The sequence below is a fragment of the Carboxylicivirga fragile genome (genome assembly GCF_050589805.1).
Taxonomy (GTDB): Bacteria; Bacteroidota; Bacteroidia; order Bacteroidales; family Marinilabiliaceae; genus Carboxylicivirga; species Carboxylicivirga fragile.
Window position 1 is genome coordinate 1 of sequence record NZ_JBNGOY010000053.1, and the last position, 42,746, is coordinate 42,746.

Annotated in this window: 35 protein-coding genes; 13 read left to right on the plus strand and 22 right to left on the minus strand. The window is 37.4% G+C overall.

All coding sequences use genetic code 11. The features are described 5' to 3' along the window. Positions 1 to 141: 141 nt before the first annotated feature. On the plus strand, positions 142 to 927 hold the full coding sequence (locus ACRD7B_RS19010) for a Fic family protein (protein ID WP_430826221.1): 786 nt from the start codon (positions 142 to 144) through the stop codon (positions 925 to 927). Positions 928 to 1,021: 94 nt separating this feature from the next. After that, the gene (locus tag ACRD7B_RS19015; protein ID WP_430826222.1) at positions 1,022 to 1,147 is read left to right on the plus strand and encodes a hypothetical protein; all 126 of its coding nucleotides are present in this window, start codon (positions 1,022 to 1,024) and stop codon (positions 1,145 to 1,147) included. A gap of 344 nt (positions 1,148 to 1,491) precedes the next feature. Here the strand turns inward: ACRD7B_RS19015 and gnd are convergent, their stop codons facing one another. The 3 genes from gnd to ACRD7B_RS19030 form a co-directional block, all read right to left on the minus strand. Next, positions 1,492 to 2,946, minus strand: coding sequence for a decarboxylating NADP(+)-dependent phosphogluconate dehydrogenase (gnd, locus tag ACRD7B_RS19020; RefSeq protein ID WP_430826223.1), 1,455 nt, complete (start codon positions 2,944 to 2,946; stop codon positions 1,492 to 1,494). A gap of 514 nt (positions 2,947 to 3,460) precedes the next feature. Next, on the minus strand, positions 3,461 to 4,576 hold the full coding sequence (locus ACRD7B_RS19025; RefSeq protein ID WP_430826224.1) for a glycosyltransferase family 4 protein: 1,116 nt from the start codon (positions 4,574 to 4,576) through the stop codon (positions 3,461 to 3,463). A gap of 523 nt (positions 4,577 to 5,099) precedes the next feature. Beyond that, positions 5,100 to 5,291 (minus strand): hypothetical protein, encoded by a 192-nt coding sequence (locus tag ACRD7B_RS19030; protein ID WP_430826225.1) that lies wholly within the window; start codon positions 5,289 to 5,291, stop codon positions 5,100 to 5,102. Positions 5,292 to 5,523: 232 nt separating this feature from the next. Between ACRD7B_RS19030 and ACRD7B_RS19035 the strand changes: the two genes are divergently transcribed. From ACRD7B_RS19035 to ACRD7B_RS19045, 3 genes are all read left to right on the plus strand, one after another. After that, the gene (locus tag ACRD7B_RS19035) at positions 5,524 to 6,345 is read left to right on the plus strand and encodes a polysaccharide biosynthesis/export family protein (protein ID WP_430826226.1); all 822 of its coding nucleotides are present in this window, start codon (positions 5,524 to 5,526) and stop codon (positions 6,343 to 6,345) included. An 8-nt stretch (positions 6,346 to 6,353) separates the two neighbouring features. Then, positions 6,354 to 8,744, plus strand: a complete 2,391-nt coding sequence (locus ACRD7B_RS19040; RefSeq protein ID WP_430826227.1) for a polysaccharide biosynthesis tyrosine autokinase — start codon at positions 6,354 to 6,356, stop codon at positions 8,742 to 8,744. A 136-nt stretch (positions 8,745 to 8,880) separates the two neighbouring features. Then, positions 8,881 to 9,585: a DUF4377 domain-containing protein gene (locus ACRD7B_RS19045; protein ID WP_430826228.1), complete on the plus strand. Its 705-nt coding sequence runs from the start codon at positions 8,881 to 8,883 to the stop codon at positions 9,583 to 9,585. A 244-nt stretch (positions 9,586 to 9,829) separates the two neighbouring features. Here the strand turns inward: ACRD7B_RS19045 and menB are convergent, their stop codons facing one another. Genes menB through ACRD7B_RS19060 form a run of 3 tightly spaced genes read right to left on the minus strand, consistent with a single transcriptional unit; the run spans position 9,830 to position 13,447 of the window. Then, complete coding sequence (menB, locus tag ACRD7B_RS19050) at positions 9,830 to 10,651, minus strand: 1,4-dihydroxy-2-naphthoyl-CoA synthase (RefSeq protein WP_430826229.1); 822 nt, start codon at positions 10,649 to 10,651, stop codon at positions 9,830 to 9,832. Further along, positions 10,648 to 12,339, minus strand: a complete 1,692-nt coding sequence (gene menD / locus ACRD7B_RS19055) for a 2-succinyl-5-enolpyruvyl-6-hydroxy-3-cyclohexene-1-carboxylic-acid synthase (protein ID WP_430826230.1) — start codon at positions 12,337 to 12,339, stop codon at positions 10,648 to 10,650. Before menD ends, menB begins: the two co-directional genes overlap by 4 nt. Then, positions 12,332 to 13,447, minus strand: a complete 1,116-nt coding sequence (locus tag ACRD7B_RS19060; protein ID WP_430826231.1) for an isochorismate synthase — start codon at positions 13,445 to 13,447, stop codon at positions 12,332 to 12,334. Before ACRD7B_RS19060 ends, menD begins: the two co-directional genes overlap by 8 nt. Positions 13,448 to 13,631: 184 nt before the next feature. Here ACRD7B_RS19060 and ACRD7B_RS19065 point away from each other — a divergent pair, with 184 nt between their 5' ends. From ACRD7B_RS19065 to ACRD7B_RS19075, 3 genes are all read left to right on the plus strand, one after another. Continuing rightward, a complete protein-coding gene (locus tag ACRD7B_RS19065; protein WP_430826232.1) occupies positions 13,632 to 16,436 on the plus strand; it encodes a SprB repeat-containing protein in 2,805 nt (934 codons plus the stop codon). Between the two features lie 135 nt (positions 16,437 to 16,571). Then, on the plus strand, positions 16,572 to 18,995 hold the full coding sequence (locus tag ACRD7B_RS19070) for an alpha/beta hydrolase family protein (protein WP_430826233.1): 2,424 nt from the start codon (positions 16,572 to 16,574) through the stop codon (positions 18,993 to 18,995). A gap of 87 nt (positions 18,996 to 19,082) precedes the next feature. After that, a complete protein-coding gene (locus tag ACRD7B_RS19075; protein WP_430826234.1) occupies positions 19,083 to 19,850 on the plus strand; it encodes a creatininase family protein in 768 nt (255 codons plus the stop codon). A gap of 3 nt (positions 19,851 to 19,853) precedes the next feature. On the opposite strand, the gene ACRD7B_RS19080 is transcribed toward ACRD7B_RS19075, so the two are convergent. The 4 genes from ACRD7B_RS19080 to ACRD7B_RS19095 form a co-directional block, all read right to left on the minus strand. After that, positions 19,854 to 20,756 (minus strand): endonuclease/exonuclease/phosphatase family protein, encoded by a 903-nt coding sequence (locus ACRD7B_RS19080; protein WP_430826235.1) that lies wholly within the window; start codon positions 20,754 to 20,756, stop codon positions 19,854 to 19,856. Positions 20,757 to 20,834: 78 nt separating this feature from the next. Further along, the gene (locus ACRD7B_RS19085) at positions 20,835 to 21,884 is read right to left on the minus strand and encodes a nucleoid-associated protein (protein ID WP_430826236.1); all 1,050 of its coding nucleotides are present in this window, start codon (positions 21,882 to 21,884) and stop codon (positions 20,835 to 20,837) included. A gap of 111 nt (positions 21,885 to 21,995) precedes the next feature. Next, positions 21,996 to 22,322: a hypothetical protein gene (locus ACRD7B_RS19090; RefSeq protein WP_430826237.1), complete on the minus strand. Its 327-nt coding sequence runs from the start codon at positions 22,320 to 22,322 to the stop codon at positions 21,996 to 21,998. 121 nt (positions 22,323 to 22,443) lie between these two features. Further along, positions 22,444 to 24,123 (minus strand): alpha-amylase family glycosyl hydrolase, encoded by a 1,680-nt coding sequence (locus ACRD7B_RS19095; protein ID WP_430826238.1) that lies wholly within the window; start codon positions 24,121 to 24,123, stop codon positions 22,444 to 22,446. A gap of 233 nt (positions 24,124 to 24,356) precedes the next feature. Here ACRD7B_RS19095 and ACRD7B_RS19100 point away from each other — a divergent pair, with 233 nt between their 5' ends. Both ACRD7B_RS19100 and ACRD7B_RS19105 read left to right on the plus strand, forming a co-directional pair. Further along, a complete protein-coding gene (locus ACRD7B_RS19100; RefSeq protein ID WP_430826240.1) occupies positions 24,357 to 27,332 on the plus strand; it encodes a TolB family protein in 2,976 nt (991 codons plus the stop codon). Positions 27,333 to 27,465: 133 nt separating this feature from the next. Continuing rightward, positions 27,466 to 28,752 carry a metallophosphoesterase gene (locus tag ACRD7B_RS19105; RefSeq protein WP_430826241.1) on the plus strand — a complete coding sequence of 429 codons (1,287 nt, stop codon included), beginning with the start codon at positions 27,466 to 27,468 and terminating at the stop codon, positions 28,750 to 28,752. 11 nt (positions 28,753 to 28,763) lie between these two features. Here the strand turns inward: ACRD7B_RS19105 and ACRD7B_RS19110 are convergent, their stop codons facing one another. The 4 genes from ACRD7B_RS19110 to trhA are packed head-to-tail and all read right to left on the minus strand — an operon-like array spanning position 28,764 to position 31,072. Then, a complete protein-coding gene (locus ACRD7B_RS19110) occupies positions 28,764 to 29,183 on the minus strand; it encodes a VOC family protein (RefSeq protein WP_430826242.1) in 420 nt (139 codons plus the stop codon). A gap of 59 nt (positions 29,184 to 29,242) precedes the next feature. Beyond that, entirely contained in the window at positions 29,243 to 30,103 is an 861-nt protein-coding gene (locus ACRD7B_RS19115; protein ID WP_430826243.1) for a patatin-like phospholipase family protein, read from the minus strand. Next, positions 30,103 to 30,429 carry a DMT family transporter gene (locus tag ACRD7B_RS19120; protein ID WP_430826244.1) on the minus strand — a complete coding sequence of 109 codons (327 nt, stop codon included), beginning with the start codon at positions 30,427 to 30,429 and terminating at the stop codon, positions 30,103 to 30,105. Before ACRD7B_RS19120 ends, ACRD7B_RS19115 begins: the two co-directional genes overlap by 1 nt. Positions 30,430 to 30,433: 4 nt before the next feature. After that, positions 30,434 to 31,072, minus strand: coding sequence for a PAQR family membrane homeostasis protein TrhA (gene trhA, locus ACRD7B_RS19125; RefSeq protein WP_430826245.1), 639 nt, complete (start codon positions 31,070 to 31,072; stop codon positions 30,434 to 30,436). A gap of 123 nt (positions 31,073 to 31,195) precedes the next feature. Between trhA and ACRD7B_RS19130 the strand changes: the two genes are divergently transcribed. Next, the gene (locus ACRD7B_RS19130; RefSeq protein WP_430826246.1) at positions 31,196 to 33,340 is read left to right on the plus strand and encodes a cation:dicarboxylate symporter family transporter; all 2,145 of its coding nucleotides are present in this window, start codon (positions 31,196 to 31,198) and stop codon (positions 33,338 to 33,340) included. Positions 33,341 to 33,549: 209 nt separating this feature from the next. Here ACRD7B_RS19130 and ACRD7B_RS19135 read toward each other — a convergent pair whose 3' ends face one another. From ACRD7B_RS19135 to ACRD7B_RS19155, 5 genes are all read right to left on the minus strand, one after another. After that, positions 33,550 to 34,074: an outer membrane beta-barrel protein gene (locus ACRD7B_RS19135; protein WP_430826247.1), complete on the minus strand. Its 525-nt coding sequence runs from the start codon at positions 34,072 to 34,074 to the stop codon at positions 33,550 to 33,552. 110 nt (positions 34,075 to 34,184) lie between these two features. Next, positions 34,185 to 34,784 carry a DUF4136 domain-containing protein gene (locus ACRD7B_RS19140; RefSeq protein ID WP_430826248.1) on the minus strand — a complete coding sequence of 200 codons (600 nt, stop codon included), beginning with the start codon at positions 34,782 to 34,784 and terminating at the stop codon, positions 34,185 to 34,187. An 88-nt stretch (positions 34,785 to 34,872) separates the two neighbouring features. Beyond that, positions 34,873 to 35,640: an SOS response-associated peptidase gene (locus tag ACRD7B_RS19145; RefSeq protein WP_430826249.1), complete on the minus strand. Its 768-nt coding sequence runs from the start codon at positions 35,638 to 35,640 to the stop codon at positions 34,873 to 34,875. A 41-nt stretch (positions 35,641 to 35,681) separates the two neighbouring features. Continuing rightward, complete coding sequence (locus ACRD7B_RS19150; protein ID WP_430826250.1) at positions 35,682 to 36,815, minus strand: hypothetical protein; 1,134 nt, start codon at positions 36,813 to 36,815, stop codon at positions 35,682 to 35,684. Positions 36,816 to 36,825: 10 nt separating this feature from the next. After that, positions 36,826 to 37,683, minus strand: coding sequence for a phosphatase PAP2 family protein (locus tag ACRD7B_RS19155; RefSeq protein ID WP_430826251.1), 858 nt, complete (start codon positions 37,681 to 37,683; stop codon positions 36,826 to 36,828). Between the two features lie 136 nt (positions 37,684 to 37,819). Here ACRD7B_RS19155 and ACRD7B_RS19160 point away from each other — a divergent pair, with 136 nt between their 5' ends. Continuing rightward, positions 37,820 to 38,653: a CvfB family protein gene (locus tag ACRD7B_RS19160; RefSeq protein WP_430826252.1), complete on the plus strand. Its 834-nt coding sequence runs from the start codon at positions 37,820 to 37,822 to the stop codon at positions 38,651 to 38,653. Between the two features lie 54 nt (positions 38,654 to 38,707). On the opposite strand, the gene ACRD7B_RS19165 is transcribed toward ACRD7B_RS19160, so the two are convergent. Continuing rightward, positions 38,708 to 39,286 (minus strand): PhnA domain-containing protein, encoded by a 579-nt coding sequence (locus ACRD7B_RS19165; RefSeq protein WP_430826253.1) that lies wholly within the window; start codon positions 39,284 to 39,286, stop codon positions 38,708 to 38,710. Between the two features lie 115 nt (positions 39,287 to 39,401). Between ACRD7B_RS19165 and ACRD7B_RS19170 the strand changes: the two genes are divergently transcribed. Next, positions 39,402 to 39,542: a hypothetical protein gene (locus ACRD7B_RS19170; protein WP_430826254.1), complete on the plus strand. Its 141-nt coding sequence runs from the start codon at positions 39,402 to 39,404 to the stop codon at positions 39,540 to 39,542. Positions 39,543 to 39,671: 129 nt separating this feature from the next. On the opposite strand, the gene ACRD7B_RS19175 is transcribed toward ACRD7B_RS19170, so the two are convergent. Together ACRD7B_RS19175 and ACRD7B_RS19180 are read right to left on the minus strand one after the other, a co-directional pair. Continuing rightward, positions 39,672 to 40,958 carry a cysteate synthase gene (locus tag ACRD7B_RS19175; RefSeq protein ID WP_430826255.1) on the minus strand — a complete coding sequence of 429 codons (1,287 nt, stop codon included), beginning with the start codon at positions 40,956 to 40,958 and terminating at the stop codon, positions 39,672 to 39,674. A 127-nt stretch (positions 40,959 to 41,085) separates the two neighbouring features. Continuing rightward, complete coding sequence (locus tag ACRD7B_RS19180) at positions 41,086 to 42,399, minus strand: fibronectin type III domain-containing protein (RefSeq protein WP_430826256.1); 1,314 nt, start codon at positions 42,397 to 42,399, stop codon at positions 41,086 to 41,088. Positions 42,400 to 42,746 lie beyond the last annotated feature (347 nt).

The window sequence follows — 42,746 nt, forward strand, 5'->3', positions numbered from 1 at the left end:
CATTCAGCCTTACTAAAAGAGCTTTTGAAAATTGGTTTTGAGAAAAAAGAAAAAAGTCTACTTTTAACATGTCCTAAAAAAGGGAAGTCGACAATATAAGAATCCAATATCTTCTAAAATATTTTACATTATCTTTGTATTATGTGGAATAAACTAGACCAATTACGAAAGCAATACATAGACTTAAACCTCCATGAGGTAATTGACTATGAGAAATTTGCTATGATTTCGATTGTTTACCATTCCACAAAGATTGAAGGCTGCTCCTTGAGTGAGAGTGATACCAAAGTACTATTAGAAAAAGACATAACGGCTAAAGGCAAACCGCTAAGCGATCATTTAATGGTGAAAGACCATTATCAGGCTTTTCGCTTCGTTAAAGAATCTGCGCAGAAACAACAGAAGATATCCATCGAATTTATTCAAGCCATTGCTGCTCAAGTCATGAAAAACACGGGTGGTGAAGCAAATTCCATGGCAGGCTCCTTTAATACCGCCCATGGCGACTTACGCTTGGCACAGGTTTATGTCGACCAAAAATATTTTCCCGACTATAAAAAGGTTGAATCCTTATTAAGCCAACTCGTTGAAGCAAGCAATAAGAGTTTGAAGGGATTATCCGGCAATGATTGTCTAAAACTAGCTGCTGATGTTCATTACAACTTAGTCAATATTCATCCCTTTGGCGATGGTAATGGCCGTACTTCTCGCCTTCTAATGAATTATATTCAGCTTTTTAATAAAGAACCACTCATAAAAATATTCACTGAAGATAGAGCTGAGTACATTGATGCCTTAAATGAAACCGAGAAACAACAAGATCCAAATATATTTAGAACTTTTATTGCCTCACAGCAGATTAAGTTCTACGTGGCAGAAATTGAAAAATACAAAAAAAAGAATAAAGACTTTACTCTTCTGTTTTAAACAGGGTAAGCATTTCCCTTTTCCCTTTGATTTCATTCGACTCATCCGCCCTGTTATATAGAAAGGAAAATTAGCAATAAATGGTTGTACCGATATGAAATCGATAGTACTTTTTCTAAGTACCGCCATACGTATCAACAAAAAGAAAAAAGATGGCTACCTCACTTTCAATAGCCTCTTGTCGTATTTTAAGAAATTTAATACAGGTGAACTTGAATAAAACCCTTAAGTTCAAATTATTCCATTATAAAATTTGTCATATCAACTAATCTCTAATCAATAATCCGTAATCTTATTATCATCGTCCATTAATCATTAACAATTAATCACTAATCACTCAACTAAACATCGTACATCTAAACATTTCGACATACTTCGACAAGCTCAGTATTCGCTTCGAAAATCGAATCTTCAAATTAGCACATCGCCATCCCAATTCTCGGGACTGTTGTAAACTCCAGCATCAATTAATCCTTAATCTTTTATCGTTAATCCTTAATTCATTATCGTTAATCAATAATCAAGCTAATCCCTAACACCAAGCACCTAACAACCAGCACCTAACTACACATTATAAGTCGTACTCGCCGTATCCCCTCCGCGTCCAGTCCAGTTGGTATGGAAAAACTCACCACGCGGTTTATCTACTCGCTCATAGGTATGTGCTCCAAAATAATCACGTTGCGCTTGTAATAAGTTAGCAGGCAATTGCTCACTTCTGTATCCATCAAAATAACTTAAGGCTGTGGAAATAGCAGGCACAGGTATACCATTTGTTACAGCCGCTGCAATAACTCTTCTCCATCCGGCTTGTGCATTATTAACTGTCTCTATAAAATAAGGATCCAGCAATAAGTTTGTTAACTTAGGCTCCTTATCATAGGCCTCCTTAATTTTACCTAAAAAGGCCGAACGAATAATACAGCCACCTCGCCACATTAGAGCAATACCCCCATAATTCAGATCCCATGCAAATTCATCTGCTGCTGTTTTCATGAGTGCATAGCCCTGGGCATATGAGACAATTTTTGCGGCGTACAAGGCATCCTTAATATCACTAATAAATTGTTTCTTATCGCCTTTAAACTCAAGCTTAGGTCCACTTAATAGCTTTGATGCTTCAACTCGTTCATCCTTTACAGACGATAAACAGCGTGAGAATACAGCTTCGCCAATTAATGTCAAAGGTACTCCAAGGTCTAAGGCCGTAATGCCCGTCCATTTACCAGTACCTTTTTGACCTGCTTTATCTAAAATTTTCTCAACCAGAGGTGAGCCATCCTCATCCTTAAAAGCCATGATGTCGCGAGTAATCTCCGTCAGATAAGAATCCAGTTCCTGCGTATTCCATTCCTTAAATACCTCGTGCATCTCATCAGCCGATAAGCCCAACAAGTCTTTCATGATATGATAAGCTTCAGTGATCAATTGCATATCACCGTATTCAATACCGTTATGTACCATCTTTACGAAATGACCGGCTCCACTTTCACCAACCCAGTCACAACATGGCGTGCCATCTTCCACTTTAGCAGCAATGGCCTGAAAGATTGGTTGAACAAGAGGCCACGCCTGCTTTGATCCTCCTGGCATAATCGAAGGCCCCAATAAAGCACCTTCTTCACCACCTGACACACCAGAACCAACATAAAGTAGACCTTTACTTTCTACCAATTTAACACGTCGTTCAGTATCAGGGTAGTGGGTGTTGCCTCCATCAATTATCACATCACCCTTGTCCAGTAAAGGAACGAGTGCATCAATGGTAGCATCCACTGCTCCACCCGCCTTAATCATCATCATTACTTTTCGTGGTCGTTCCAATGAATCAACCAATTCTTTTAGAGAATGCGTACCCATAATATTTTTTCCCTTTGCGCGGGCGGCCAAAAAATCATCCACCTTTGATGTCGAACGATTAAATACAGAAACTTGAAAACCCTTACTTTCCATGTTTAGCACTAAATTCTCTCCCATTACTGCCAGACCAATCAATCCTATATCTGATAACTTTTGCATGATATATGTAGTTTTTACTTTTTTCTTAAATAATGTGACACTTTGCAATCCAAAGGTAGTTGATACTTTTAAATTGACATAACAATAACCCCAATACAAATGATTATAGGGATCAAGGAATAAGAAGGCCACATAGTTCAAATGGTATAATAAAATGAAACAAGTAGTGTAGCTAAAAGTTTACGTTCACATCTAATTTAATTATTCGAGCTGGAAGCTGAGCCAGGCTAAGCTCGTGGAGGTAAATATTCTTCAATTCAACATATCTCTTTATAGATTTTCGCAATCCTAACACCTAACACCTAACAACAAACACCTAACACCTAACACCTAACAACAAACACCTAATACCTACCAGCTCATCAGTAATCCTTATTCAGTGAACAGTGAGCAATGATCCTCGGTTAAATTCCAACATTCATTAAGCTCCAAATTGAACCATCTCCAAATTAGCAAATTGACTCATTTTCAAACCATCATTCCGATACTAGGAACTGTCGTATGCTCCAGCATCCTAATACCGCGTATGCCTTTGAATGCGTTTTAAACGTTTAATCAAATGGCGTTTTTTATAATACAAAACCAGGGAAGGAATATAGGCCACAAACATACCCAGGGATAAAACCAAGATAGTCAACTTAAGCATACCCAAGTTACACAAGCTAAAACCTAAAATCACAAAGGCGATATTGACACCACCGATAATGAGACTTATTTGCAAATGTGTAAAACCGAGAGCCAACATACGATGGTGGATGTGGTTTTTGTCAGCTGTAAAAGGCGAGTTACCTTGTGATACCCTTAAGAAGAAAACACGGATGGTATCAATCACTGGCACAATTAGTATTGATAAAGCAACAGCAGGAGCACTGTTCATCTGATAAACCTGCTGAGTAACATTAGACTTACTATTAAATTCACTAAAGGTAATTGCAACCACTGCCACCAAGAAACCTAGAATAAGTGAACCTGTATCACCCATAAAAATTTTCTGACGTCTGGAGAAAATATTATAATATGAAAAGGCCAGTAAGCCACCAACTAAAGCGGCCACTAAAACAGGAATATGAAATTGATTATTGATAAAAAACCAGGTTCCAAAGGAGAGCAGACTAATAATACCAGTAATAGCAGCTAAACCATCAATCCCATCAATGAGGTTAAAACCATTAACTATAAAGATGATGCTGAAAATAGTAAACATCACACTCCAAAATGCATTGGGATTAATACCAAAGAAACCATGAAAGTCCGTTAACATCAAACCACCTAATCCAACAATAATAATGGCAGCTAACAACTGACCAGCCAGCTTCACCATTGGTGCCGTAGCTAAAATATCATCTTTAATACCAATGGCAAAAATAATGATGAGTGCAGGTGTTAAAAAAGGGATATGTGGAAACTCAAACCAATCAACAAAAAGTGTATAAGTAAAGATGAAACCTATAAAAATGGCGATTCCTCCCAAGGTAGGAATCTTAATGCGATGTACAGTTCTTTTATTTGGTTCATCAAACAGGTTTTTCATTCGCGCCACCCTTAAGATGGTTGGTATAGAAAGAAATACCAACAAGAATGATAAAAATGAAGCAAACGGAACTAATAGACGAATGGTATAATCGTTCATAAAACTAATTAAATACAAATGCAAAATTACAAAAACACTTTCAAGAAACTATTATCCCGCACACACAATGTACGCAACATCATTAATTTTGTTTGTAATTAAAGTCGATTTTTTAGCAATAGTGAGCAAAGATCCGATGGTTCAAAGGCTTAGTCGAACAGCAACATCATCCTTGAATTGTATATTTCATAATATTAAATAAGCTGCCCTTTCAGGGCGATTACCCCTATTACCATTATTGCCCAAGGCGATGCCTCGAGCTAAAGTGAATTGGGCTTTCAGCCCGGTATTCATTTTAAACACATAGTAGCAAGCTATTTCAACCAGCATTCGCTTCAAGTTGCACACTTCCTCTCCTTCAGGAAGGATTGAGGTGAGGTATTACGTCACAAATTGGTAATATCCATCTAACAATATTTGCCCTGAAAGGGCTAATTAATTCAAGCCCATGCTACGCATGGGTATACCTCACGCACTTGATCCTGCGCCCTGAAAGGGAAGATAACCAAAACGAAGAGCCTAATTAATATATTTCATTATCACAACCCCAATCGGCATAATACGATCTAAACTGCCCTTTCAGGGCGTTTTCCCACATTATATTATTGTCCAAGGCGATACCTTGGGCTGAAGTCAATTGGGCTTTCAGCCCGTTTTTCCATTTTAAACGCTTAGCATTAAACCATTTCAACCAACTTTCTACCCCAAGTTGCACACTTCCACTCCTTCAGGAGAGGATCGAGGTGAGGTATTAGGACATACAATACCCATCCCCATCCAAACGTTTGCTAGACCTAGAAATTCAAAATCGTTAAATAATACTTCATATAACTAAAGAAATAGCTATTTTTGAATGTTATCAATTCGTTTATGTAGGCTAATTGAAATATGAATTATTACATTTTTCAACAAACAGCTCACCTACAACACATTATTTAAGCAAAGAAATGAATAAATATAAATACATGAATCGCTTTCATTGCAAGACTATCTTAGGGCAAATCCGACGTTTTAGTTTTATGCTTCTGTTATTACTAAGTTTTTATAGCTGCATTCCGCAAAAGGAGATTGTTCTTCTTCAAGATATGGAGGGTGATAAGAACTATAAAAATCCTTTTGATGAACTTGAAAGCATCACCGATAAATACATCTTACAAGCCAACGATTATTTATTCATTAATGTAACCACACCGGATCCGAAAATCTCAGAGTTCTTTAATCAAACTAGATCTGGAACGGCAAACACACAACAGAATCAAAACTTTTTCTATTACCAGATTGATGACCAGATGAACATTGATTTCCCCTATGTTGGTGATATCAACCTGAAAGGATGTAATGTTAAGATGGGAAAAGCAAAGGTACAAGAGGCACTAAAGCCCTACTTAAAAGAATATAACCTCACCTTCAAGTTAGCATCGAACACTTTCACAGCCTTGGGCGAATTCAGGAGCCAGGGGGTGATTAATATGAACAAAGAGCAGGTCACCATATTTGAGGCCGTTGCCCTGGCTGGAGGCACAACACCATTCGGAAAGATCAAACAACTTAGTATTATGCGGCAAACAGAGAATGGCGCGGTTACTCACATAGTTGATCTAACAGATAAAAACCTGATCAACTCGGAGTATTATTACATCTATCCGAACGACATGTTGTATGTACGCCCAATGAAAGCGAAACAATTTGGCATTGGCGAATCATTTTCCTTAGGCATGCTTAGTGCTGCGCTAGCCTTATACCTAACCTTATCTACGCTTATTAAATAATCATAAGAATGCCTTCAACTACCAATCAATCTACCAATATTCAAGGTTCATTCTTCAACATTGATCCCAAACGGTTTCTGCATGATTTATTGCGTTACTGGTGGATCTTTGCCATTACCTTGCCAATTAGTATTCTTAGCGTGTATATGATGCACAGGTATATCGTACCTGTTTACGGTGCCTCCATTTCATTATTACTTGAAGAGCGTGGAGAAAAGGGGACGCAAACCAATATGATGGAAGGTTTTGGTTTGACGCCCGGGCAACAGAATGTAGAAAACCAAATGGCCATCCTAACATCCTGGGACATTGTACAACGCACCATCGACCAACTGGATTTTCACGTCTCCTACTTTATTAGCGGGCATCTTAAAGAAACCGAGATTTACGACAATCCGAGTTATTGGGTCGAATTTGATTCGATTCACCCACAGCTATTAAACACACCCATTAACATCACCTACATCAGTAAAGATGAATATAAATTAAGTGTTAATACCGAAACAGCCAGTACCTATATTTATAAAAATAAAAGACGAGGTCCCAAAGTTTCTAATTTAGCTTTTGAACAAGTTTATAAATTTGGCGAGAAGGTTACTACAGCCTGGGCTTCTTTTACCATTACTAATCGATATAATTCATTTAATAGTGATCAGGAATTATATTTCCTTTTTAATCATCCCGGTAGCATAGCGGCTACTTACAAAAGTAAATTACGTGCCTATCGCACCAACGAAACATCCTCCATCGTTAGAGTTTCTTTAAGTGGAACTAACCGAGCTAAAAACATTACCTTTCTTAATAAACTGGCTGAAGTATTTATTGCTAATAACCTGGCTCAGAAGAACCAAATTGCTACCAACACCATTAAATTTATTGAAGAGCAATTAACGGTTATATCTGACACCTTACACACAACGGGCTCGCAACTTAGTCAATTTCGAACCAACAACCGCATACAAAGTGTCTCAGCTAAAGCAGATTACTTATTTACAGGCTTGCAGGACATGGAGCAGCAGCTGGCTCAACACGAAATTACGCGTCGCTACTTTCTTTATTTAAAAGAATACTTCAGTCAAGACTTAAGTGCCAACGAAGTAATTGCCCCGGCCCTATACCAAACCGATAACGGTTTACTCAATGATCAGATCAGGCAAATAATGGAATTGAACAGCCAAAGAATGGGGCTGCGCGAATCATATAGCGAAGTACTAAATCCAGCCAATAAGGATCTTGAAAATCAGATCAGTATTGCAACCATGACCCTTCTTAAAACAATTAATAGCCAACTCGAAATAATTGACCGCACAGTGCAACGCATCAATGAAAACAAGGCAGATAGGGAACAGGAACTTTATCAACTTCCTGAAACTGAGCGACGCTTATTGGGCATAGAACGTAAGTTTGAATTAAGTAACGAAGTATATACCTTTCTGCTTCGCAAGCGATCAGAATCACAGATTCAAAAGGCCTCTAACACACCCGACCATCAAGTACTTGAAGCAGCTAAACACAATGGTCAAATATCACCTAATGCAGCTGGAGATCGAAAAAAAGCTTTCTTAGTTGGGCTTATTCTACCATTGGCTTTTATTGGACTTCGTCAAATTTTAAACAACAAAATAATAGATCACGAAGACGTTGAACAAATTACATCATTACCAATTCTAGGTCAGATCCTTCATAATACAAAGGAAGAAAGCAATGTAGTGCGTCATCATCCTAAATCAGTCATCACCGAAACTTTCCGTCGTGTGAGAACGCGCCTTGATTTTATGAATGAAGGAAAAGCCTGCCCTGTTATTGGAGTAACCTCATCCATGCCTGGTGAAGGAAAAACCTTTTGTGCGATGAATATGGCGGCTGCCCTGGCAATAAGCGGCAAACGAACTGTACTTTTGGGCTTTGACTTACGTAAACCTGGTTTGAATAAATTAATTGAAAGCAATGGTCAAATGGGAATTTCCAACTACCTCATTGGGCAAGCTGAATATGATGAAATTAAAATGATGTCGGGTCAGGAAAATCTTACCATTATACCCACAGGAGACATCCCCCCTAACCCATCAGAGCTCGTAAGCTCAGAAAAAACAAAAGAATTAATCAACAAGCTGAAAGAAGAGTTCGATACCATCATATTAGATACCCCACCTATGGGTATAGTATCTGACCCTTATTTACTGGCTCGCCACACCGACACTTTAGTTTTCTTGGTGCGTCAAAATCATACCATAAAAAAGATACTCGGTCACACCTTGAAAAACATACAAGACGAAGGCATAACAAATGTTGGCATTCTTCTAAACGATGTAAACGTGAAGAAAGGTAGATACGCCTACTCCTATAACTATGGTTACGGCTATGGATATAGATATGGACAAGGGTATTATGAGGATTAAAATAATTATTGATTAAGGATTAGAGATTAAGGATTAAGGAGCGGCTCTTTCTATGCGTTTGGCAAAAGAGCCGCTCCTTTGTGTTGTAACACAAATAAATATTGAGTAAATTGATTGTTTCTTATAACGATACAACATGGTAAGAATACACACTAAAAGCATTGCACTTATAATGCTTATTATTTTTGTTGCTTGCTCAATCACAAAGAAAAATACAAGTTCTAGCAGAATACTTACAACTGAGGTTGCCAAGACCTATTACGTTGCACCTTACAAAGTAAATTGCACAGGTGTTAGTGAACAAAGCTGTTTACTAGTAAAACACAACATTGATGCAAAATGGAACTTTTTCTACGATAATATCGATGGATTTAGTCACCAAGCGGGCTATACCTACATACTAAAAGTAAAAGAATCTCCTATGGACAACCCTCCTGCCGATGCTTCCAACATCAGATACGAATTGATGGAAATAAAAGATCAACGAAAAGTAAGGCAAGATTTAATTAGCATCTACGATATCTGGGGTATTGTAGCTCTCAATGGCCAATCCACCAGACCAAGTAAGGTATTTCAATCAATAGAAATCAATACGCAAAAACTAAAAATAATGGGTGAAGCCGGTTGCAATTCATACAGTGCTCAATTAAAAGCTGAAGATGGCAGCAATAAGTTTAGCATTTCGCAACTTACCATTACCAACAAGCAATGTGACTTTAGTAAAATTGAAGAAGAATTCTTAGAAGCCCTTCAACGAACAGAAACGTTCTATCGATTCAATAACACTCTACTCCTACTGGCCAATAATCAAATATTGATCGAAGCCAGAAGAATGGATTAATAGTAACTTTAAAAAATTAAGGATGCAATCTCTATTAGCAATTTGCAAATAGAGATCGCATTATTATTATCGTTCCTTACATAATCCAAGGATAACTTATACTTTATTCTCTCCCCGATAGTCCCGATAGCTATCGGGATCGGGATCGGGATCGGGGCTTTAATTCTTCATCTTTAATTACTAATCATTAAACATCCTATCCCGATACCCGGGACTGTTATAAGCTCCAGCATCCTAAAAAACTCTACGGAAACTTAGGAAACTGCTGAAAATCAGGATCTCTTTTTTCTAAAAAGGCATTACGTCCTTCTTGAGCTTCTTCCATCAGATAGAACATTAAGGTAGCATCACCAGCCATTTCCATTATACCTGTTTGTCCATCCAATTCAGCGTTTAATCCACGTTTAATCATACGAAGTGCCATAGGGCTGCGCTGCATCATCGTTTTACACCATTCAATAGTTGTAGCTTCTAACTCATCAAATGGAACAACCGTATTAACCAAGCCCATATCTTCGGCCTCTTTTGCAGAGTATTGCTTACATAAGAACCAAATCTCACGCGCTTTTTTCTGGCCAACGTGACGCGCCAAATAAGACGAACCAAATCCGCCATCGAAACTACCAACTTTAGGACCACTTTGGCCAAATATGGCATTTTCTGAAGCAACTGTTAAATCACATACCACATGTAATACATGGCCTCCTCCAATGGCATAACCATTCACCATAGCCACAACAGGTTTAGGCATGGAACGAATGCGTTTGTGTAAATCCAGAACATTAAGGCGAGGTATACCATCATCATCGATATAACCACCATGTCCCTTTACATTTTGATCTCCACCTGAACAGAAAGCTTTATCACCAGCCCCTGTAAGCACTATCACACCCACATCCTGACGCTCACGACAAACATCAAATGCCTCAATTAATTCATTAACAGTCTTCGGTCGAAAAGCATTGTATACCTTTGGTCGATTAATGGTAATTTTTGCTATTCCTTCTGCAAATTCAAATTTAATATCTTCGTACTCCTTTACTGAAGTCCATTGTAATTGGCTCATAATTCTTCTTTTAAACGTTTAAAATAAGATTTCAGCACACCCGCATTATCTTTGCCAGGTGTTTTTACTTCTAATATAATGGCTTTATCACTTTCTGCAAAAAGGCTATCTAAACCTACATTTAATTGCTCCTCATCCTCGGCACATAAATAATCCAAGCCGTACATCTCAGCCAAAGGTTTGACGTTTAACTGATGTTTTGCTTCAAAATAAGTCTCTAACTCATCGGTATCAGATGGCCCGGGAATAAAGCGGAATATTCCACCTCCCCCATTATTCACTACTAATATTCGCAAATTTGGTTTAAGGTAATTGTTCCATAAACCATTACTATCGTATAAAAAGGATAAATCTCCTGTCACCAATAAAGTAGGCTTTTCACTTATATAAGCAGCGCCAACGGCCGTACTGGTGCTTCCATCAATGCCACTGGTACCACGGTTACAATAGGACTCAAGCTGATGAAAACTTTCAAATAACTGCGCATAACGAATAGCAGAACTATTTCCCCACTGTAATTGCCAGTTATGAGGCAATTTCTGTTTTAGGCAGTCAAACACTTTTAAGTCACTCCATTTAACTTTTGACAAGTATTCGGCATGATGCTTCTCAGACCTTTCAGCTCGTGATAACCATGTTATTTTATATCTGCTCTTAACACTTTCTATGCTCGGCAATAATTGCTCAAAAAATTGTGCTGGCTCGGCTTCAATAGAGGTAGATAGTTGCTTGTAGGTATCCAAATGACGATTAACCCCACTCAAGTGCCAATGGTATTTGGCTGGGTACGATCTTAAGAAAGTCTTCACCATTTTCGAAACAACAGCCCCATCCATGGTTATGAGCAACTTAGGCTTATAAAAATGAACTTCCTCTTCGGTAATTGTAGACATCACCTTATCAATACCAGCAACAAACTGATCTCCGCTGACATTTGATATTGTTTCGCTAAGCACAACTACCTGCTCCATCTCTGCCAATTGATTAAGCACCTTATTTAATGCTTCATTAGGCGTTTGTAAACCAGCTATTATTAAAATGGCATCACTCTTATTCCAGGTCGTACTTAATTCAGCAATGGCGGTTTCTGGCAGATGGTATTCACTTGCCACTTGTTGAATTAACTTGCCTTCCGATTTTGGATGAACCGTTTTTCCATATAATGGTTCGCGTAGAGGTAGATTAATATGCACCGGTCCTGCTTTAGGATGTTGGCAATGATAAAAAGCTTCACTAACCAATCGGTTTACATACCAACTATTCTCTTCCAGATAAGAGGGTAAATTACAAGAATACTTAACCACATTATCCAGTGCTCCTATTTGTCGAATGGTCTGCCCATCACCTTGATCGATCCATTCCATGGGACGATCGGCACTAATAACCACCAAGGGAATTTGCTGATAATAAGCCTCTGCCAGTGCTGGTGCATAATTCAACAGTGCGGAACCACTGGTACATACCAATGCAACAGGTCGTTTGGTTTGCTGAGCAATGCCCAAGGCAAAAAAACCAGCGCTACGCTCATCAACTATACTGAAACAATTAAATTCGGGTTGAGCAGCAAAGGTAATGGTTAAAGGCGCATTTCGCGATCCTGGCGAAATAACTACTTCCCTTAAACCCTCAGCCAAACAAATATCTACTAAAGTCTTAACAACTCTTTTTTCTGAAACTGCTTTACTCATAAGTCTGCAAATTTCTCATATTTTTCATAACAGACAATAGCGTTTGCGCTTTCAATTCAGTCTCATCCCATTCTTTTTGTAACTCACTGCCCTTTGTAAGTCCTCCACCTACATATAACACAGCACTTTCCTTAAATAATTTGAGACAACGAATATTTACAAAAAAAGCAAACTCATCATAATTTATTGGGCCTAAAAAACCGGAATAATACTCCCTATCGTAATTTTCGCATTCGCTTATTAATAGCTTAGCTTTTTCTTTAGGCATACCACAAACCGCTGGAGTTGGATGTAATTGATAAAGCAAATCAGAAGTATTAGTTTTCAATTGTTCTTTGGCAAAAGAAAAATCTGTTCTTAAATGTTGTACCTGACCAGCTTTCATCGAATAAGGCCCCTCTTCACGATATGACTCAATGCCAATATTCTTCAGCTTATCTTTCATGTAGTCTGTCACTAAGGCTTGCTCTTTAAGCTCCTTCTCACCCCATTCCAGCTCATCGCTATTTGGTAAAGTTCCGGCTAAAGAAACTGTTTGTAGTTGCCCACCTTCTTGTTTCAACAAAAGTTCGGGTCCCGCCCCTATCCAAAGTCCCGAAATAGGGGAATTGATAACATACACAAAAGCATGTGGATACATCTCACAAAGGGATTCGAATAAGGGAATTATACTGGATGAAGAAAGACCGTCTTCTTTTTTCAATCGAGATAGTATTACCTTATCAAGAGTTCCCTCGGATAAAGCCTCATACATCTTTTTAAATTGATCGGAGTAGCTATCAAAATCCTGCTCAGAAAGCTTACCACCAGACTCCTGAATTGTTAAAAGCCTTTTAATCTCCGAATCAAATCGTTTCAATAACACCGACGAATAAACTTCTTCAAAAACACTATCAATGAAGAAGCACTTCCCCTTTGATTTTGCAAAGGGATTAAACACAAAACCCTTCTGATTTAAATCACTATCACAAATCCCGTTCACCAACACCCTACTCTTTCCCAAAAGAATTTTTGATTCTTTCTGAAAAGGCAAACGATAAAGAACGACTGAATCGCAGTGATCCTTTATTTTCTGTATATTGATTGTCTTTATTTTCTCGTCTTTCACTTTCCTTCTTTCTTAAAACAAAGATAACAATTCTACCTCTTCGGGCATACCTTTCTACGCCTGCTTTTAACAATTAACACCTACAAAAAAAATCAATCCATCTACACAAAAAGCTCTTTTTACCTGACGAATGAAACCTTTTTGATGATAAACAGGTAAAAAGCATACACCCAAATACGTTATTATGAATTTTACACAACAAAATTCAAACTGGATTAATTGTAGTAAATACAATTTACTGCTATTAATTGTTGTTTTTAATTGCTTCTTACCAAGCTTTGCCGAAGAAACTGGTGGTGATTGTATCAACTGCTTTACTACCGAGCTTATATCTATGGAGCAAGTTGATGAATGCATTACAATTGAATTGGAAGTCAATGCATCCAATTGCAACTATGCCCTATCGCACTTTACAGCCGAAATACCATGTGGAACAGTGAGTGAGGCTTCAAACAGTGGTAACTGGCTTATGGAACTAAATAGTACTGATCCCACTACAGGAATACAAGGTATAAAAGTGGATGACATTGCAAATTTCGGAGAAAATGGAGCTACGGGAAGTTTCAGATTGACATATACCATTTGCTCAGATAACGCTGATTGCATAAGACTGATTAAGAATGAAGATTTCCGTGTAGCTTATAAAGCAGCCACATGCGTATTTATTGATACCATTGAAATAGACAATAGTAATCTAGAGGCTCAGATAGAGAGTTTTAACCCTACTTGTTATGGCTCAAATGATGGGCACATCAATGTAACGATCACTGAGGGTACACCACCGTACAACTTTCTTTGGAACACAGGAGACACCACTGAAGATCTTGATAAGCTAAACGCTGGTTCTTACGAAGTAACAATAAATGATGCGGCAGGTAAAAGCATCAATCTATCAAGCGAATTAATCCAAGCACCTGAAATAATTACAAATTCTACCATTACACATACCAACTGTAATGCCAATGATGGTGCAATACAGACTATAACCGAAGGAGGCACTCCACCATACAGCTATGAGTGGAATAATGGCGCTACCACGAAAGACATTGATCAACTGGGAAGTGGCACCTATTCATTAATTGTTACGGATTCGAAAGATTGTTCAAAGACTTATAATTATTCACTCAAAAAATTAACTTCCTTACGTGCAACAGTATCAACTGACGTACTAAAGTGCTACGAAAATGGATTTGGTGAATTGACGGTTAATGCTACTGGAGGTACCGAACCTTATACCTATTTATGGGCAAATGGAGATACAAGCAATACAAGTAAAAATCTGGATAGTGGTTCTCACAAAGTTCTAATCCGAGATGCCATGGGTTGTGAAATAGAAAAATATGGGTACGTCATTTTAGAACGACTATCTGTTACCACAAGTACTATTCAACCTGTTTGCAATGGCGAATCTACCGGCTCTTCAACACTAAGCATTAGTGAAGGAACAGAACCCTATGAAGTAAAATGGAGCACTGGAGATACGACACTAACTATTGAAAACCTAAATGCTGGCTGGTATTATGCAGAGGTAAGGGATTCAATGGGATGCAGCTTCCGCAAGTATGTACAAATTAAAGAACCAAATGAAATAAAACTACAGGCCATCTTCAACCGAAGCTCATGTAACGAAGCAGATTCGATAATTAAAATAAACCTCTCTGCATCAGGAGGAACAAGCCCTTACACTTATTATTACAATCAGATAGAAACAGAAAATAATCTACAAGTTGATAAAGAAGGCTATTACACCTTTTCTGTCGTTGATATTAATGGCTGCGAAAAGACTGACAGCATACTCGTCACTCGAAATAAAGCAGAATTAGAGAGTAACATAACCGTAACCCAGCCCAGCTGTCAACAATCGGAGTTTGGCACTGTTTACGTCACTATCTCCTCAGGTACTGCTCCCTATATCTATTATTGGTCAGACGGTGTAACAAGTGCCAATCGCACTGACTTAACACCAGGTACCTATACGCTCGAAATAACAGATAGTAAAAACTGTTCGGCTACACATGAAGTTAACATTAATGAAATTTTACTTCCATCGCTTAAACTTACTATGCAAGATGCGACCATCCTTTGTAGTTCGTTTAATAATATTCTAAATGCGGAAACAATTAACGTAGTAAATACGGAGTGGTTGGTGGAAAGTACGAACAATGATTGGGCCTTTGAGGAAACAAATATTGACTATGCCCTCTTTTCATCTGGAAGTAACCAGGCGACCTTTATAGCCAAAGGTATTAGTTCGGATGGATGTACAGTAATTGATACACTTACAACTGCATGTAGTGAAGATGATATTAAAGAGCCTATTGATCCGGATGATCCCAAAGATGATTGCGAAATCTGTTATACATGGGAGAATCTTTATATAAGCTCATTAGATAATGAATGTTTTAAATATGAAGCTGTTATCAAAACAGATGGTTCGTGCCGATACGACTTGTCGCACCTTACCGTTCAAATTGAAGAAGGTAATATGTCTGATATTTATAATTCTAAAGGCTGGAAAACTGAACAAAATTCTAAAGATCCAACCACAGGCATTTATGGTTTTAAACTTGACGACATTGCTAACTTCGGCAAAAAAGACAAAAATCAATTTGAACTCAGCTTTACAATTTGCAATAGTAACGAAGCTCAGACATCATTTGTTGTAGCTTACAAGGCAGCCCAATGCGTGTCATATGATACTATCTATTTTGATGCTAATATTGCAGAGCTGCCTGAAATAAATAGCTTTCCAAATCCTTTTACGGACATGGCTCAAATTGAATTCACCCCTACCGATAATGAACATGTGGAACTGAACATCTATGACATTCAGGGTAACCTAATGGAACAACTTTTTAAAGGCGAAGTGCAGAAAGATGTAAAATATCAATTTAACTTCAAGCCTGACAATTCATCTTCTAATATTTTCTTTTATCACCTGATCTATAGTGATGAAATAAAACAAGGAAAACTACTACAAATAAGATAACAAGCAAACAACATACTTGAATTAAAGAGCTACTGATGGTAGCTCTTTTTTTGTTATTATTGTTTATTAGAAAAAATACTTCTACCTTGAATACACCTTTAATAAACAAAAACAACTTTAATTTAATCTAAACACATGTACAAAATTACAAGTATTGCATTGCTGTTAATTGCCTTCTACAATAGCAATTTCGCTCAGGTGGATGTTAATTACCAACTACCTTCTCAAGAAATCTTAGAACTGGCCGATGTTCCATTACCTCCCTCTACCTCAACTAACAATGACGCCTCCATTATTATATTGATGTATCGTAATCAATACAAAAGCATTGGAGAATTATCGGAAAAAGAAATGAAGCTGGCTGGTATTCGTACCAATCCTAATACAAACATGTCGTCGAGAACAAGGTTTGTAAACAACTTTAAAGTTTTAAAAAATGGTGAAACTGAACCTGCACAAGTAAAAGGCTTACCAGAAAACCCACGAATTGCTAACATTAGTTGGTCGCCCGATCAAAGCAAATTGGCTTTTACAAATACCACCCTTGCTGGAACTGAGCTTTGGATGATTGAGCTGGCTACTCTAAAAGCTAAAAAGCTAACATCTGATATCATCAATGGCAATTTAAGAGGTACACCTTTCACTTGGCTTAAGGATAATTCGGGTCTGATTGCTAAAACCCTCCCAGAGAATCGCAAGCCATTAATTGATAAAAGCACAGCGATTCCAACTGGTCCGGTTGTATCTGTTAATGAGGGCAAAAAAGCCCAAAACAGAACTTATCAAGATTTATTGAAAGATAAGACGGATGAAACTAACTTCACATTACTGGCTCAATCAGAGTTAAACATCATCGGACTTGATGGCTCTTCTACACTTTGGGCTCCCAAAGCTATTTATCGAAATATAAACTTTTCACCTGATGGAAATTACGCAATTGTAGGTATTACAAAACAACCTTATTCTTATCTGGTACCTTATACTCGTTTTACAACAGAATATGTATTAATGAATAAGAAGGGTGAAAAAGTAAAAACATTAGTTGATATTCCCTTAATCGAAGATCTACCTCAAGGATTTATGGCAGAAAGAACAGGGCGTAGAGATTTCGGCTGGCGAAATGACAAACCAGCAACTCTATATTTTGCTGAAGTTCTTGACAATGGAGATCCTGAAGTAAAAGTTGATTATCGCGATGAAGTTTTTGAATGGCCAGCGCCATTTACTGGTGAGCCACGTTCTATCCTAAAAGTTATCAATCGCTTTAGTGGTATTATCTGGGGCGATGACAATAAGGCAATAGCCTATGATTACTGGTGGAACACACGTAATGTAAAGACTTACCTGTTTAATCCTTCAAATGCAGATCAGAAACCTGAAATTCTATTTGACAGAAATTACCAGGATAAGTATGCTGATCCGGGTTCGTTTGTTACGGCTAAAAATTCCCTTAACAGACATGTATTGGTCATAGACAAAAACTATGTTTACCTTGAAGGTGATGGCTATTCTGCGGAAGGTCAAAAGCCGTTCATCGATAAAATGAATCTGAAAACAAAAGCTAAGAACCGCTTATTTCAGGCTGATAATACCGATAAGTTAGAAACAATATCCAAAGTAATTGATGTTAAGAAAGGGAAGATTATTACAAGAATTCAATCTCCAACGGATTACCCTAACTACTACCTACGCAACATTAAATCAAGGAAAGCACCGCAGGCTATTACCAACTTCGAGAATCCATTTAAAAGCATTGCTGGCATTCACAAAGAAATGGTTAACTATAAACGTGAAGATGGTCTTGACCTAAATGGCACTTTATACCTACCGGCTGATTACGATTTTGAAAAGAAGGAAAAGTTGCCACTCATTATGTGGGCCTATCCTTATGAGTTCAAAGACAAAAAAAGTGCTTCACAAGTAACAAGCTCTGCCAATGAATTTATTTACCCTTGGTATGGTTCACCAGTATTTTGGGTCATGAAGGGATATGCCGTATTGGATGATGCAGCCTTCCCAATTGTTGGAGAAGGTGAAACTGAACCAAACGATAGTTTTATTCCTCAATTGGTCGGTAATGCAAAGGCTGCCATCGACTATTTGGATGAGCAAGGTTACATTGATAGAAACAGAGTTGCTGTTGGCGGGCATTCATACGGCGCATTCATGACAGCTAATCTTCTTTCTCACTCCGATTTATTTGCTGCAGGTATTGCACGTAGTGGTGCTTATAACAGAACGCTTACACCGTTTGGATTTCAAAGTGAAGAACGTAATTATTGGGAAGCACCCGGCATTTACAATACCATGTCTCCATTTATGAACGCTGAGAAGATGAAACATCCTTTGTTATTAATTCATGGAATTGAGGATAATAACTCAGGTACCTACCCAATGCAAAGTGAGCGTTATTTTAACGCTTTAAAAGGCCTTGGTGCAACGGTAAGGTTAGTGATGCTACCATCAGAAAGCCATGGTTACAGAGCGCGCGAATCAGTTCTTCATATGTTATGGGAGCAAGATCAATGGCTTGAAAAATACGTTAAAAATAAAAAGTAGAGCAAAACTCATCGGGTGACTCACAATGTTTTTTAAAAGTCATCCGATGAGTAATACCGACAAATCTCATCCTAAAATAATCATAACATGCCACTATCAACACAACTTGAGGAGCTTCATTATAAAAACTTGAAAAATCACCAATATGAATTAGCCATCCTTCCATGGGGAGCCACCGAAGCTCACAACTTTCATCTGCCTTATGGAACGGATAATTTTCAAGCAAATGTGATTGTTAAACAATCGGCACAAATAGCCAACGACAAAGGAGCTTCAGTACTTGTATTACCACCTATTCCATATGGTGTCAATACCGGACAAACAGATATACCATACGTTATCAACATGATGCCTTCTACCCAAGCAGCTATTATTAAAGATGTAGCACAATCTCTGTTTAAGCATGGTGTTAAAAAACTCTTACTCTTCAACGGTCACGGAGGAAACGATTTTAAATCGATCACCAGAGAGGTGGGACACTCATTTCCTGATCAATTAATCTGTACTTGCAATTGGTTTGAAGCGCTTAACCACAAAAACTACTTTGATCACGCGGGGCAACATGCCGACGAAATGGAGACTAGTTTAATGATGTATCTCTATCCTGAATTGGTACTTCCTTTGAGCGAAGCGGGTAATGGTCAGCATAAAAAATTCAGAGTGCATGCTTTAAATGAGTCGTGGGCTTGGGCCGAACGCGAATGGACCAAAGTAAGCAACGATACTGGCATTGGAAACCCTCACTATGCGAGCGCTGAGAAAGGCGAAAAGTATTTCAACGATGTTTGTCAGCTTATGAGCAACTTCTTTATTGAATTGGCCAATACCGCCAAAGATGATTTTTATAAATATTAAGAACTATTTAAATACGGCCATTACTGGTCGATGATCACTTCCCTTCTTCAAGAAATCTTTTTGACAAGCGGAAGGTTTAATGGTTGTGCTACTTTGATGATTATCAAACAACTCATTGGTAATTAGTATATGATCGATGTGACTAGGCCAGCCCGGGTAAGAGAAATTGGCACTTGATCCCAAAGCGATTTCGATGTCAGCAAAACGATAATTATTTGCATCTTCAACAAAGTTCCAAAAAACATTGTCATAAGAATAAACATCGCTTATATCATCATTCAGATCTCCTAAAACAATTACTCGCTCATCGTTTAAATTAGTATCAATATAATCTCTCAACTGCTCAGAAGCATCCCTTCTTCGGCCTTCATTTTCGTACCCACTACAACACTTCAGGTGATTATTAATTAAAAAAACCTCCAAACCAGATCCATGATGTTTTACTTTAATTTTAAATGGAGAACGAGGAAAAGCATACCAATCATCTAAAATAGCCTCGGTTTCTTCCTCGACTACTTCAATTTCTGAAGTCTTATACAAATATGCCAAAGAAAGCGACCCGGAAGATTCTGGCGTAAATACACTTTCCCATCCTGGAAGCTCATCAGCTAAGCGTGAAACCCAATATTCACTTCCCATTTCTTGTAAGGCAATAACATCCGCATCTAATTGCCCTATTAAACTTGCAATATAAGGCAGCCGTTCTGACATTTTATAGTCATGATAGTTACTATTTCTAAACTGCTCAATATTGAAAGTAACGACCTCTAATGCAGAAGAACTAGTAGCAGGCACGCATCCACTAAAATCATATTTCCAGTTTACTGCTTGCTCATCTTCTTTTTCACAAGAGGTGAATATCAAACAAAGAGCCGTAAAAATCGAAATGTAAATTTGCTGCTTCATACTACCTTATAATATCATTAGACCTATTGGTCGCAAATATTAAACAATTATCACACAAATCAAACTATATAGAGCACTTTACTCTTCTGCTTCAAAATATAATTTGTAAAATTTAAGGCCACGATCGCCATCAAATCCTTTCTCAATGTATTGTCTCTTACCATGCACATAAACATGGAAATTCTTATCGAGTTTCAATACCGATTTAAAATGTTTCTTCTCGGTACGAACCGCATCCTTTGAAATATCGAATGAATCTTGAAGTGGCATATTCTTATCCGATTCAAAAAAGCTTTTATATTCTTGAAAGGCATCCACAACATCGGGTTGACGAATTACTTCCTTCTCAAAATCTTTTTCATCAAAGTTGGCATTCTTATTAAAGTACTCAATGGAGCGATTAAGCATGTCCACCTGATCGGGGCGTGCCACATCATTATCTTCATTAAAAACCTCACCAACAAAACCTTTACATAATTGCAGGTAATTATTTGTGAAATAATAATTATCCTCACGAGGGCGTAATCCTAGGAAATCCTGAAACCAAAATTGCGCTTCGTTACCCTTATTAATATTATCAACGGAGCAAATCTTAAATCCTAACTCTTTCTCCGTATTGAATATTAAACAGCCCTTATCCAGTTTTTTAATATTAATACCTTCCTGTGCTCCCAATTCAAAATTCTGATTACGCATCATTACTTTCAGGAAAGTATCCTTATTCTCCGATTTAAATATACCGAGAGCATCTACTACTTCACCATCCACAACTATATTACTGAACGACACCTGATAAAACTCTCCACCCTTTATTTTTGGATGATTCGATTGTTCAAACAAATGATTGGCAATACTTAAGGAAGCATCAAAAAAACTAGACGGATTTTCAAATACTTGCCCAACTATAGGGAACATGGTATTATTTTCAAGGCCTTCTTCATGATGAAAATTAAAATAGGCTTCCGTCTTGAAAGGTTTGAAAAAATATTGTTTTAATACCTCAGTAATCATTTCTTCGTCCTGAAGTAGAACTTCGGATTTTGATAACTTCAACTCTTCACCTTCGGCACGACAACCAATCTGGTGAACTACTATGTTATTTATGCTGCTTTGTGTAAAATCAATCATTGCAGAATGCATTTTTAATATTCACGGCAAATATACATCAATCCAATAAATTGTTGCATAAAAAAGCAGTTGTTAAAACAACTGCTTTTTTAATACCTTAATACAGAAGAATCAATTCACCCTACAGTTGGTAGCATACCACGATACAGAATGCTTTGAACCATCGATCAATTGTTTTAAAATTTTACGATCATCCCAATTGCTTTCGAACGAACAGGATTGATCAAGAGCTCTTGAAAGCAAGAGCCATTCATCAACCACATTCTGCGAAAGTTTACCCTCAAATTCTTTCAATACTTTAAGGCAACACTTGTCAACAATGTGAATTTTCATCTCTTCGCGTTGTAACGAAGCTCGCGTTGTATAAACATGTTCATCAATTTTGATAAATTCATTGTCATCCAACACAACATTTACTGTAAATTTTACTTCTGACATTTTGTTCCTCCATTTAATGTTTAGGTAACTGTAAATTACAACATCATTAAACCAAAGGAAAGTTTCTTTCTTAAGAAAATCTCAATTTAGTACGAATCTAAATAATTAAAGAAAAAATTCATTAACTGAACAAATAAGCCAAACACTCCTTCTTTTTTAATCGTATGCCGACGCCCTTGGTGCTAGCAACTTCTTTAGGATACTGTATTATTGATTTTCCCAATAAAATATCAGTGCCTTTAAAATAAGTCCTACTCTGCTGATTCATTAATTGGAAGGCATGATCAGGAATTATGAGTCGACTATGTTGTTCTCGTTCACTAAAGTTGGCGAGTAATAAAATAAATTGCTCATTGGTATAACGCAACCATGCGAATATTTTATTTGAGGCTGTATTATTATTGCACCACATCAAATCGTATAGCCCACCATCGCTTAATGCAGGAAATTTATTTACTTGACTGAGCAGTGATTTATAATAAAGTAACAACTCATTTTCTTCATCTTTTAGAGCCTCTTCATTGCCCTTTATAAAATCGTTATAGCGACAGAATGAGTCAATGCTCCAATAGTCAAAAATACTTGTTCTTCCGTCTCTACCACTATACCCTTCCTTATCCATACCTCTTTCGCCTATTTCCTGTCCATTATAAATCATTACAGGATTACTACTATAAGCTGCGCTAACAAAAAATGCAGGCCAGGCATTAATACCTGTCGAAAAGAGTTGATCCGATGCCAAGCGCAGTTCATCATGGTTCTCCATAAAAAACAACATCTTAGACGATCGCTCTTCAATAGCTTTCCATGCATCAGCAATACGCAACAAAGGCGCATCTCCTCTAGAAATCTCAATTAAAGAATCGTAGAATCCCACCTTGTCATACAAGTAATCAAAACCACCTTCTTCGATATAACTTTGATATAAATTGGGCTGGTACACTTCCGCAATAAAAATAATTTCAGGAAACTCAAGCTTGATTTGGACGATGCACCAATTCCAAAATTCAACAGGAACTAATTCTGCCATGTCGCATCGAAAACCATCTACACCCTTCGAAGCCCAATATTTTAATACATCACGCATTTTAAACCAGGTATCTGGTATCGGATCAAAATGCTTAGTTCCATCCTGATAGTTAACACCATAGTTTAGTTTAATAGTCTCGAACCAGTCATTAATACCAGGGCTTGGATTAAAACAATCATTACCAGTGGCACGTGCAGGACTCTCATCCCAAGCCTGATCACCATTAATATCGGATATAGGTCCTTTAAATGAAGTACCAGGCAGATAATAGAAGTTGTTATTGACATTAAATCGTTGATCTTTATCATCCGCACTACCAAAATCTTCAGTCCCTTCAGGTTTAGCATCCGAAACATATTGTCGTGCCAAATGATTTGGGATGAAATCAACGATCACTTTTAAACCAGCTTTATGCATGCGCTCCACCAAAGCTTCGAACTCGCCAATGCGATCTTCAACATTTACTGCTAGGTCTGGATCAACATCGTAATAATCCTTTATAGCATATGGGCTACCAGCCTTTCCCTTCACCACATTGGCATTATCCTTTACAATACCAAATTGAGTATAATCGGTGCAGGTAGCATGCTCCAATATCCCCGTGAACCACATATGCGTACAACCCAATTCCTTAAAGTGTGATAATTGATTATCACCTATATCATTTAGTTTACCGCAACCGTTATCTTCAATTGCACCATTAAATATATTCGATTGCTTTTTATTGGTAAACAAACGGGGTAAAATCTGATAAATGACTACTTTACTCATGCATTTAAACTTTTTATTTACAATACTTACTTGGGCACAGATAACTGATTTTCGGATCAGCAATTAAAGTATTTCTATAAACAATTGCAATTCATTTCGATTATGATCGTGATAAGCGAAAGGCAATAAACTATTAAGCTGACCTAAAGTGACCGATTTTTTTTTCTACTTTAGCCATAACAATTATGTAGCCGCTATCTGTGTTGTGCATTGATGGCTTACAAATATGATTTATGAAATTTTTAAAATATATTTTTATAACACTTCTCGCTTTCAATGTTTTCAATGCTAAATCGCAATACTATAGCACCGGTTCCGATCCGGCTAACATAAAGTGGCAGCAAGTAAATAGTCCATTTTTTAAAGTAGTCTTTCCAGATGACTTTTCACATGAAGCCAAACGTTTCATTGCCATTTTAGATTCTTTGTATCTATATGGTGGACATACTTTAGATCACACACCAAAACCCATTAAAGTGTTGGTTCACTCACGAACAGCCTACTCAAATGGCTTGGTATCATGGGCTCCCAAACGAATCGAGATATACCCAACTGCCAATCAAAGTGTTTTTTCACAAGATTACTTGGAGCAACTAGCTATTCATGAATTCAGACATGTTGTTCAGATTGATAAATTAAACAGGGGGTTTACCAAAGTATTAAGCATCCCTTTTGGACAACAGGCAATCGGCGCAGTGCTGGGCTTGTACGTACCAATGTGGTTTTTGGAAGGAGATGCCACCCTAACTGAAACAAGCTTATCTAAGTCGGGACGTGGACGAGTTCCTTCCTTTGAACAAGAAACCAGAGCTCAACTATTGGAGAAAGAACGATACTCCTACGAAAAAGCCTATTTTGGATCCTATAAAAATTTTGTTCCTAACCATTACAGAATGGGTTACTTGTTCACTGCCGGCGCACGTCAAAAGTATGGCAGTGATGTTTGGGAACGTGCGCTTGAAGAGACGGGCCGTAAAAGCTGGTCGATAACTCCTTTTAACCGTGGCATTAAAAAAGTGACTGGTAAGAATAAAGTCCCTTTATACCACGAAGTTTTTCAAGATTGGGAAGATCAGTGGCAAGAAAGAGAACAAAACCTGACAATCAGCAAGGTTAATTATCTTAACATGCGCGACGAGCGCTACAAAAACTATCAATACCCTGTGGTTTCAGAAGATAGTTCGATTATCGCAGAGATTAATGGTCCGGGTGAAGTGAGGCACTTTATTAAATTAGATCCTCATTCGAAAGAAGAAACAAAACTATTAACGATTGGAAGAAAAGCCCAAGAACCATTTTCGTATAGCAATGGCCTATTGTGTTGGACCGAATTGGAACAACATCCCAGATGGGAAAACCAACACTTCTCCGTTATTCGAACTTATGATCTAACTAGTAAAACTCAACAAAAAATAACTCAGAACAGTCGCTATTTTGCACCTTCACTTTCACCAAGCGCTGAACGCCTGGCTGTGGTTCATATTACCAACGACAACTTAAGAAGCATACACATATTGTCGACTAAAGATGGAAGCCTACTAACAACAATTGCTTCTCCAAATAACGATCACATCCTTACTCCTTCGTGGAGCGCCAATGGCCAACACCTGATTATGGTGCGCTTAACTCCAAAGGGTAAAAAATTAAGTCAATTAAATATTAGCACTAAAGAATGGACAGACCTTACTTCACCAGAATTTACAGAAATAGTAGCACCCAAATACATTGGTGATTGGGTATATTTTAGTGGCTCTTGGAACGGCATTGACAATATTTACCGTATAAAATCAGATGGCACAGATTTGCAAAAAGTAAGCGAATCACGCTTTGGTGCAACTCAGGTTGCTCAAGGCATAGATAGTAAACACATCCTTTATCAGGATTACACTTCGGATGGTTACCAAGTTGCAATGGCAAATTTGGACTCCCTAAATATTCAAGTTTATTCGCCAGAAGTATTTCCGAACGAAGCCTTGATCAATCAACTTCAGGATGATGAGTTAGGCTTGCCTAATTTGAAAAACTTGCCAACTGAGGACTACACAGTTAAAAAATACTCAAAATGGAACTTGTTTAATTTCCACAGCTGGGCGCCAGCCTTCTTAAATATTGATGATGCAACAATTTCTCCAGGTGCCTTTGTGACATCACAAAACCTTTTGAGCTCAACTTTTACAACAATTGGTTACAATGCAGATAGTCAACTTTCACGCGAAAAATACTATTTCAAAATATCACATCGTGCCTGGTGGCCAGTTATTGATTTTGAAGTGAAAGCGGGTGATGAGAAGTATAAATTAGAAGGGCTTGTTATAAATGAACCTGATTCTTTCTATATTCAGATTAACGACAAAGAAACTCACCTACATCTTAAAACTGAAATTAATCTACCCCTTAATTTGACACGCGGTAAATGGCAAAGACGTATCCAACCATCCATTGCGGCAAGTTATCAACTTACTGGTAGTATTGAATATCTACACACACCTATCAAGGACAAACAACTAGTTATAAATGAGCAGACGACACGTACAACTAAAAAATCTGAGATCAGATCCATAGATTATGGACTTTTTTTATACAATCTGCATACAGCCTCTCAACGTGATATTTCAAGCAGGTGGGGACAAGTTGTGGAACTATCGTATCGCCACACGCCCTTTGGAGGCATGAACTTTGGTAGTATAATTGGTCTTCATACCAGAATCTATTTCCCTGGTATTGGTCGCCATCACGCCTTAAAAATTGATAATGATTGGCACAGAAAGAACTACGGAGAAAAATATAGCAATAATGACACCTACAACTTTCATTACAGTTTCTCCGACTTTGTAAAGTTTCCAAGAGGAATATCTCAAAGGTCGAATACGGAACTTTATTCGCTGAAAGCCGATTATACCATGCCAATGATGAATCCAGATTTGAACATACCTGGTTTCATTTATTTAAAGCGCATCACAATGAACTTGTTTTACGATTACTCTTATGCCATGCTTGAGCGTCAATTGGTTGACAATGGGCAATGGACTAAAAGTACAAGCAATTATCAATCGATGGGTACAGAGCTAAGAGCAGCATTACATCCATTTCGATTCATTTTTCCAATAACTGTGGGTTATCGTTATGCCTATATCCCTGAAAACAAAGATAATTACCATGAGTTCTTATTGAGCATTGGGCTCTCAGGCGTAGCACTTGGTAATCGTTAAAGGCTTCACTATAAATTTAAAAAAACTTAAAATCGAGATTATATAGCTTGCTATTTGAACTTTTACTAATTACTTGCGTACTACTATTTGAAACTTTTAAATCCAATCATTGGATATCATCAAATGAGTGATTATGAAGTATACCTTGTGGGCTTTTGTGGGCGTTACTATTTTAACTTTACTAATTGATTATCTTCTCTTTCGATTAGTAATTCAAAAACGGCAAAAGCAAAGCGCACACTTCTCTTTTCCATTTGGCGCATTTTGGCATTTCGGCATGACCGCCGTCTTTATTCTGAGTTTTGCAATCCTTTATTTTTTAATACCTCTGGCATCATCATCATCAGTTTATGTGTTTTTTCAATGGATGATGACTGTTTACCTGCTTATTTATATACCAAAAACGTTTTACTACCTGAGTTATAAAATTATCGGTCGATTCCATAAGGTCTTAGACAAATTCTCGGAAGATGGTAAGATTAAAAAAATGAATGATGGCAGGTATCCAACAATCAGCCGTAAAAAATTCTTGAGTCAAGTAGGTATTGTTGTAGCATCAGCACCTTTTATATCCCTCTTATTTGGTGTGATTAAAGGGCGTTTTTCCTTCGCTAAAAAATACACAAAATTATCGTTCCCAAATTTACCTAATTCATTTGAAGGGCTTAAAATCGTTCAGATATCTGATTTGCACCTTGGTAGTTTAAATTCAAACTATCGTGAAATGGAAGAAGCGGTTGAATTGATAAATGCAGAGCATCCTGATATCATTTGTTTTACCGGCGATTTGGTAAACAACTTCTACGAAGAAACCATTGGATGGGAAAAAGTATTTAGCAAGTTAAAAGCACCTTTGGGTAAATTTTCGATTCTTGGCAATCACGATTATGGCGATTACTCAAAATGGCCATCATCAGAAGCTAAAGCCAATAACCTAAAAGGAATTAAGGAAGCACATGGCAGATTGGGTTTTAAACTACTGAATAACCAATCGTCATTAATAGATATTAATGGAGAAAGCATAGCAATTGCAGGTGTTGAAAACTGGGGACACCCACCATTTCCGAGATATGGTAACCTTGAACTAGCAAGCTTGGGAACAGAAAAAGCTCCATTTAAAATGCTATTATCACACGATCCTGATCATTGGGATGCAGAAGTTACAACAGAGTCTGATTTCGACCTGACCCTAGCTGGTCACACTCATGGCATGCAACTTGGGTTTGAATATAAAGGCTTTCAATGGAGTCCTGCCAAATACAAATTTAAACGTTGGTCGGGTTTATACAAAGAAGGTCAGCAATACCTCTATGTTAACCGTGGCCTGGGCTATTTAGGAATGCCAGCGCGCGTGGGTATGCCTCCCGAAATCACTATTATTGAATTAACTAAAGGACCCATTGGCAACGATCCAATGTAAAAACTACTTTATCACTTTGTAGTTTTACCGTCGTACATTTTCGTAAATACCGAATCAACAGGCTCCCATAATTCAATTTTGTTATTCTCAGGATCAAGAATGTGTACAAACTTACCATATTCGAAAGATTCTATCTCATCAAGCACTGTGACACCAGCAGCTTTCAAATCCTCAACTAGCGACTCAATATCCTCTACCCGATAATTAATCATGAACTCTTTTTCCGATGGTTCAAAATATTTGGTATCCTTGTCAAAAGGGCTCCATTGCAGATAGGTTTTATCCTTTGGCTCATCCGAACTGCGCGACTCAAATAAGGAACCATATTCGTTACAAACTAAGCCAAGATTATCGGCATACCATTTTCGGGTAGCTTCCGGTTTCTCACTTTTAAAAAATATACCACCAACACCAGTTACTTTTTTCTTCATAGCATCAACTTTTTAATCTAATAAGAAACGAAGATGAAAAACAATATTCAAGTGTACAATCAAGAATTTAACCAGGTTTTCAATGCTATCATTTGGTCTTCCATCTGCTTAAAACCCTTTTGGTATAAAACATCTAACTTCTGTGCATCATTCTCAATACGCGAAACATCCATAGGTTCGTTGGGGCGAATAACAAATACCTTCCCTTCAGCTTCAAGCTTTGCAATTAACCTTAAAGAGGCATTATAATTCTCCGCCCTTTGCAGTATCGCCTTTACCAATTGTGGATATTTTCGATAATACAATCGAAACAGGCTTTTAAAGCGTATAGTTTTCTTTTTATAATCCGCATTGCGCGTTAAAACAACAATAGCACGTTTGTTCCCATCTTTCAAAGCATAACTTAAAGGTATGGCATCACTTATGCCGCCATCCATGTACATTTGATCATTGAATTGAGCCACAGGTGATACAAATGGCAAACTAGATGAAGCAGTAACAGCCTGCATTAATTCATCCTTATTTAAATCAGAAACCTTTATGAATTCAGCTTTGCCTGTTAATGCATTGGTGATACCAACCTTAAACACCGTATCAGTTGACAAGGCAGCATCATAATTCAAAGGAATAAGCTTGTTAGGGATTTCACCATAAACAAAATCCCAATCAAACAAACTTCCTTTTTTAAAGAAGTTTCGCCAGCTCATATACCGTGGATCGGATGTATATTGAAGATTGACTTCTCTGTTACGCTCAAATTGTCTACTAACATAAGAAATTCCGTATGCTGCACCTGCTGACACTCCGATACAATAGGGCAAGTGCACCTTATGTTTAAGGAGTGCGTCTAATACACCAGAAGTGAACATGGCTCGAAAACCTCCGCCTTCAAGCACCAAAGCAGTTTTACTAATATCCATTAATTACTTACAAACTTTAATCCTACAATAGAAAAAATAAGCGTTGAGAGAAAAAACAAACGCCAAAAATTGATCGGTTCATTAAACACAAAAACGCCCATCAAAACCGTACCAACCGCTCCAATACCTGTCCACACCGCATACGCCGTTCCTATGGGCAAAGTTTGTGTTGCTTTAATCAAAAGCAGCATGCTTATTACCAAACAAACCACAAAACCACTGTACCACAACAAAGCAATGTTTCCCTGCGACTTTTGAGCTTTACCAAGGCAACTCGCAAACCCAACTTCAAATAATCCAGCAATAATTAGTAGTACCCAATTCATTCTATTAAATGTAAAGATAGATGGCTAAGAAATGTGAAAATGCCGCAATTAATACGAACACATGAAAGATAGCATGGTTAAACGGTATTTTTTTAATCGAATACAAAACTGCACCAAGCGTATAAAACAATCCTCCCACAGCCAATAAGCTAAGCGCCTCACCCGATAAAGCGTTCATCAAAGGTTTAATGATGATTACCACTATCCAACCCAATAACACATAACTAATAGTGGATAGTAACTTAAAACGACCAGTAAAAAATAACTTCAGCACAATACCCGCAATGGCTAACAACCATACAACGATTAAAATACCATAGCCCCATTTATTAGCCATACCTAAGGCAATAAAAGGCAAATACGATCCTGCTATCAATAGGTATATTGCACTGTGATCAAAAACCTTTAATTTCTTTCTCCGATCTAAATCAATCTCTTTATGGTATAGACTTGAAGCAGCAAATAAAGTAAGGATACACAATCCATATACTAAGTAAACAGTAAAAGCTAAAGTATTTTCGAGCTTAATCGCTTTAATTAAAAGTAGTACCAAGGCCGGTATACCTAATATAAAGCCCAAGCTATGAGAATACACATTCCATTTTTCTTCTAATGCGGAGTACGGCAATTTAGTGGTGTTCATAAATGTAAAGATATAGTTTCATCCCATATTCACGAAATATGAAGCTTTGTTTAGCATTTTGTTTTTCACTAAGACATATCTTTATATTTTTGTTTACAAATACACATTAAAAGTTACTGCTTAATGAGTCTTTCAAAGAAAATTCTAATTGGTCTATTTACAGGAGTTTTAACCGGCTTATTCTTTGGTGAGCATTGCTTCTTCTTCTCCTATATTGGTGATGGCTTCATCGGATTGCTTCAAATGACGGTATTACCTTATATCATCGTGAACATAGTTGCCAACCTCGGTCGCATGTCAATGAGTGATGGTAAAAAAATGGTATTCAACGGACTTAAAGTACTTTTACTTTTATTGGGTATAGGTGTTATCGCCTTGATAATTTTACCACTAGGATTACCCCAATGGACTGCATCTTCCTTCTTTAAGCCTTCAGTTGTTGCTGTAGAACCACAGATGGATTTTCTAAAAACCTACATCCCTTCGAATCCTTTTGAATCGATGGCCAACAGTGTTGTACCTGCAATTGTAATATTCAGCATCTTTCTTGGCATTGGCCTCTCAAGACTAAAGGATAAAGAAGTTATACTTAAAAGCCTGGATGTGTTTGGGGATGGACTAAACCAGATTAATAAAATGGTGGTTCAAATGACACCCTATGGTGTTTTTGCCATCGCTGCATACAACGCTGGTAACATGACCATGGACGAAATACAGCGACTACATGCCTATATTATTATTTATACAGTTGCCGTTTTAGTTTTTGGCTTTTATTGGATTCCGCTGCTCATTTCGTCCTTGACTGATGTTTCACCCAAAGCTCTTTTTAAAGCGACTAAACCAACCCTACTTACAATATTTGCAACATCGAAAATAATTATTGTACTACCCCAGTTAATTGAAGATATAAAAACTGTTTTACTTCCAAAATACAGTAAGAATGAGGAAATGGCAGCAAAAACGGAAATAATGATGCCGCTCTCTTATCCCTTCCCAAACCTTGGTACTTTCGTCATTTTTGTGTTCGTTCCTTTTATTGGTTGGTACATGGGTAATAGCTTTAGTATCGAAGAGAATTTTGTATATGTAGGCTCAACATTGCTAAGTAGTTTTGTTGCCCCGGTAACAGGTATCCCATTCATTCTGGATTTGTTAAAGTTACCACAAGAAATGTTTCAACTCTTTGTTATTTCAAGTGTTTACACCGATCGTATAAGAGTTGTATTTGGTACCATCCATTTACTGGCCTTAACAATTATTACAGTAGTGTGGACCGTTCATGGTTTAAAACCCAAATGGAAAAAACTCATACGAGGCTCAATTATTGGTGTTATTTTAACGGTATTAAGCCTTCTGGGAACACGTATTTATTTATCGTATACTTTGGGTGAAAGCAAACAATACACCAGTTTTGTTGAAATGGATTTCACGAATGACTACAAAGCAGCTAAAGTTAAAACGGTTGAATCTCTTTATACAGATTCGCTGGTGTACTACGCTTCAAACCAACTCGAAAGCATCATTAAAAGAGGTACAATTAGGATTGGTTATTTGCCCGATCACCTTCCTTTTGCTTTCCGTAATCAGAATGGTAAACTAGTAGGATTTGACGTAGAAATGGCTCATTTATTAGCCAAAGAATTAAAGGTTAAAGCCGAGTTTTACAGGATCAATAAAAGCCAAATGCAAAGCTTACTTGAGGAAGATAGAATTGACATTGTCATGTCTGGCATAATAGTCACTACAGATGTACTTTCTCATTATGCCTTTAGCAAGAGTTACATTGATCAAACATTGGCTTTTATGGTGCCTGACCATATGCGTACTCAGTTTAGTTCACGTACTACCATCAAAGGACTAGATAGTCTGCGCATTGGATCTGCTCACCCATATTTTGCAAATAAACTGAAACACTATCTTCCTAAAGCTGATATTATCTCATTAAACTCGCCTCGCGAATATTTTAAGGATAAACACCTAACACTTGATGCTTTACTACTATCTGCTGAAGCTGGGTCGGCATGGACGGTAATTTATCCCCAGTTTCATGTTTCAATACCTCGACCTGATGTGATAAAAGTGCCTTGTGCCTATCCTCTTCCAATGAATGATGAAAGTTGGAAATTATTTATTGATACCTGGATAGAACTTAAGCAAAAAGAAGGAACTACCGATGCACTATTTAAGTATTGGATAGAAGGTGAAGGGGCTGACATAAAAGAACCCCGATGGTGCATTGCAAGGGATGTATTGCAGTGGATAGAATAATAATCTATTTACTCTAAAAATATACGAGGATGTCCAAAAACTAAGCTCGCTCATCGAGATGATCCCTGAGCTTGTCGAAGGGTGAGTCGAGATGAAATTTGATTGATACTGATTATCACTTCGACATACTTCGGCAAGCTCAGCAAGCCTCAGTGAACGTATGCTTTCAGAGTTTTTGGACACCCTCGTACTATTTATGTTATTGTATTTTAAAAATGAACTGCTAAACCAACTTGTAAATATTGATTTTTTGCATCCTCTTGCACTTCCATCATACCCCAATGATAACGGGCTTCCAATGACAACATTAGGAAATTAACTCCAATACCAGCAAATACAGGTACATCAGTGGATTTTGCTTTTTCTTCAACATCTGTTTCAGAAATTTTAAAATTAATACCGGAACCTGCCAAGGCATATAAAGGCCCAACTTTTGCTTTTAAATACAAAGGTACACCAACATAGCCCAATTTATAATCACCAAAGCCTTCAACCTTTCCACCCATCTGTGCATATTCCAATCCATAACCGAATTTTAAGAATGGAATAACATCATGCTCCAAATAACCACCAAGGTAATAAGAACTTAAATTATCAGAATCGCCTCCTGAATATTTCAACATTGCAGATTGCCAACCAGCACGTACGCCGTATGATTTATCACCTGCCATTGCGTTTTGACTAGAAAAAAACGCCACAATTAGTATCGCTAATACAAATACATTTTTTCTCATAACTCTGTTTTTGATATTAAAACTTTAGGAAGTTAAATAATAGCAATAGGAAATTCAAAAAATCAGACAATTAAATCCGATTAAATTATACACATTATAAAATTCTGTAGTTATTTAATCTTGCGAACTGGATATTTATACATGATTTTCGATATTATCTCATTTACCTCATGCTGGCGTTTGCCCCCTTCATCACTTATGGTACCCATACCAACTCCTTCCCAAACCAAAACTTCGTTACGTGCATCGTAAACCGAGATAACCAATGTTCCTGTACGCATGGTTTCCTTATCAACCTTTAGCGTTGTATGATAATGGGTTCCCCAGCCCCATCCGGGACCGTAACCATAATATCCTCCATAACCATATCCACCCATGCCATAACCGGTACTTACCCCAACTGTAATGTTGGTATTTGACTGTTTCTGAATATGTGATTGACTCACTACAAAAAGTGAAACGAGCAAATCGTTATCTTCTTTCACCACTTTATGACCTCTTTTTCTGAACTCCATACTTATGGCATTCTCTATACGCTCCTTATCAAAGTTTCGTAAAATCTGATCACTATTGTCTGTCCATCCATAAAACTTAACACTCTTATACCCCTTAAAGTCAACGCTCTTATCCTTCTCAGTCATAACCTTAACAGAATCACAACTAACCATGGTAATTGCCATAAAAATGACAAGTAGCTTATATTTCATCATAAATTAAAATTTCGATTTTCTTATTCAAGTGGAAAACTACCAAAAAATATTGTGATTGAGCTAATAATCGTATTGAAAGATTAGAACATTATATACTTATTCTCAAACCTTCATAATCCACTTTATCCGAAACCTCACATACATTTCCCAAAGCATTCTTTCCTCGCAATGGAGCAACTGTGTGAGCTCCCAAAACACCATCTGCAAGAGGCATGAAAAGATCTTCAAGAGAATTTGCTGTATCATTTGATGGTGACATCCATAAGTCAGCACTCTCATCAGTATTGAAAATCAAAGGCATTCTGGGCTCAGCTAATTTTGGATTATTATGAATCTGTCGCATTAAATCATTGGCTTTGGTAGTTACAACAGAAAAAGTATTAAGCAACTCTCCAGATTCAACATTTAACCACTGATCGTATAAACCACCAAGCACCAATGGCTGCCCATCAAGACGATAAATATAATAAGGATAGGCTTTACCATTGTAGTGGTGATGCTCATAAAAACCGTCGATATATACCAGACACCTTTGATTAGCTGCCGCCTTTTTAAAAGAAGGTTTCTCAAAAATAGTTTCAGAACGTGCATTAATCGTTTTATTCCATATTTGATTTTTCTTGAGTTCATCTTTAGTCCAATATGGCACCAAGCCCCACTGAAAAGGCAGCGGTTCGTAGGGTTTATCGCAGGTATAAATTAAAACCGTGGGGTGAGTAAAACCAGAAGCATGATGGTGATCATTGTCCAAATATGGTTTTAATTCTTTTTCAAGTTCTGCAATCCATGCTTCGTTATTATAATGCTTTGCCCTCTTTAGTTGAGTTTCTAATTTCGATTTAATATCATAACACATAAGCTATAATTTTAAGGTCAATAGACAGCCGTCAATACTTCTTACTCACTTGTCAATGCTTTCTGAAAAATACGATATTCTTTGTAAAGATGATGATTATCTAATCGCTCAATCTCGCGACGCATTTTATAATTATCACGCATTATCAAATGGCTATCCATGGATGTAAAGCCACTTTTTAAAGCAGATTTGATTAATCGATAACCAAGTATTGCATCCAAACCTTTATTTCTACGATCCTCGGAAATAGCACCCAATAATAGCACCAGTCGCTTTGAGCTTCGATTAGCCTTAAGTATGTGATACCAACCGCTAGGAAATAAATAACCTTTTGATTTTCGTATGCCCTCACTTAAATCAGCCATTGCAATTACAAAAGCCACTACTTCACCATCAGCTCCAGTGATTATTTTTATTAAGTGCGGATTTAATAATGGTAAATATCGATTGGCAAATTCATGCACTTCTTGATCGCTTAATGCCGAAAAGCCATAGATATTCTTGTATGTTTCATTGATCAAACGAAAAACGGAAGGGATGAACGGTTTTATCGAACGAATACTTTTAAATTCATGAACTGTAATAGAATTGTATTTCTCCACTCTTTGCGCAAGTGGCTTGTAGCGTGTAATTAGCTTAGTGGTCAACGGCACTTCATATTGACATAAATCCACATGTGGCTGATAGTTGAATTGACTTACATATTCAACCATGTATGGATAATTACAATTGGTTACCATCATTGTAGGCGCATCAAAACCCTTAATGACAAAACCTTGCGGATCCTTATCAGAAAATCCCATAGGTCCAATAATTTGATCGCATTTTCGTTCCGCTCCCCATTCTTCTATTGCATTAATAAGCTCTCCAAATACCGACTCATCGTCAATGCATTCCATAAAGGCAAATCGAACTGTATTTAACTTATGAATGACATTATACTTATGCGGAACAATGCCCATGATGCGCCCCACAGGCTTTTTGCCCCTATACGCAATTAATAAAATTGTATCACAATGTTTGAACGAGGCATTCTTGTCTTTCGAAAAGAGTTTCCACTCATCCGTGTACAGATTAGGCAACCAATTGCTATGCCCCTTATGTATCTTTGCAGGCAAGCGAATAAATGTCTTCAGCTCTTTTTTTGAAACAACTTCTTTAACGCTCAATTCCATCAACTTGGTTCTATTGTAGTTTTAATTTGGAGTAAATATAAGAGGAAAGTTTTAAAATTAACGGTGCACTTATTAGTCCAGCAAATACGTCAACTGCATAATGCGCCTTAATATAAACGGTAGAAAAACATAGGATTATTACAAATGGTAATAGTATCCAAAAAAGCATCAATTTATGTTTGCTTAGAATAAGCAAAATAATAACTGAAACTCCAACATGCGAGCTCGGGAAAGCAGCAGTGGGTGCCTCTCCCAATAATTGTATTTGTTTTACTAAAAAAGCAAATACACCTTTCGCTTCTATTTGGTTGTGTGGAAAGGCATAAAAATACTGTGGCCCTTCGGCAGGCATAAGAATAAATAGCACATAATATAAAAAGAAGGATGTCAGGATAATAAAACTAACTTTTTCAAAATGTACTTTTCTGTTTACCCAAACCACAACAAATGTTGCCAAAGGCATCAAGTAATATGAGAAATATCCCATAAACATCAATTCACTAAAAAGCCCATGATTTAAGACCTTTGAAAACAACAATGCGGGTTGAAAACCAAACATCCACATATCAGCCATATCGAGATAGGAATCCCATTTTGCAAACAATAAGGTATTTAAGTGGGCTGTTTCGGTATAAAAGCTTCCGAGCAAAAAGTAAACTAATAAAGCATCAATTAAACTTATCTGTGCCCTGAATCTGGTTTTCAGTAACAGTGTGCGAAATAATATAAATATTAACACGATAAGGCGCGGCCGCCAAAAAATCAATGTTTGAAGGTATTTTACATCCCAAATGGCACATAAAACAAGAGTAAATAAGAGATAAAATAAAACAACAATCCAGATGGATGAAAGCTTTAATCTGGGCATATTAATAACGATTGAGTGATATTTTCAAAAATAGTTTATTTTTTATTCATTCAATATTATTAATTAAACAGACGTATTAACGATGATCACCTTCCACAGTTAATTTTAATTATCTTTGCATTCTAAAATTTGATAAATGATAGGTAGATACAACAAGCTTCGAGTTGTTAAAGAAGTTGATTTTGGTCTTTATTTAGATGGTGGAGAAGAATATGGCGAAATACTTTTACCCACTCGATACGTTCCGGTAAACATTTCTGTTGATGATGAATTGGAAGTTTTTATCTACCTCGATTCTGAAGATCGTGTTATAGCAACCACTGAGCAACCCAACGCCTGTGTCGATGAATTTGCCTTCATGGAAGTGAAATCGGTAAACAAGATTGGCGCCTTCCTTGATTGGGGATTAATGAAGGATTTGCTGGTTCCATTTAGCGAGCAAGATGAAAAAATGATTGAGGGCCAATCATACGCCGTATATGTATATGTGGACGATGCAAGTAAACGCATTGTAGCTACATCGAAACTTTACACGGTTTTAAATAACATCTTACCTGAGTATGAAAAAGGTCAGGAAGTTGACTTATTCGTTTATGACAAAGCTGACATTGGCTACAAAGTAGTGGTCAACAACCTGCACACTGGCATGCTGTATCACAACCAAATATTTCAACCCATCAAACTTGGCGATCGATTTAAAGGCTATGTTCAAAACGTGCGTGAAGATGATAAGGTTGACGTATCACTTCGCCGAACAGGGGTTGAAGGCATAGAAGGACATGCTGCCGAAGTTTTAGAGATATTAAAGGCTAAAGGAGGCTCAATGGACGTTTCAGACAAAAGTGCAGCTGAATATATTTACAAAGTGTTTTCAATGAGTAAAAAGAGCTTTAAAAGAGCTATTGGCACGCTTTACAAGCAACGCATCATCACCATTGAAGATGATGGAATACGATTAACTCAAGAATAATATTACGGATCGCATCTTTTGGTATTAAATCCAATGAAGATGCGATCCTTAACATTAGTTCTTCTTTACATACTTAGTTAAGATATAAATGTGCTGACCATTTACTTTTCCTTCGATGTGCTCAGGATCGTTATGAGAGAGAATGATGTTACGCACTGCCATGCCACGCTTAGCTGTAAAACCGGCACCTTTTACGTTTAAGTCCTTTATTAAAACAACATTATCACCTGCTTTCAATTCAGCTCCATTACTATCAATGTATTTTAATACCTCATCATCATCTAATCCATCGCCATCGGCTTTAGCCCATATCAAGGTATCATCATCCAAATAGAGCATATCTAATAAATCCTGTGGCCAACCTTCGGCACGTAAGCGATTCAACATGCGCCAAGCCATAACCTGAACTGCAGGCTCCGCACTCCACATACTATCGTTCAGACAACGCCAATGATTTGCATCAACAGTAGAATGGTCTTCAATTTGCCCTTTACATGTTGCACATACCAACACACATTTATCAGCCGTAATTTCTTCCACTGGCGGAACAGCGTAAACACTTAGTTCATCACCTGAACCACATAATTCACACTTCGAACCACTACGCGTCTGTATTGCTTTTTCTATATTCATTTTTATCTTTTTATCTAAAACAAGATTACAAAGTTAGCTATGTAACTGAGATAATACTTGCGTATCACTAACTTTTATTCAATATTTAGAGTCACAAATCATTACATTTTTTTGTATGGCCATCAACCTAAATACTTATTCAATATGGGAATTCACTCCGGCAAGCGATGATGTTGTTGACCGTCCGATACCAGGCAATCCAGATACAGAATATGCACCACAACGACCAACACCTGGCGGACCTAATCCTGAATAATATTCATGATTGCTTTGTTAAGCTGAATGCACAAGTTGCATGCTACCCGGTTTATTAAAACCGGGTTTTGCTGTATAAAAAAAGCCCACCAATAGGCGAGCATTAAATATCGTTATAGCAAGAATATATTTAAAATAGCTTATCTAAAACAGTCTTTACTGATTGTACAGAAGGATCTATATCAAACACATGTGAAGGTTTCAAGTATACAATTTCTTTTTCATGTTTAAAGCGTTGCTCTCCTCCACCTGTAATATTTAACATGATGCAGTCATCTTTTTGAACAAGCCCTTCTTTAACGGCATTAATTAAAGTAGCCGTTGCAACTGCAGCAGCAGGATGAATGTCGTTTCCTTCTACCTCTTCAAATACGCGAGCAGCCTCTTTTGCCTCTTCATTGGTAGCGACCAACACATCACCTCCAGCTTCTGTCATTGCATCAAACAGACCTCCCGTAACAGAATAAGGTGGTTTACGGTTTGATAATACCTTGGCATCAATTTCTTCCACTTGCTTACGCGCCACGTCATCATCCAATGGCAACAATGGTCGTGAGTTAGCTTTCCAGGCATCATGAATTGGTAAAAATGGTACATTCTGCGAAACCATCAATTTCATGAAATTTTTTCCAAATCGCCCATCCTCAATCAAACGTTTGTTAGCTTCCCAGGCTGCAATGGCTCCTGTGCCACTACCTACAGCCTGAAAATAATAATCAGGAATCTGACCAATGTGCGTTACTGCCGACAAAGTAGTAGTTGCCATACCATCACGACGGGCTACATTTTTAGCTCCTCCTTCGGGTATAAAACCATCCAACTGACATGCAATATTTGATAAGTGAATGGCATCGAAATAATCGCTACCCGACTTTGTTACAATAAGGCGAACATTGTCTTTGATTGGTTCGTCAAACCAAAGCGCATCGATATTATCTTCGGGTACACATAATAGCAATGGGATATTATTATCGGAACAAACACGAGCAAAGGCACGAGCTGTATTACCAGCAGATGCAACCACCAAAACGGTTTCGCCATCAAGGTTTAAACGCCCGCCCACCGAATAAGCTTCGGTTTCTTTAAATGAACAAGTTCTGAAATTTGCCCCTTTCTCAGGCCAATATCCACTGAAAGTGATATATAAGTTTGATAAACCAAGACATTTTGCTAAACCTTCACTCTTGTATGTAACAGGTGCAGATGAGCCATCCAACATTTTCTGAACAGGCAACCAATCGGCAAAGCGAAAAACGCCATAGGAATCGTCTTTGACTTCAATTTGCTTTTTAGGATAAATAGCACGAATAAGTGTACATTCATTTGGAGCATCTAGGGTCCACCCTTGGTCTTCAAATTGCTTTCCACTTTCAACTGATTCTAGTATATATTGCGTTGGCTTTATTTGTTTGCTCATAGTAATAATTGATGTTTGCTGTACAAAAATAGATTTTTTGAACGTGATACGAAATCCAAATTTAGAAAACATTGTATTTCGATAGAAAAAACAAAAGGCTGCCCTGGAGAGAACAGCCTTTAATTATTTATTTAATAATCAATTGCTCTTTAACAACCTTATTTTTATAAATTAAATGTACATAGTAAATGCCTGGTTTAAGTCTTGAGACATCAATTTGGGCTTTCTTGCTTTTAATTTTTTGTTTTTTCACTAAGCCATTGCGTTCGCTCCATATTTGAACTTCATATGGCTCAACTTGTGCAGGCTCATTTGTATTGGCAGCCATGGAAGAAAAAGAATTTTCACTAACAGGCTCAACTACGGAAATATTTATTGTTTCATAAGCCGGGTTCGGGTATATTTCCATACTTAGCGGAAAACCGCCTCCACTTGTTCCGGTAAGGGTATTTAACAAATAGTCTTCGCCGCATTGGTTGGTAGCTATGGCCATAGCGCCAATAAAACCTGATGCACTTGCCATTATTGTGCATGTATTGCCGTTATCTACATAATAGGCCGATGCGGGTGTAACATCCCAACTGATTGACGTATTTATATCATAACTATATGCTTCAAATGTGACCACTGTTCCTGCAGGGACCCTTAATACTTGACCTGAAAGACTTTCATTTCCGTTCTCATCGTAAGTGAAAATCTCGGGTTTACCTACCCAAACTCTTTTAGGTTTTAAATCTGCACTTGTTGAATAACTATCTGTTATTGTAGCATTGATAGTTGAGTTCCCCAATATTTGACCAGCTTTGAATGTACAAGGATTAGAGCCCTGAGCTGAAACTCTTGTATGTACCGAACTCCATGTAATGGAATAGCCTGGTAAAAGGTTACCAATTGAGTAGGCGTAATTTCCTGAGCATAATAAAGAGCTTCCTGTAATTATAGGTAATTTAGTAGTTGTTACCGAAGCTTTGTCACTTACATCGGACGAACCTGCACTGTTTTGGGCTATCACGTACAAATCATATGGTTCTTCAGGCTTCAAACCTGGAATAGTAAACGATGTTGTTCTAATATTACTGCCAACGGTGGTTGTTGTACCATTATAACGCTTATTAACTTTATAACTTGTTGCACCTCCTGCAGCATTCCACGAAAGTTTAGCACTTGTATAAGTAATATTAGAAAAGCTTAAACCACTTACCTTGGCTGGTGGTGTTGATATGGTTTTGGATGAACTTTCTGAGTTTCCTGCTATATCAACAGCCGTTACACTTAGCGTATATGAAGTGTTAGGAGATGCACTAAAACTATAATTTTTCCAATCAGTTGCAGCCATTGTCTTAGACTTAGTAGAACCGCCCGGTGCCTTCAGTTTTAGCACATAGCTTTTAATACCTGAAATACCGGCAGTATTATTATTGGTGGTGTATGTATTCGACATGTAATCCCAGCTTTCCCAGTTCGTCACAACAATAGACTTGCTGGTAGAATAGTGCGAAAAGCTTGGTTTATTAGGCTTGGAACTATCAATAATAATATTCTGCGTTCGACCGCTAAATGATGTCTCCCGGTTATCTTCATCTTTGGCAACAAAATCTAATAGGAGCGTATATTGCCCCTCTGTGGCGTATGAAGGAACTTTTATGGTATACTGAAAGGTAGCTGTTTACTCGGTTGAACAGCTATATTTTCTGTTGAAAAGCTCATCCAATCCTTAATGGTTCCCATAGTCCATTTATCAATTGAAACCGTATAAGTATCCGTGCGCTTATTTTTCACCTTTACCTC

What these genes read in the sequence shown, in the direction of transcription:
- ACRD7B_RS19120 (WP_430826244.1), bottom strand. Translation starts at nt 30,429, where the DNA reads ATGAATTGGGTACTACTAATTATTGCTGGATTATTTGAAGTTGGGTTT.
- gnd (WP_430826223.1), bottom strand. Translation starts at nt 2,946, where the DNA reads ATGCAAAAGTTATCAGATATAGGATTGATTGGTCTGGCAGTAATGGGA.
- ACRD7B_RS19065 (WP_430826232.1), top strand. Translation starts at nt 13,632, where the DNA reads ATGAATTTTACACAACAAAATTCAAACTGGATTAATTGTAGTAAATAC.
- ACRD7B_RS19045 (WP_430826228.1), top strand. Translation starts at nt 8,881, where the DNA reads ATGGTAAGAATACACACTAAAAGCATTGCACTTATAATGCTTATTATT.
- ACRD7B_RS19010 (WP_430826221.1), top strand. Translation starts at nt 142, where the DNA reads ATGTGGAATAAACTAGACCAATTACGAAAGCAATACATAGACTTAAAC.
- ACRD7B_RS19105 (WP_430826241.1), top strand. Translation starts at nt 27,466, where the DNA reads ATGAAGTATACCTTGTGGGCTTTTGTGGGCGTTACTATTTTAACTTTA.
- ACRD7B_RS19040 (WP_430826227.1), top strand. Translation starts at nt 6,354, where the DNA reads ATGCCTTCAACTACCAATCAATCTACCAATATTCAAGGTTCATTCTTC.
- ACRD7B_RS19175 (WP_430826255.1), bottom strand. Translation starts at nt 40,958, where the DNA reads ATGAGCAAACAAATAAAGCCAACGCAATATATACTAGAATCAGTTGAA.
- ACRD7B_RS19095 (WP_430826238.1), bottom strand. Translation starts at nt 24,123, where the DNA reads ATGAGTAAAGTAGTCATTTATCAGATTTTACCCCGTTTGTTTACCAAT.
- ACRD7B_RS19090 (WP_430826237.1), bottom strand. Translation starts at nt 22,322, where the DNA reads ATGTCAGAAGTAAAATTTACAGTAAATGTTGTGTTGGATGACAATGAA.
- ACRD7B_RS19080 (WP_430826235.1), bottom strand. Translation starts at nt 20,756, where the DNA reads ATGAAGCAGCAAATTTACATTTCGATTTTTACGGCTCTTTGTTTGATA.
- menD (WP_430826230.1), bottom strand. Translation starts at nt 12,339, where the DNA reads ATGAGTAAAGCAGTTTCAGAAAAAAGAGTTGTTAAGACTTTAGTAGAT.
- ACRD7B_RS19150 (WP_430826250.1), bottom strand. Translation starts at nt 36,815, where the DNA reads ATGGAATTGAGCGTTAAAGAAGTTGTTTCAAAAAAAGAGCTGAAGACA.
- ACRD7B_RS19170 (WP_430826254.1), top strand. Translation starts at nt 39,402, where the DNA reads ATGGCCATCAACCTAAATACTTATTCAATATGGGAATTCACTCCGGCA.
- ACRD7B_RS19100 (WP_430826240.1), top strand. Translation starts at nt 24,357, where the DNA reads ATGAAATTTTTAAAATATATTTTTATAACACTTCTCGCTTTCAATGTT.
- ACRD7B_RS19075 (WP_430826234.1), top strand. Translation starts at nt 19,083, where the DNA reads ATGCCACTATCAACACAACTTGAGGAGCTTCATTATAAAAACTTGAAA.
- ACRD7B_RS19110 (WP_430826242.1), bottom strand. Translation starts at nt 29,183, where the DNA reads ATGAAGAAAAAAGTAACTGGTGTTGGTGGTATATTTTTTAAAAGTGAG.
- ACRD7B_RS19160 (WP_430826252.1), top strand. Translation starts at nt 37,820, where the DNA reads ATGATAGGTAGATACAACAAGCTTCGAGTTGTTAAAGAAGTTGATTTT.
- menB (WP_430826229.1), bottom strand. Translation starts at nt 10,651, where the DNA reads ATGAGCCAATTACAATGGACTTCAGTAAAGGAGTACGAAGATATTAAA.
- ACRD7B_RS19180 (WP_430826256.1), bottom strand. Translation starts at nt 42,399, where the DNA reads ATGTCGAATACATACACCACCAATAATAATACTGCCGGTATTTCAGGT.
- ACRD7B_RS19130 (WP_430826246.1), top strand. Translation starts at nt 31,196, where the DNA reads ATGAGTCTTTCAAAGAAAATTCTAATTGGTCTATTTACAGGAGTTTTA.
- ACRD7B_RS19035 (WP_430826226.1), top strand. Translation starts at nt 5,524, where the DNA reads ATGAATAAATATAAATACATGAATCGCTTTCATTGCAAGACTATCTTA.
- ACRD7B_RS19070 (WP_430826233.1), top strand. Translation starts at nt 16,572, where the DNA reads ATGTACAAAATTACAAGTATTGCATTGCTGTTAATTGCCTTCTACAAT.
- ACRD7B_RS19025 (WP_430826224.1), bottom strand. Translation starts at nt 4,576, where the DNA reads ATGAACGATTATACCATTCGTCTATTAGTTCCGTTTGCTTCATTTTTA.
- ACRD7B_RS19140 (WP_430826248.1), bottom strand. Translation starts at nt 34,784, where the DNA reads ATGATGAAATATAAGCTACTTGTCATTTTTATGGCAATTACCATGGTT.
- ACRD7B_RS19165 (WP_430826253.1), bottom strand. Translation starts at nt 39,286, where the DNA reads ATGAATATAGAAAAAGCAATACAGACGCGTAGTGGTTCGAAGTGTGAA.
- trhA (WP_430826245.1), bottom strand. Translation starts at nt 31,072, where the DNA reads ATGAACACCACTAAATTGCCGTACTCCGCATTAGAAGAAAAATGGAAT.
- ACRD7B_RS19155 (WP_430826251.1), bottom strand. Translation starts at nt 37,683, where the DNA reads ATGCCCAGATTAAAGCTTTCATCCATCTGGATTGTTGTTTTATTTTAT.
- ACRD7B_RS19015 (WP_430826222.1), top strand. Translation starts at nt 1,022, where the DNA reads ATGAAATCGATAGTACTTTTTCTAAGTACCGCCATACGTATCAACAAA.
- ACRD7B_RS19135 (WP_430826247.1), bottom strand. Translation starts at nt 34,074, where the DNA reads ATGAGAAAAAATGTATTTGTATTAGCGATACTAATTGTGGCGTTTTTT.
- ACRD7B_RS19085 (WP_430826236.1), bottom strand. Translation starts at nt 21,884, where the DNA reads ATGATTGATTTTACACAAAGCAGCATAAATAACATAGTAGTTCACCAG.
- ACRD7B_RS19145 (WP_430826249.1), bottom strand. Translation starts at nt 35,640, where the DNA reads ATGTGTTATGATATTAAATCGAAATTAGAAACTCAACTAAAGAGGGCA.
- ACRD7B_RS19115 (WP_430826243.1), bottom strand. Translation starts at nt 30,103, where the DNA reads ATGGATATTAGTAAAACTGCTTTGGTGCTTGAAGGCGGAGGTTTTCGA.